58 protein-coding genes, 3 tRNA genes and 1 pseudogene (2 of these 62 only partly in view) are annotated in these 55,881 nt (G+C 57.5%); 41 read left to right on the forward strand and 21 right to left on the reverse strand.

The features are described from left to right. The 5 genes in view from AC1RMF_RS01830 to AC1RMF_RS01850 are tightly spaced (at most 51 nt apart) and all read left to right on the forward strand, a layout consistent with a single transcriptional unit that may run on beyond the window. Nucleotides 1-306, forward strand: partial view of an ABC transporter ATP-binding protein gene (locus AC1RMF_RS01830; RefSeq protein ID WP_493139097.1) — the 3' end only. Its footprint begins 369 nt before the window's first position; 306 of the gene's 675 nt are visible here — the last part of the coding sequence; its start codon lies beyond the left edge, outside the window; its stop codon occupies nt 304-306. Beyond that, complete coding sequence (pncB, locus tag AC1RMF_RS01835; protein WP_493139099.1) at nt 303-1,511, forward strand: nicotinate phosphoribosyltransferase; 1,209 nt, start codon at nt 303-305, stop codon at nt 1,509-1,511. Before AC1RMF_RS01830 ends, pncB begins: the two co-directional genes overlap by 4 nt. A gap of 51 nt (nt 1,512-1,562) precedes the next feature. Then, the gene (locus tag AC1RMF_RS01840) at nt 1,563-2,555 is read left to right on the forward strand and encodes a 2-hydroxyacid dehydrogenase (RefSeq protein WP_493139101.1); all 993 of its coding nucleotides are present in this window, start codon (nt 1,563-1,565) and stop codon (nt 2,553-2,555) included. Between the two features lie 15 nt (nt 2,556-2,570). Further along, nucleotides 2,571-3,959, forward strand: coding sequence for a DNA recombination protein RmuC (locus tag AC1RMF_RS01845; protein WP_493139103.1), 1,389 nt, complete (start codon nt 2,571-2,573; stop codon nt 3,957-3,959). Next, the gene (locus AC1RMF_RS01850; protein ID WP_493139105.1) at nt 3,952-5,136 is read left to right on the forward strand and encodes an MFS transporter; all 1,185 of its coding nucleotides are present in this window, start codon (nt 3,952-3,954) and stop codon (nt 5,134-5,136) included. The genes AC1RMF_RS01845 and AC1RMF_RS01850 overlap by 8 nt, the downstream gene beginning before the upstream one ends. Before the next feature lie 30 nt (nt 5,137-5,166). Here AC1RMF_RS01850 and AC1RMF_RS01855 read toward each other — a convergent pair whose 3' ends face one another. Together AC1RMF_RS01855 and AC1RMF_RS01860 are read right to left on the reverse strand one after the other, a co-directional pair. Further along, the gene (locus AC1RMF_RS01855) at nt 5,167-6,039 is read right to left on the reverse strand and encodes an LOG family protein (RefSeq protein WP_493139107.1); all 873 of its coding nucleotides are present in this window, start codon (nt 6,037-6,039) and stop codon (nt 5,167-5,169) included. Nucleotides 6,040-6,068: 29 nt separating this feature from the next. Further along, nucleotides 6,069-6,659 carry a helix-turn-helix domain-containing protein gene (locus tag AC1RMF_RS01860; RefSeq protein WP_493139109.1) on the reverse strand — a complete coding sequence of 197 codons (591 nt, stop codon included), beginning with the start codon at nt 6,657-6,659 and terminating at the stop codon, nt 6,069-6,071. Nucleotides 6,660-6,773: 114 nt separating this feature from the next. Between AC1RMF_RS01860 and kbl the strand changes: the two genes are divergently transcribed. Both kbl and AC1RMF_RS01870 read left to right on the forward strand, forming a co-directional pair. Then, nucleotides 6,774-7,997: a glycine C-acetyltransferase gene (gene kbl, locus AC1RMF_RS01865; RefSeq protein ID WP_493139111.1), complete on the forward strand. Its 1,224-nt coding sequence runs from the start codon at nt 6,774-6,776 to the stop codon at nt 7,995-7,997. Further along, entirely contained in the window at nt 7,994-8,941 is a 948-nt protein-coding gene (locus tag AC1RMF_RS01870) for an NAD-dependent epimerase/dehydratase family protein (RefSeq protein ID WP_493139113.1), read from the forward strand. The genes kbl and AC1RMF_RS01870 overlap by 4 nt, the downstream gene beginning before the upstream one ends. Nucleotides 8,942-9,022: 81 nt before the next feature. On the opposite strand, the gene efp is transcribed toward AC1RMF_RS01870, so the two are convergent. Continuing rightward, nucleotides 9,023-9,577, reverse strand: a complete 555-nt coding sequence (efp, locus tag AC1RMF_RS01875) for an elongation factor P (RefSeq protein WP_342617842.1) — start codon at nt 9,575-9,577, stop codon at nt 9,023-9,025. 119 nt (nt 9,578-9,696) lie between these two features. Further along, nucleotides 9,697-10,830 (reverse strand): elongation factor P maturation arginine rhamnosyltransferase EarP, encoded by a 1,134-nt coding sequence (gene earP, locus AC1RMF_RS01880; RefSeq protein WP_493139114.1) that lies wholly within the window; start codon nt 10,828-10,830, stop codon nt 9,697-9,699. A 31-nt stretch (nt 10,831-10,861) separates the two neighbouring features. On the opposite strand from earP, the gene uvrC reads away from it, so the two are divergent. From uvrC to AC1RMF_RS01920, 8 genes and pseudogenes are all read left to right on the forward strand, one after another. After that, nucleotides 10,862-12,838 (forward strand): excinuclease ABC subunit UvrC, encoded by a 1,977-nt coding sequence (uvrC, locus tag AC1RMF_RS01885; RefSeq protein WP_493139116.1) that lies wholly within the window; start codon nt 10,862-10,864, stop codon nt 12,836-12,838. A 19-nt stretch (nt 12,839-12,857) separates the two neighbouring features. Further along, nucleotides 12,858-13,433 (forward strand): CDP-diacylglycerol--glycerol-3-phosphate 3-phosphatidyltransferase, encoded by a 576-nt coding sequence (pgsA, locus tag AC1RMF_RS01890; RefSeq protein ID WP_493139117.1) that lies wholly within the window; start codon nt 12,858-12,860, stop codon nt 13,431-13,433. Between the two features lie 167 nt (nt 13,434-13,600). Next, the gene (locus tag AC1RMF_RS01895; RefSeq protein WP_057675617.1) at nt 13,601-13,873 is read left to right on the forward strand and encodes an HU family DNA-binding protein; all 273 of its coding nucleotides are present in this window, start codon (nt 13,601-13,603) and stop codon (nt 13,871-13,873) included. 17 nt (nt 13,874-13,890) lie between these two features. Further along, nucleotides 13,891-13,966 (forward strand) — tRNA-Val (locus AC1RMF_RS01900). Between the two features lie 65 nt (nt 13,967-14,031). Then, complete coding sequence (locus AC1RMF_RS01905; protein ID WP_493139119.1) at nt 14,032-15,963, forward strand: peptidylprolyl isomerase; 1,932 nt, start codon at nt 14,032-14,034, stop codon at nt 15,961-15,963. A 32-nt stretch (nt 15,964-15,995) separates the two neighbouring features. After that, nucleotides 15,996-16,071: transfer RNA gene (locus AC1RMF_RS01910), tRNA-His, on the forward strand. A gap of 113 nt (nt 16,072-16,184) precedes the next feature. Further along, a pseudogene (locus tag AC1RMF_RS01915) lies at nt 16,185-16,355 on the forward strand (DUF6538 domain-containing protein); the annotation flags it as partial. Beyond that, nucleotides 16,356-17,888 carry a site-specific integrase gene (locus tag AC1RMF_RS01920; RefSeq protein ID WP_493139942.1) on the forward strand — a complete coding sequence of 511 codons (1,533 nt, stop codon included), beginning with the start codon at nt 16,356-16,358 and terminating at the stop codon, nt 17,886-17,888. It abuts the pseudogene before it with no gap. Nucleotides 17,889-17,898: 10 nt separating this feature from the next. On the opposite strand, the gene AC1RMF_RS01925 is transcribed toward AC1RMF_RS01920, so the two are convergent. The 3 genes from AC1RMF_RS01925 to AC1RMF_RS01935 all read right to left on the reverse strand — a co-directional run bounded on the left by AC1RMF_RS01925 (nt 17,899) and on the right by AC1RMF_RS01935 (nt 20,733). Continuing rightward, nucleotides 17,899-18,507, reverse strand: a complete 609-nt coding sequence (locus AC1RMF_RS01925) for a hypothetical protein (RefSeq protein WP_493139120.1) — start codon at nt 18,505-18,507, stop codon at nt 17,899-17,901. A gap of 735 nt (nt 18,508-19,242) precedes the next feature. After that, a tRNA-Pro gene (locus AC1RMF_RS01930) sits at nt 19,243-19,318 on the reverse strand. A gap of 800 nt (nt 19,319-20,118) precedes the next feature. Then, on the reverse strand, nt 20,119-20,733 hold the full coding sequence (locus AC1RMF_RS01935; protein ID WP_493139122.1) for a recombinase family protein: 615 nt from the start codon (nt 20,731-20,733) through the stop codon (nt 20,119-20,121). A 301-nt stretch (nt 20,734-21,034) separates the two neighbouring features. Here AC1RMF_RS01935 and AC1RMF_RS01940 point away from each other — a divergent pair, with 301 nt between their 5' ends. The 7 genes from AC1RMF_RS01940 to AC1RMF_RS01970 all read left to right on the forward strand — a co-directional run bounded on the left by AC1RMF_RS01940 (nt 21,035) and on the right by AC1RMF_RS01970 (nt 26,262). Then, nucleotides 21,035-21,217 carry a hypothetical protein gene (locus AC1RMF_RS01940; RefSeq protein ID WP_493139124.1) on the forward strand — a complete coding sequence of 61 codons (183 nt, stop codon included), beginning with the start codon at nt 21,035-21,037 and terminating at the stop codon, nt 21,215-21,217. Nucleotides 21,218-21,689: 472 nt separating this feature from the next. Then, the gene (locus tag AC1RMF_RS01945; RefSeq protein ID WP_493139126.1) at nt 21,690-22,151 is read left to right on the forward strand and encodes a hypothetical protein; all 462 of its coding nucleotides are present in this window, start codon (nt 21,690-21,692) and stop codon (nt 22,149-22,151) included. After that, nucleotides 22,148-22,528 (forward strand): hypothetical protein, encoded by a 381-nt coding sequence (locus tag AC1RMF_RS01950; protein WP_493139128.1) that lies wholly within the window; start codon nt 22,148-22,150, stop codon nt 22,526-22,528. Before AC1RMF_RS01945 ends, AC1RMF_RS01950 begins: the two co-directional genes overlap by 4 nt. 5 nt (nt 22,529-22,533) lie before the next feature. Next, nucleotides 22,534-23,085, forward strand: a complete 552-nt coding sequence (locus AC1RMF_RS01955) for a hypothetical protein (protein WP_493139130.1) — start codon at nt 22,534-22,536, stop codon at nt 23,083-23,085. A gap of 527 nt (nt 23,086-23,612) precedes the next feature. Beyond that, nucleotides 23,613-24,356 (forward strand): hypothetical protein, encoded by a 744-nt coding sequence (locus AC1RMF_RS01960; protein WP_493139132.1) that lies wholly within the window; start codon nt 23,613-23,615, stop codon nt 24,354-24,356. A 24-nt stretch (nt 24,357-24,380) separates the two neighbouring features. Then, nucleotides 24,381-25,334, forward strand: a complete 954-nt coding sequence (locus tag AC1RMF_RS01965; RefSeq protein WP_493139134.1) for a hypothetical protein — start codon at nt 24,381-24,383, stop codon at nt 25,332-25,334. A 388-nt stretch (nt 25,335-25,722) separates the two neighbouring features. Next, nucleotides 25,723-26,262, forward strand: a complete 540-nt coding sequence (locus AC1RMF_RS01970; RefSeq protein ID WP_493139136.1) for a virion core protein, T7 gp14 family — start codon at nt 25,723-25,725, stop codon at nt 26,260-26,262. 526 nt (nt 26,263-26,788) lie between these two features. Here AC1RMF_RS01970 and AC1RMF_RS01975 read toward each other — a convergent pair. The 4 genes from AC1RMF_RS01975 to AC1RMF_RS01990 form a co-directional block, all read right to left on the reverse strand. Then, nucleotides 26,789-27,172 carry a BRO-N domain-containing protein gene (locus tag AC1RMF_RS01975; RefSeq protein WP_493139137.1) on the reverse strand — a complete coding sequence of 128 codons (384 nt, stop codon included), beginning with the start codon at nt 27,170-27,172 and terminating at the stop codon, nt 26,789-26,791. Further along, complete coding sequence (locus AC1RMF_RS01980; RefSeq protein WP_493139139.1) at nt 27,162-27,929, reverse strand: FRG domain-containing protein; 768 nt, start codon at nt 27,927-27,929, stop codon at nt 27,162-27,164. Before AC1RMF_RS01980 ends, AC1RMF_RS01975 begins: the two co-directional genes overlap by 11 nt. Nucleotides 27,930-28,317: 388 nt before the next feature. Beyond that, nucleotides 28,318-28,872 (reverse strand): coiled-coil domain-containing protein, encoded by a 555-nt coding sequence (locus tag AC1RMF_RS01985; RefSeq protein WP_493139141.1) that lies wholly within the window; start codon nt 28,870-28,872, stop codon nt 28,318-28,320. Nucleotides 28,873-28,958: 86 nt separating this feature from the next. Then, a complete protein-coding gene (locus tag AC1RMF_RS01990; RefSeq protein WP_493139143.1) occupies nt 28,959-30,173 on the reverse strand; it encodes an acyl-CoA dehydrogenase family protein in 1,215 nt (404 codons plus the stop codon). Nucleotides 30,174-30,264: 91 nt separating this feature from the next. Here AC1RMF_RS01990 and cdd point away from each other — a divergent pair, with 91 nt between their 5' ends. From cdd to deoA, 4 genes are read left to right on the forward strand one after another with little or no spacing between them, the layout of a single operon-like run. After that, a complete protein-coding gene (cdd, locus tag AC1RMF_RS01995) occupies nt 30,265-30,705 on the forward strand; it encodes a cytidine deaminase (protein ID WP_342617834.1) in 441 nt (146 codons plus the stop codon). Beyond that, nucleotides 30,702-31,508: a purine-nucleoside phosphorylase gene (locus AC1RMF_RS02000; RefSeq protein ID WP_342617833.1), complete on the forward strand. Its 807-nt coding sequence runs from the start codon at nt 30,702-30,704 to the stop codon at nt 31,506-31,508. The genes cdd and AC1RMF_RS02000 overlap by 4 nt, the downstream gene beginning before the upstream one ends. Before the next feature lie 4 nt (nt 31,509-31,512). Then, on the forward strand, nt 31,513-32,346 hold the full coding sequence (gene deoC, locus AC1RMF_RS02005) for a deoxyribose-phosphate aldolase (RefSeq protein WP_342617832.1): 834 nt from the start codon (nt 31,513-31,515) through the stop codon (nt 32,344-32,346). Nucleotides 32,347-32,359: 13 nt separating this feature from the next. Beyond that, entirely contained in the window at nt 32,360-33,709 is a 1,350-nt protein-coding gene (gene deoA / locus AC1RMF_RS02010) for a thymidine phosphorylase (protein ID WP_493139147.1), read from the forward strand. Here deoA and AC1RMF_RS02015 read toward each other — a convergent pair. Beyond that, on the reverse strand, nt 33,699-34,136 hold the full coding sequence (locus AC1RMF_RS02015; protein ID WP_342617830.1) for a universal stress protein: 438 nt from the start codon (nt 34,134-34,136) through the stop codon (nt 33,699-33,701). The genes deoA and AC1RMF_RS02015 overlap by 11 nt on opposite strands. Before the next feature lie 341 nt (nt 34,137-34,477). Here AC1RMF_RS02015 and AC1RMF_RS02020 point away from each other — a divergent pair, with 341 nt between their 5' ends. Next, complete coding sequence (locus tag AC1RMF_RS02020; RefSeq protein WP_342617829.1) at nt 34,478-34,846, forward strand: H-NS histone family protein; 369 nt, start codon at nt 34,478-34,480, stop codon at nt 34,844-34,846. A 63-nt stretch (nt 34,847-34,909) separates the two neighbouring features. On the opposite strand, the gene AC1RMF_RS02025 is transcribed toward AC1RMF_RS02020, so the two are convergent. From AC1RMF_RS02025 to AC1RMF_RS02035, 3 genes are read right to left on the reverse strand one after another with little or no spacing between them, the layout of a single operon-like run. Then, entirely contained in the window at nt 34,910-35,485 is a 576-nt protein-coding gene (locus AC1RMF_RS02025) for a YceI family protein (protein ID WP_493139150.1), read from the reverse strand. A 51-nt stretch (nt 35,486-35,536) separates the two neighbouring features. Next, the gene (locus AC1RMF_RS02030) at nt 35,537-36,112 is read right to left on the reverse strand and encodes a YceI family protein (RefSeq protein WP_493139152.1); all 576 of its coding nucleotides are present in this window, start codon (nt 36,110-36,112) and stop codon (nt 35,537-35,539) included. A gap of 28 nt (nt 36,113-36,140) precedes the next feature. Then, the gene (locus tag AC1RMF_RS02035; RefSeq protein WP_493139154.1) at nt 36,141-36,701 is read right to left on the reverse strand and encodes a cytochrome b; all 561 of its coding nucleotides are present in this window, start codon (nt 36,699-36,701) and stop codon (nt 36,141-36,143) included. A gap of 153 nt (nt 36,702-36,854) precedes the next feature. On the opposite strand from AC1RMF_RS02035, the gene surE reads away from it, so the two are divergent. From surE to rlmD, 5 genes are read left to right on the forward strand one after another with little or no spacing between them, the layout of a single operon-like run. Then, complete coding sequence (surE, locus tag AC1RMF_RS02040) at nt 36,855-37,619, forward strand: 5'/3'-nucleotidase SurE (protein ID WP_342617825.1); 765 nt, start codon at nt 36,855-36,857, stop codon at nt 37,617-37,619. A 12-nt stretch (nt 37,620-37,631) separates the two neighbouring features. Next, nucleotides 37,632-38,399 (forward strand): protein-L-isoaspartate(D-aspartate) O-methyltransferase, encoded by a 768-nt coding sequence (locus AC1RMF_RS02045; protein ID WP_493139156.1) that lies wholly within the window; start codon nt 37,632-37,634, stop codon nt 38,397-38,399. A 19-nt stretch (nt 38,400-38,418) separates the two neighbouring features. Beyond that, nucleotides 38,419-39,321: a peptidoglycan DD-metalloendopeptidase family protein gene (locus AC1RMF_RS02050; RefSeq protein WP_493139158.1), complete on the forward strand. Its 903-nt coding sequence runs from the start codon at nt 38,419-38,421 to the stop codon at nt 39,319-39,321. Between the two features lie 11 nt (nt 39,322-39,332). Then, a complete protein-coding gene (locus tag AC1RMF_RS02055; protein ID WP_342617822.1) occupies nt 39,333-40,295 on the forward strand; it encodes a sigma-70 family RNA polymerase sigma factor in 963 nt (320 codons plus the stop codon). Between the two features lie 18 nt (nt 40,296-40,313). Further along, nucleotides 40,314-41,780 carry a 23S rRNA (uracil(1939)-C(5))-methyltransferase RlmD gene (rlmD, locus tag AC1RMF_RS02060; RefSeq protein ID WP_493139160.1) on the forward strand — a complete coding sequence of 489 codons (1,467 nt, stop codon included), beginning with the start codon at nt 40,314-40,316 and terminating at the stop codon, nt 41,778-41,780. A gap of 40 nt (nt 41,781-41,820) precedes the next feature. On the opposite strand, the gene AC1RMF_RS02065 is transcribed toward rlmD, so the two are convergent. After that, complete coding sequence (locus AC1RMF_RS02065; RefSeq protein ID WP_446737940.1) at nt 41,821-42,270, reverse strand: hypothetical protein; 450 nt, start codon at nt 42,268-42,270, stop codon at nt 41,821-41,823. 77 nt (nt 42,271-42,347) lie between these two features. Further along, the gene (locus AC1RMF_RS02070; RefSeq protein WP_342617819.1) at nt 42,348-43,043 is read right to left on the reverse strand and encodes a Bax inhibitor-1/YccA family protein; all 696 of its coding nucleotides are present in this window, start codon (nt 43,041-43,043) and stop codon (nt 42,348-42,350) included. A 183-nt stretch (nt 43,044-43,226) separates the two neighbouring features. Between AC1RMF_RS02070 and AC1RMF_RS02075 the strand changes: the two genes are divergently transcribed. Further along, complete coding sequence (locus tag AC1RMF_RS02075) at nt 43,227-43,634, forward strand: GlcG/HbpS family heme-binding protein (protein ID WP_342617818.1); 408 nt, start codon at nt 43,227-43,229, stop codon at nt 43,632-43,634. Between the two features lies 1 nt (nt 43,635). Here AC1RMF_RS02075 and ppsR read toward each other — a convergent pair whose 3' ends face one another. Continuing rightward, nucleotides 43,636-44,457, reverse strand: a complete 822-nt coding sequence (ppsR, locus tag AC1RMF_RS02080; RefSeq protein WP_342617817.1) for a posphoenolpyruvate synthetase regulatory kinase/phosphorylase PpsR — start codon at nt 44,455-44,457, stop codon at nt 43,636-43,638. Between the two features lie 150 nt (nt 44,458-44,607). On the opposite strand from ppsR, the gene ppsA reads away from it, so the two are divergent. From ppsA to dnaB, 7 genes are all read left to right on the forward strand, one after another. Further along, on the forward strand, nt 44,608-46,998 hold the full coding sequence (gene ppsA / locus AC1RMF_RS02085; protein WP_342617816.1) for a phosphoenolpyruvate synthase: 2,391 nt from the start codon (nt 44,608-44,610) through the stop codon (nt 46,996-46,998). A 5-nt stretch (nt 46,999-47,003) separates the two neighbouring features. Further along, on the forward strand, nt 47,004-49,274 hold the full coding sequence (locus AC1RMF_RS02090) for a VC_2705 family sodium/solute symporter (protein ID WP_493139162.1): 2,271 nt from the start codon (nt 47,004-47,006) through the stop codon (nt 49,272-49,274). A gap of 122 nt (nt 49,275-49,396) precedes the next feature. Then, complete coding sequence (gene rpsF / locus AC1RMF_RS02095; RefSeq protein WP_342617814.1) at nt 49,397-49,762, forward strand: 30S ribosomal protein S6; 366 nt, start codon at nt 49,397-49,399, stop codon at nt 49,760-49,762. A gap of 32 nt (nt 49,763-49,794) precedes the next feature. Beyond that, the gene (gene priB, locus AC1RMF_RS02100; RefSeq protein ID WP_493139163.1) at nt 49,795-50,088 is read left to right on the forward strand and encodes a primosomal replication protein N; all 294 of its coding nucleotides are present in this window, start codon (nt 49,795-49,797) and stop codon (nt 50,086-50,088) included. Nucleotides 50,089-50,105: 17 nt separating this feature from the next. Further along, nucleotides 50,106-50,387, forward strand: coding sequence for a 30S ribosomal protein S18 (gene rpsR / locus AC1RMF_RS02105; protein ID WP_117173696.1), 282 nt, complete (start codon nt 50,106-50,108; stop codon nt 50,385-50,387). Nucleotides 50,388-50,399: 12 nt separating this feature from the next. Next, on the forward strand, nt 50,400-50,852 hold the full coding sequence (rplI, locus tag AC1RMF_RS02110) for a 50S ribosomal protein L9 (RefSeq protein WP_493139166.1): 453 nt from the start codon (nt 50,400-50,402) through the stop codon (nt 50,850-50,852). 206 nt (nt 50,853-51,058) lie between these two features. After that, nucleotides 51,059-52,465, forward strand: coding sequence for a replicative DNA helicase (dnaB, locus tag AC1RMF_RS02115; RefSeq protein WP_342617812.1), 1,407 nt, complete (start codon nt 51,059-51,061; stop codon nt 52,463-52,465). A 27-nt stretch (nt 52,466-52,492) separates the two neighbouring features. Here dnaB and AC1RMF_RS02120 read toward each other — a convergent pair whose 3' ends face one another. The 3 genes from AC1RMF_RS02120 to AC1RMF_RS02130 form a co-directional block, all read right to left on the reverse strand. Then, nucleotides 52,493-54,151 carry a PhoH family protein gene (locus AC1RMF_RS02120; RefSeq protein WP_493139168.1) on the reverse strand — a complete coding sequence of 553 codons (1,659 nt, stop codon included), beginning with the start codon at nt 54,149-54,151 and terminating at the stop codon, nt 52,493-52,495. 179 nt (nt 54,152-54,330) lie between these two features. Beyond that, a complete protein-coding gene (locus tag AC1RMF_RS02125; RefSeq protein WP_342621157.1) occupies nt 54,331-54,810 on the reverse strand; it encodes a peroxiredoxin in 480 nt (159 codons plus the stop codon). 134 nt (nt 54,811-54,944) lie between these two features. Beyond that, nucleotides 54,945-55,310 (reverse strand): Mth938-like domain-containing protein, encoded by a 366-nt coding sequence (locus AC1RMF_RS02130; RefSeq protein ID WP_342617810.1) that lies wholly within the window; start codon nt 55,308-55,310, stop codon nt 54,945-54,947. A 113-nt stretch (nt 55,311-55,423) separates the two neighbouring features. Between AC1RMF_RS02130 and AC1RMF_RS02135 the strand changes: the two genes are divergently transcribed. After that, nucleotides 55,424-55,881 carry the 5' portion of a pyridoxal phosphate-dependent aminotransferase gene (locus AC1RMF_RS02135; RefSeq protein ID WP_493139171.1) on the forward strand. It continues 811 nt past the right edge of the window, so the window shows 458 of its 1,269 coding nt (coding positions 1-458); the start codon lies at nt 55,424-55,426; its stop codon lies beyond the right edge, outside the window.

Here is a 55,881-nt window from a genome sequence, read left to right on the forward strand (position 1 = left end):
TTTGCCCCGCTGAAGCCTCTGCGCAAACGCCGCGCGGCTGAGATGAGCGGGGGAGAACAGCAAATGCTCAGCATTGCCCGCACGCTCATGACTGCGCCCACTATGCTGCTGCTGGATGAGCCGTGTGAAGGGATCGCACCGGTGTTGGTGGAGTCGATTCGCGATGCCTTGTTGGCGTTGAAAGCACAGGGTTTGCCCATGTTGATTGCGGAACAAAATGCCCTACTGTCCGATCATGCGGACCGGGTCATTACACTGGTGGCCGGGCACATCAGCCGGCCCCTTTCCGAGCACAACGAAACATGATCATTACCAGCCTTCTGGATACCGACCTTTACAAGTTCACCATGATGCAGGCGGTGCTGCACCAGTTCCCCGGTGCGCAGGTAGAGTACCGCTTCAAATGTCGCAACCCCGGAATCCAGCTGGCTCCGTTTGTCGATGAAATCCGTGAGGAAATCCGGGCCTTGTGCGGCTTGCATTTCCTGGACAGCGAGTTGGCCTACCTGCGCTCCATGCGCTTCATCAAGAGCGACTTTGTGGACTTTCTGGGCCTCTTCAAGCTCAACGAAAAGTACATCACGGTCACGCCGTTGCCGTCGGGCGAAATCGGCATCGAGATCGTCGGCCCCTGGCTGCACACCATCTTGTTTGAAATACCGGTTCTGGCCATCGTCAACGAGGTCTATTTCCGCAACATGCAGAAGGTGCCGGACTTTGTCGAAGGGCGCAAGCGCCTGGATGTGAAGATCGGCCAGTTGCGGGCCGAAGGCCTGAGCGACCTGAAGATCGCAGACTACGGAACCCGGCGCCGTTTTTCCCGCGCTTGGCACGAGGAAGTCATGCGCGTGCTGGCGGCACGCCTGGGCACCAGCCACAGCCCCGGACAGGCGCGCTCCATGCCGGGTCAACTCGCCGGCACCAGCAATGTGCTGCTGGCGATGAAGCTGGGCCTCACCCCCCTGGGAACCATGGCGCACGAATACCTGCAGGCCTGTCAGGCGCTGGGGCCGCGCCTGCGTGATAGCCAGATCTTTGCCTTTGAATCCTGGGCCCGGGAATACCGTGGAGACTTGGGCATTGCGCTCAGTGACGTCTATGGCATGAATGCCTTTCTGCGCGACTTTGACATGTATTTCTGCAAGCTCTTCGATGGCGCACGGCACGACAGTGGCGACCCGTTCCAGTGGGGCGAGCGCATGCTGGAGCACTACACGCGAAACCGTGTCGACCCACGCACCAAGACGCTGATCTTCAGTGACGCGCTGACCGTGCCACGCACCATTGAGCTGTACCAGCAGTTCCGGGGGCGTTGCCAACTGGCTTTCGGTATTGGCACCAATCTCACCAACGATCTGGGCTACGAGCCCCTGCAAATCGTCATCAAGATGGTGCGTTGCAACGGCCAGCCTGTGGCCAAACTCTCTGACACACCCTCCAAGAACATGTGCGAGGACGAACGTTATCTGGCCTATTTGCGTCAGGTGTTTGAAATCGAGCAGCCAGCCTGAGGCGCACTGCGTGCCTTGAACTGAAATCCCCCAATCCCAATTCGGTGATCCATGACCCAACCCGCCGTCCTCATTACCCGCGCCATATTCCCGCACGTTCTGGAGCAGCTCAGCCAGCACTTTGATGTCGAGTCCAACCAGGAGGATGTCATCTGGTCGCGCGAAGAGCTGGTGCGGCGCCTGCAGGGCAAGGCAGGCGCCTTCATGACTGGTACCGAGCGCGTCGATGCCGAATTGCTGGCGCAGTGCCCCGGGCTGAAGATCTGCGCCAACATGACCGTGGGGTACAACAATTTCGACTTAGGCGCCATGAGCGCGGCCGGGGTGCTGGGCACCAACGCGCCCGACGTGCTGACCGAGACCACGGCGGACTTTGGCTTCGCACTGCTGATGGCAACTGCCCGGCGTGTCACAGAGAGCGAGCATTACCTGCGTGCTGGCAAGTGGACGCGCTGGAGCTACAACATGTTTGCCGGTGCCGAAGTTCACGGAAGCACCCTGGGCATCGTGGGCATGGGCCGCATCGGGCAGGCGGTGGCCAAGCGTGCCGCGCTGGGCTTTGGCATGCAGGTGATCTACCACAACCGCTCCCGTCTGGACGCCGCCACCGAGGCGGCCGTGCAGGCGCGTTACGTGGGCAAGGAGGAACTGCTCAAGACGGCGGACCATGTGATGCTGGTGCTGCCGTATTCGGCCAGCTCGCACCATACCATTGGTGCCGCCGAGCTCGCGCTCATGAAGCCCACAGCCACGCTGATCAATATCGCCCGTGGCGGCATTGTGGATGACGCTGCCCTGGCCGAAGCACTGCGCGAAGGGCGCATCGCTGCCGCGGGCCTGGATGTGTTTGAAGGCGAGCCTTCGGTCAACCCGGCACTGCTCACTGTGCCCAATGTGGTGCTGACACCGCACATCGCCAGCTCTACCATCGGAACCCGCAAGGCCATGGCGGCCCTGGCGGTGGACAACCTGATCGGCTTTCTGGTGCATGGCAAGCCGGTCACACCGTTGAACCCAGAAGTCCTGTCGCCGCGTGGCGCTTAAGTGGAAGCTGCATCCTTGAACCCTACTCTTGTGTGGGCCTTGCTGGCCCTGGTGTTGTTGAACACCGTGGTACTCGCGTGGCTGGCCTTGCGCAAGCACGATGCGCAGCACGACCAATTGCGTCTTCAGCAGGAAGAGGCCGCGCGCCAGCAACTGCTGTCCGCCATGGCCGCGCAGACGCAGAACATGGAGCGCGCCTTGCGCCAGGAGATTGCCGAGTCCGGCCGCAGTGCGCGGCAGGAAGCATCGCAGAGCTTGGCCACCTTCCAGCAGACCTTGGTGCAGCAGGCGGCTGAGGCCACCCGAACCCAGAACAGCCAGATTGATGCCTTCGGCCAGCAGCTTGCTTTGCTGCAAAAGACCTTGTCCGATACGCTGACGCTGCAGCTTGGCAATGTGAGCGAGTCCAACGCGCGTCGCATGTCCGAAATCCGCCAGACGCTGGAGGCGCAACTGGCGCAGCTGCAAACCAGCAACGCCGCCAAGCTGGACGAGATGCGCTCCACTGTGGACGAGAAGCTGCAGTCCACCCTGCAGGCGCGTCTGGGTGAGAGCTTCAAGCAGGTGGCCGAGCGGTTGGAACAGGTGCACAAGGGGCTGGGCGAAATGCAGACCCTGGCGCAAGGCGTGGGCGACCTCAAGCATTTGCTCACCAACGTCAAGACCCGTGGCATGTTCGGTGAAGCGCAGCTGGCCAGCCTGCTGGAGCAGGTGCTGGTACCGGACCAATACGCCGCGCAGGTGGCCACCAAGCCGGGCAGCAAGAACGTGGTGGACTTTGCCATCAAGCTGCCAGGCAAGTCCGACTCGGGCGAGCCGCTGTGGCTGCCGATCGACGCAAAATTTCCCAATGAGGATTACGAACGTCTGCTCGACGCACAGGGCAGGGCAGACGTGCTGGCAGCCGAGGCGGCCGGTAAGGCGCTGGAACTGCGCATGCGTCTGGAAGCCAAGTCGATCAACGAAAAATATGTGGAGCCGCCGTACACCACGGACTTCGCGATCCTGTTCCTACCTACCGAGGGCTTGTATGCCGAGGTGCTGCGCCGCCCCGGTCTGATGGAAAGCCTGCAACGCGACCACCGCATCACGCTTGCGGGTCCGACCACGCTGCTGGCCATTCTGAGTTCCCTGCAAATGGGCTTTCGCACACTGGCACTGGAAAAGCGCAGCAGCGAGGTCTGGCAGGTGCTGGGCGCGGTCAAGAACGAATTCGGCAAGTTCGGCGATGTGCTAGCCAAGGTCAAGTCCCAGACCGAGACGGTGCTCAAGACACTGGACAACGCCCAGGTGCGCAGCCGGGCCATGGACCGCGCATTGCGCAAGGTGGAGAGCCTGCCAGACACCCAGGCCCAGACACTGATCGCGATGGACAGTGGTGATCTGGACGGCGAGATTGGCTAAGGCTTCTTCCTGGGCCCTGGCCCGCCTGGTCGCGGGTCACATCTGTTTGCATGGCGCCATGGCCGGTACCCGCATGGCAGCGCCCTTGCTGGCTCTGCAGCAGGGCTATGGTGCGCTGTCGGTCGGCAGCCTGTTGGCGCTGTTTTCGCTCACCCAGGTATTTCTAGCCATTCCTGCAGGGCGTTATGCCGACCGCCATGGGCTCAAGCGCCCGGTGGGGCTGGCCCTGATTGTGGCCGTGTTGGGTGCAACGCTTGCCGTACTGTGGCCACGTTTTGAAATCCTGTGTCTGACTGCCCTGTGCATGGGTGGTGCCACGGGGTCTGCCTCGATCGCACTGCAACGCCATGTCGGACGCGCGGCCCATGATGCAACCGAGCTCAAGCGCGTGTTCAGCTGGCTATCCATAGGACCTGCCGTGTCGAACTTCTTTGGCCCCGTGGTCGCCGGGCTGTTGATCGACCATGCCGGTGTGTGGATGGGGGGCGCGGCGGCAGATAGCAATGGCTTTCGTGCAGCCTTCCTGTTCATGGCCTTGTTGCCGCTGCTGACCTGGGCCTGGGTGCGCCACACGGAGGAGCTACCTCCTGTAGAGCATCCCACCGGTGTGCCCAGACCACAGGTCTGGCACTTGTTGCGCGAACCCGCAATGCGTCGCTTGCTGCTGGTGAACTGGCTGCTCTCCAGCTGCTGGGATGTGCACACCTTTGTCGTCCCCGTGCTGGGGCACGAGCGGCAATTCAGCGCGTCGGTGATTGGCGCCATTCTGGGAAGTTTTGCGGTAGCCGCTGCCTGCGTGCGTGTCCTCATGCCCATGCTGGCAGTGCATCTGAAAGAGTGGGTGGTGGTCAACGGCGCGATGGTGATGACGGCGTTGCTGTTTGCCATCTATCCCCTGATGCATACGCCGCTGGCCATGGGTATCTGCTCGGTGTTACTCGGACTGGCGCTGGGAACGGTGCAACCGATGATCATGAGCACTTTGCATCAGATCACGCCCCACGCGTTGCATGGGCAGGCGATAGGCCTGCGGCTGATGAGCATCAACCTCTCCAGCGTGCTCATGCCCATGCTGTTTGGCACTGCGGGTATGGTGGTGGGCGTGTCCATCGTGTTCTGGACTGTGGGCGCAGCGGTGGGGCTGGGCTCGCGCGCCGCCTGGCATCTGCGCCCCTGAAAAGCCTGCCTGACGGGCAGGCTTGTAAAGTCAGTTGGCCCGAAGCCCGTAAAAGGATCGGATCATGTCCCAGGCTTCCTGTGGATCATCGGAATACTGGACCAGGGCCAGATCCTCCTGCGCAATGGTGCCTTCCTCCACCAGCACATCCAGGTTCACCAGCCGCTTCCAGTAGTCGGTTCCGAACAGAATGATGGGTACCGGTTTGGACTTTTGGGTCTGTACCAGCGTGATTACTTCAAACAGCTCGTCCAGTGTGCCGAAGCCGCCAGGGAAGGCGACCAGTGCCTTGGCCCGCATCATGAAGTGCATTTTGCGGATGGCAAAGTAATGGAACTTGAAGCTCAGCGAAGGCGTCACATACGGGTTGGCCTTTTGTTCGTGCGGCAAGGTGATGTTGAGGCCGGGTGTGGGCGCACCCAGTTCGTGGGCGCCGCGGTTAGCCGCTTCCATGATGCCGGGTCCTCCGCCAGTGCAGATGTACAGGCGCTGATCCTGCGGTGCGTTCAGGCTGTACTGTGCAACCAGGCGTGCAAACAAACGGGCGTTGTCATAGTGTCTGGCGTTGCGCATATGCCGTTGGGCTACGGCGATTTGCTCCACGTCGCCCACGGCCTGCGCCTTGGACAGGCGTTCCTGTGCGACTTCCGGGGAGACAAAGCGTGCGCTGCCAAACACCACCACGGTGTCGTCCACACCTTGTTCGGACTGGTCCAGGTCGGGCTTGAGCATCTCCAGTTGCATGCGCATGCCGCGGGTTTCGCGGCGCAACATGAATTCGGGGTCGGCGAAGGCCAGGCGGTAGGCGTCCGGTTGCAGTACGGTGCCTTCGTAGGCCATGGCATTGAGTTCGGCCCAGGCGTTGGCCAGGCGGCTTTCTTTGAGGTTTTGCGTGTTTTCCATGGGGTTATTGTGCATGCTGAAAAAGACAATTAGGCTGGGTGGATCACTACCAGCCAGCCGCTGGCCGCGGTTTTTCCTGTGTTGCGAATGCAGTGTGCATTGTCGGCACTGTAGCGTGCTGTTTCGCCGACCTTGAGCTTCTGGCTGGTATCTGCCAATTGCACTTCCATGCTGCCGGTTGTGACGGTAATGTGTTCCCGGGTGCCGGGCTCATGCGCCTCGGAGTCCAGCGCGCCACCGGGCTGCAGCCTGAGCTCATACCATTCAAACTGCCCAGCCATTTCCACGGGGCCCAGGATGCGCAGTTCGCACAGACCGTCTGGACTGCGCAGCGACGGTGTGGCCTGGGTGGCTACCAGCGTGATGGCCGGCGCGGCCTGCGGCGGTGCACCGCCCAGCAGATCTGCGATGGGCACGCCCAGCGCATTGGCCAAGCGCCAGACCACGGCGACGGTAGGGTTGGCCTGCGCCCGTTCAATCTGCGACAGCATGGACTTGGATACTCCAGCCTTGCGGGATAGCTCTTCCAGTGACAAGGCACTCGCCTGGCGCAGTGCGGCCAGGGTATCGCCCACACGGGGCGGCTCGTTTTCGATTTCACGGGGTTTTCGGCTAGCCATAGGTATGCGTACGCTATTGGGTGTTGTTCGATATAATGAAAAAATATTCGATATGCTGTATATTTGCAAAATCGTTAAACCATTGTGCCAGACTCCCGAACAAAAGGTGCCGCCATGACAATCAACGCTTCTTTCTATGCTCATCTGAACAACGAGCTCGACAGCATCCGTGCGGCCGGGTTGTACAAGTTCGAACGCATCATTGCCACGCCGCAGGGCGCGCACATCCGCATCTGCAAACCCGACGGCACGCAGCAGGATGTGCTGAATTTTTGCGCCAACAACTACCTGGGCCTGTCCTCGCACCCCCAAGTGGTGGAGGCGGCGCACGAGGCTCTGCGTACCCATGGCTACGGCCTGAGCTCGGTACGCTTTATTTGCGGCACCCAGGATTTGCACAAGGCACTGGAGGCACGCCTGTCGCGCTTTTTGGGAACCGAAGACACCATTCTTTACGCAGCAGCATTCGATGCCAATGGCGGCCTTTTCGAGCCCTTGTTGGGTGAACAGGATGCTGTCATCAGCGATGCGCTGAACCACGCTTCCATCATTGACGGCATACGCCTGTGCAAGGCGCAGAAGTACCGCTACGCCCACAACGACATGGCCGACCTGGAGCGTTGCCTCAAGGAAGCGCGCGCGGCCGGAGTGCGGCATATCCTGGTGTTTACCGATGGTGTGTTTTCCATGGATGGCACCGTGGCGCAACTCGATACCATGCGCGCCCTGTGTGACCGCTATGACGCACTGCTGGGCATTGACGAATGCCATGCCAGTGGCTTCATGGGCAAGACCGGTCGCGGCACGCATGAGTTCCGCGGTGTCTATGGCAAGGTGGACATCATCACCGGCACGCTGGGCAAGGCATTGGGCGGCGCATCGGGCGGATTTACCAGCGCCCGGCGTGAAGTGGTGGAGTTGCTGCGCCAACGCTCACGCCCGTACCTGTTCTCCAACACGGTGGCGCCCAGCATTGTGGGTGCTTCACTGGCGGTCCTGGACTTGCTGGAAGGTTCCACCGCCCTGCGTGACAAGTTGGAGGACAACACCCGCTATTTCCGACAGGCCATTACCGCAGCAGGCTTTGACATCAAGCCCGGCGACCACGCCATTGTTCCCATCATGGTGTACGACGCGGTGGCCGCGCAAAAGCTTGCGGCTCGCATGCTGGAGCTGGGTATTTACGTGGTGGGCTTCTTCTTTCCCGTGGTACCCAAGGGACAGGCCCGCATCCGTGTGCAGATGAGCGCCGTGCATGACCGCGCCCATCTGGAACAGGCGGTGGCTGCCTTTACCCAAGCCGGTACCGAACTCGGATTGATCGGAGGCAAGGCGTGAGTGTTCCCAAGATTCTGATCATCGGTGCCAATGGGCAGATTGGTACCGAGCTGACGGTTGCGCTGGCACAGCGCTACGGTACCGAAGCGGTGGTCACCAGCGATCTGGCGCCCGAAGGGCGCGTGGTCGGCGTGCACCACGAAATGCTGGATGCCACGGAGGCCTCTGCCTTGACCGAAGTGGTCAAACGCCATGAGGTGACACAGATCTACCTGCTGGCTGCGGCCCTGTCGGCCCGGGGTGAGCAACATCCCCAGTGGGCCTGGGACTTGAACATGAAGGGCTTGCTCAATGTGCTGGAGCTGGCCCGTACGCACAAGCTGGAACGTGTGTTTTGGCCCAGCTCCATTGCCGCCTTCGGCCCGACCACGCCGCGTGATGCCACACCGCAAAAGACCGTGATGGAGCCCACCACCATCTATGGCATATCCAAACTGGCGGGCGAGGGCTGGTGCGCCTGGTACCACCGCAACCATGGTGTGGACGTGCGCAGTCTGCGATATCCGGGTTTGATCAGTTGGAAGACCTTGCCTGGTGGTGGCACCACCGACTATGCCGTGGACATTTTTCACTCGGCCATCAAGACCGGGCGCTACACCTGCTTTCTGGCGCCGGACACGCGCCTGCCCATGATGTACATGTCGGATGCCATACGCGCCACGCTGGAGCTGATGGATGCACCTGCGGACAGCGTGCAGGAGCGTGGCTCCTACAACCTGGCGGCGGTGAGCTTCACACCTGAAGAGATTGCCACGGCCATTCGCAAATACATTCCCGGCTTTGAGATCAGCTACGCGCCGGATTTCCGTCAGGCCATTGCGGACAGCTGGCCGCGCTCCATAGATGACACTACCGCGCAGGCGCAATGGGGTTGGAAGGCAAGGTTCGATCTGGACGCCATCGTGGCGGACATGCTGGAAAACCTGCGGCGCACGCTGAAATAAAGCCAGCTTCCTTTGGACCAAAGAAAAAGCCCCGCATCGCGGGGCTTTTTTGTAACCGACCGAGGCCTTGCGGCCGGGCGCTTAGACGCGCTTGCGGTATTCGCCGGTACGGGTGTCGATTTCGACCTTGTCGCCTTGGGCCACGAAAATTGGCACGCCCAGTTCAAAACCGGTGGCGATCTTGGCGGGCTTGAGAACCTTGCCGGAGGTGTCGCCCTTGACAGCGGGTTCGGTCCAGGTGATTTCGCGCACCACGCTGGTGGGCAGTTCCACGGAGATGGCCTTGCCGTCGTAGAACACCACTTCGACTTCCATGCCGTCTTCCAGGTAGTTCAGCGAGTCGCCCATGTTTTCGGCTTCCACTTCGTACTGGTTGAATTCGCTGTCCATGCACACGTACATGGGGTCGGCAAAGTAGGAGTAGGTGCATTCCTTCTTGTCGAGGATGACCTGATCCATCTTGTCGTCGGCCTTGAAGACGACTTCGGTGCCAAAGTTGGCAATCAGGCTCTTGAGCTTCATGCGCACGGTGGCGGAGTTGCGGCCGCCACGGCTGTATTCGGTCTTGAGGACGACCATGGGGTCCTTGCCGTGCATGATGACGTTGCCGGCGCGAATTTCTTGAGCGATTTTCATAAAAGTCTGGTAGCAGTAGTTGCTGCGGGCCACAGGCCATCAGCGGTGTATGCCGCGTTCTGCGGCGGAGCGTGATTGGTCGCCAAAAAGTCAGGGCGAGATCAGCAAAGCCCTGGATTTTAACGGTTTTTCTGCACAAATTGAAGCAAACGAGTCAACAGGTCACTCATTTCGAGCTGCCGTGCACGTGCCGCTGTGACCTGGAATTGCCATTGCGCAAATTCGCCACCCTGAAAAACCTGCAATGCCCCAGCGGCTTGCGCGTCGTCCAGCAGGCCATTCCAGGCCAGATGCAGCCTTTGAACCGCAGGGCTCCACTGCATTTGCTGCATGAAGGCCTGGAGCTTGGGCGCGTGGGCCCCGTCATCCTGCGGGTAGATGTGCCACACAAAGGGTTTTCCAGCCCACAGGGCGCGTATGACCGAGTCCTCGCCGCGCACAAAATTCAGGTCGCAGCTGCGCAGCAGGACGTCAAAGTCAGGCTGGCTGAGCAGCGGCAGGTAGGTCACCTGCAAGGCCCCGCGGCGGGTTTCCTCGCCCAGCACGGCCCGCACCGCGTTGTGGGCCCGACCTTGCGTCACCAGCAGATGCGTCGCTTGACCGGCCGCAGCCAAGTGGGTGATCAGTTGTCCGAGCAGCGCAGGCTCGTAGCAGAACAGGGATACCAGGAAGGTGTGGCCGTCTTCAATGCCATGCTGCTGCAGAAAGCTGGTTCGAACGGCTGCCGGCAGGGGCGCATCACTCACGTCGGGCTCCCGCAACAAGCCTCCGGTTCCTTGGGTAAAGCCGGGGTAATAGAAATACTTGGTCCAACCCTTGGCCGGCCCATGCATCACCGGCGAGGGCAGGGCGTGGCTGCGTTCCACGTAGGGCTCGGCAGACAGGTACTCCAGGTTGATCCACCTCGGATGCCGCGTCGGGCAGTCTTGATGCTTGTCATGTCCGGCTGCCAGGACGTTTGCAAAGTGGGCAATAAAGGGCTCGGGAAGCTCACAGCCAAAAGCCTCTATCCACACCTCCGCGCAAGGCAGGTTACGCAACACGTCCACGTCGCTACCACGTTCCCATGCCAGAACCTGAACCCGCGGCCAAATGCCTTGCAGTGCGCCAGGTGCCATCCACTCCAGGGCGCTGGCATCGTCCACCCATAGGCGCACCTGGTGGTCACGCTGCGCAAGATCAGCGCTCAGGCGCCAGCAGACACCGAGATCACCATGGTTGTCGATCACGCGGCAAAAAATATCCCAGAGCATGGTCGGTATTGTCCATGGACAATACAGCCCCATGATTCCCGAGCATCCAGAAGAACTCCTGCGCGAAGTCGCATCACTGCCGCCCTTGCCGGGGGTGTACCGCTATTTCGATGCCCAAGGCCAAGTGTTGTATGTGGGCAAGGCCATCAATCTGAAGAAGCGGGTATCGAGCTACTTCCAGAAGAACCACGGCGGCACGCGCATCGGCCATATGGTCAGCAAGATCGTACGCATGGAAACCACGGTGGTGCGTTCCGAGGCAGAGGCGCTGCTGCTGGAAAACAATCTCATCAAGACGCTCAATCCCAAGTACAACATTCTGTTTCGGGATGACAAGAGCTACCCCTATCTGAAGATTTCCGGTCAACCGCTCAACGCCAAGCGGCTTGCGGAAAACGTGTCTGCAGAGGCGTCTTCTGCCAAGCTGGCGGCCAATCCCCATGCGTTTGCGCGCGTCTCCTACTACCGCGGCAGTGTGGAAAAAAAACACCGCTATTACGGACCTTATCCCAGCGCCTGGGCGGTCAAGGAAGCTATTCTGCTGATGCAAAAGGTGTTCCGCTTGCGCACCTGCGAAGACCCGGTGTTCAGCAACCGCACCCGTCCGTGTCTGCTTTATCAGATCAAGCGTTGCTCGGCTCCCTGCGTCGGCCATATCTCGGCGCAGGACTATGCATTGGACGTGGAAAACGCCGAGCGATTCCTGCATGGTGATGCGCAAGACGTGATGCGTGAACTCGAAGCCCGCATGATGGCCCATGCAGACAAGCTGGAATTTGAGCAGGCCGCGGAAATCCGCAACCAGGTGGCGTCGCTTTCCAATGTGTTGCACCAGCAGTCGGTGGACAACGTGTCGGACCGCGACGTGGACATTCTGGCGGTGAAGGTGCAAGGCGGCAAAGCCTGTGTGAATCTGGCCATGGTGCGGGGTGGCCGGCACCTGGGGGATCGTCCTTACTTCCCGGCACACGTCGACGACGCGGTTGGTCTGGAGGATGCAGACGAGGCCAAACGACCCAGTGTGGAAGTGCAGGTGCTGGAAGCCTTTCTGGCTCAGCATTACATTGACGTGCCCATGCCTTCGGTGCTGGTGGTGAGCGAGCCTGTGAGCAAGGACTTGCTGAAGGCGCTTTCCGAACAGACTGGCATGAAGGTGTCTGCTGTGCACCAGCCGCGCGAGCAACGCCGCGCCTGGTTGGACATGGCACAAACCAATGCCGATCTGCAACTGGCCCGTCTGCTGGCGGAAGAGGGATCACAGCAAGCCCGCACGCGTGCGTTGGCAGAGGCGCTTGACCTGGCGGCGGAAGACCTGGATGCCTTGCGCATCGAGTGCTTCGACATTTCCCATACCGCTGGTGAGAACACACAGGCATCCTGCGTGGTCTTTCATCACCACAAGATGCAGAACGCCGAGTACCGTCGCTACAACATTGACGGCATTACCGGAGGCGACGACTACGCCGCTATGCGCCAGGTGTTGACTCGGCGTTACGGCAAATTGGCCGAGGCGCTCAACGAAGCCAAGCATTCTGGCGTTACGTCCGCGGGAACAGGTCGCCTGCCGGATCTGGTGCTGGTGGACGGGGGCAAGGGCCAGGTGGCCATGGCGCGCGAAGTGTTTGAATCCCTGGGGCTCGATTTGTCCCTCATCGTGGGTGTCGAGAAAGGCGAGGGCCGCAAGGTCGGGCTGGAAGAACTCGTGTTTGCCGATGGACGTGAGAAGGTTTATCTGGGCGCGGATTCGGCGGCGCTGATGCTGGTGGCCCAGATACGTGACGAGGCCCACCGATTCGCCATTACCGGCATGCGCGCGCAGCGTGCCAAGGTGCGTTTGGGCGGCGGCAAGTTGGAGGAAATCCCGGGCATAGGCCCCAAGCGCAGAGCCAAGCTGCTGCAGCGTTTTGGTGGCGTGCGGGGCGTTGCTTTGGCTAGTGCAGCAGACATTGCCACGGTGGATGGCATATCGCACGAGTTGGCGGAAGAAATCTACAGAGCGCTGCATTAGGCGTGCCACAATCACCACCATGTTTTTGACCATCCCCACCATCATGACCTGGGCACGTATCGTTGCGATACCGTTCATCGTGGCGGTGTTCTATCTGCCGGACAGCATGCTGTCCGTGGCCGACAGGAATCTGGCCGCCACCGTCATGTTCGTGCTGTTTGCCCTCACGGATTGGCTGGATGGGTATCTTGCTCGCAAGCTCAATCAGACCTCGTCGTTTGGAGCGTTCCTGGACCCGGTGGCGGACAAGTTCCTGGTGTGCGCCTGTGTGCTGGTGCTGGTGCACTTGCAGCGTGCCGATGTGTTTGTCGCACTCATCATCATCGGCCGCGAGATCGCCATCTCTGCACTGCGTGAATGGATGGCTCAGATTGGTGCATCCAAGAGCGTGGCCGTACACATGATCGGCAAGGTCAAGACCGTGGTGCAAATGGTGGCCATTCCTTTTCTTCTGTTTGATGGCTTACTTTTTGGCGTGATCAATACCCATGTGTGGGGTGTCGTACTGATCTGGGTGGCATCGGTGCTGACCGTGTGGTCCATGGTTTACTACCTGCAAAAGGCGCTTCCAGAAATTCGCGCCCGAGCCCGGTAACAGGTCAAAAAGCCATTAGAATTCGCGTCCGCACCGTTGGAAATGTTGCGCGGCGTATTGACACACGAGGGGCCCATGGCTTTAATCGATCACGGCAGTTGTCACTGCCAGTCCGCACGCCGTGCCAGAACATTTCTTCCAACTTTGCATTCATTCAAGGGGTCTTTGTGAATAAAACTGAATTAATTGAGCACATCGCAAAACATGCAGATATTTCCAAGGCTGCAGCGACCCGTGCTTTGGAATCCACCATCGGCGCAGTGAAGACCACTCTGAAAAAAGGTGGCTCTGTATCGTTGGTTGGTTTTGGTACATTTGCGGTTGGCAAACGTGCCGCCCGCACCGGTCGCAATCCGCGTACCGGCGCTGCGATTAAAATAAAGGCTGCTAAAGTTCCTAAGTTCCGCCCAGGCAAGGCATTGAAAGATGCATTGAACTGAGCACTGGTTTTCAGGTGGGGTGATTAGCTCAGTTGGTAGAGCGGCGCCCTTACAAGGCGTAGGTCGGCGGTTCGAGCCCGTCATCACCCACCACCCACCCAAGCAAAGGCGAACAAGTTTGTTCGCCTTTTTTGTTGATTTGATGGAGAGTCAATCGCATGTTCGATTTTGTTCGCAAGCACACCAAGATCATGATGTCCCTCATGTTCTTGTTGATCATCCCCGCATTTGTGCTGGTGGGTATCAACGGCTTTCGTAGTTTCAACGCAGGTGGCGATACCGTTGCCAAGGTAGGTGGCTACTCCATCAAACAAGCCGAGTGGGATGCCGCGCACAAGAACGAAGTGGACCGTGCGCGCAATTCGCAACCTAACCTGGATCCCAAGCTGCTGGATGCGCCCGAACTCAAGTACGCCACGTTGGAGCGTCTGGTGCGTGAACACGTTCTCAGCGATGCTGCAGCCGATGCCCATCTGACGAGCACCGATGCACGTCTGGCGCGTGAATTGCAGCAAAGTCCGGCCATTGCATCATTGCGCAAGCCGGACGGCACATTGGACATGGCACGTTACCGTGAGCTTGCCGCAGCACAGGGATTGACGCCTGAAGGCTTTGAAGCGCGCGTACGCAAGGATCTGGCGCTGCGCCAGGTTGAAGGCGGAATCACCGGCACTGCGCTTGCACCGGCTGCGCAAACCAATGTTGCACTCAACGCCTTTTTTGAACGTCGCGAAGTGCAGATTGCCAATTTTCTGCCTGCTGATTTCAAATCCCAGGTGAATCCTACCGATGCCGAGTTGGACGCCTATTACCAGGCCAATCAGAAACTGTTCCAGGCGCCGGAATCTGCTAGCGTGGAATACGTGGTTCTGGACCTGGATGCGGTCAAGAAGACGATTTCCCTGAACGCGGACGAGGTCAAATCTTATTACGACCAGAACGTTGAACGTCTGAGCGGCAAGGAAGAGCGTCGTGCCAGTCATATCCTGATCAATGCGCCTAAGAGCATGTCGGCCGCTGATCGCGCCAAGGCCAAGGAGAAGGCCACTGCGTTGCTGGAACAGGTGCGCAAGGCTCCAGATACTTTCGCGGACGTCGCCCGCAAGAATTCGCAGGATGCCGGTTCGGCGCCCTCCGGTGGTGACCTGGATTTCTTCGGACGAGGTGCGATGGTCAAACCATTTGAAGATGCCGCCTTTGCTTTGAAGAAGGGTGAAATCAGTGGTCTGGTGGAGTCGGACTTCGGCTACCACATCATCAAACTGGTCGATATCAAGTCGCCCAAACAGAAGAGTTTTGAAGAGCTCAAACCCACCATCGAGAACGACCTGCGCAATCAGCAGGCGCAGCGCAAGTTTGCGGAGGTGGCCGATACGTTTACCAATGCAGTCTACGAACAGTCAGACAGCTACAAGCAGATCGCCGAAAAGCTCAAGCTTGATATCAAGGCCGCCACCAATGTGCAGCGCAAGCCAGCCGCTGATGTAAACGGTGTCTTGGCCAATGCCAAATTGCTTACCGCCATCTTCAGCCCTGACTCGGTGGAGAAGAAGCGCAACACCGAAGCTGTTGAGATCGGGCCCAATCAATTGGTCTCTGCGCGCGTTACCCAGTATGCAGCCGCACGTGTGTTGCCCTTGGCCGAGGTGCGCAACGATGTGCGTGATCGTCTGATTGGCTTTCGCTCTGCTGAATTGGCCAAAAAGGATGGCGTAGCCAAACTGGAGGCGTGGAAAGCGCAACCGGACGCGGCCAAGTTGGGTGCGAGCGTGGTCGTCTCACGCGATCAAGCCAGCTCCGTGCTACTCGCTGTGGTTAACAAAGCCATGCACGCGGACACGTCCGCACTTCCCGCGTGGGTTGGTGTCGATCTGGGCAACCAGGGATATGCGGTAGTGCGGGTAAACAAGGTGCTGGAGCGCAATCCGCCTGCGGAAGCACAGTCCAAGCAAGAGCGGGCCCAATACGCGCAATGGGTGGCCAGCGCAGAAGATCAGGCCTACTACGAGATGTTGAAGACCCGCTTCAAGGCGCAATTCAAGGTGAACAAGCCGGCGCCTGTTATTGTTACGGCAGGAAGCGCGCAATAAGGCATTTCATCAGGTTATAATTTACGTCTACGGTGGCTGTAGCTCAGTTGGTAGAGTCCAGGATTGTGATTCCTGTTGTCGTGGGTTCGAGCCCCATCAGCCACCCCAGATAATCTTGAAACCCGCTAACCATGCGGGTTTCGCGCTTTTAGAGGCTTTCCAGAGGTTGCACTGTTCCACAAACCTGTTCCACAACGGGTTAACATTTGGATGTGCAAGAAGTGAGAAAACCTCCCCATACAGAGAAGCGTGGCGGCCAGTGGTGGTATCGCCGTAGAGTCCCCACCGCATTGGTTTCCATCCTCGGTTTCGCTGAGTACCGAGAGTCCCTCAGAACCCCTGACATTGATGAAGCTCGTACTAGGGCTGCAATCCGCAATGCGGAGGTCACTGTGGAACTTCATGCGACCAAGGAACTGCTGAAGAAACAACAAGCCAGCGACCAGACCGCTGCGCCCCTCAAGCTGACCCCTGAGGCCCTGGCTTACATAACTGAAGCTGTGCGGGCTCACACCTTGAAGGTTGATGAAGACTTCCGTAGAGCACAGCCAGAAGAGAACAGCATCTTTGAGTATGAGTCCGTGCTCGGGGAACACCATGAGTCCACCGGCAAGGCCCTTGCTATGGGTCGCGTGCCAACCTCTGCAAGTGAGCTGGGCATGGTGCGTGATGCCTTGGAAGCAGTGGGCATCCCAGTGGCTCCCGAGGCACCTGCGTGGCAAGAGGTCATCCACAAGGCCATGGAAGGCTACAACGGGGCACTGCAAGACATCAGGAGCCGCATCCGTGGGGACTATGTGTCTACCCCTGCGGCACCAGCAAAGCCCGTGCAGATTGACCCTCAAGCTGCCGCCCCTGGTGCCTTGAAGCTGGGCAAGGTCATTGATGACTACCTGTCCACAGTCAAACAGTCTGGCTACACCAGAAAGGTAAAACGTTGTTTACAGTTGTTCGGTGAAGTCGTTGGTCGTGACGCCCCAGTGGCTGAAATACGCCAGAAGACCGTTACTCAGTTCCTGCGGGACATCTGCAAGCTGCCCACCAACTGGGCGCAACTGTTTGACAGCGGCACACCACTGGCCGTGCTGATGACAGGTGAGCATGAGAAGCTGATGGCCCCAGCTACCTACCGTGACAACTATCAGGCCCCGCTGGGTGCGTTCCTGACTGACTCACTGCGGGACCATGGCGATGATGGCTTCCCAGCCCTCACAGTGGTTCGGATTGACTACGTGGGCACACGCAAGGACAACGAGTCCCAGCAGAGAGCACTGCGAGACGATGAACTCAAGAAGCTCCTTGAAGGCCCAAGGTTTGCAGCCATGGCGGCAGACCCAGAGCAAGAGTCCATGTACTGGTTCACTGTCTTGTCGCTGTTCACTGGTGCCCGCCCTCGTGAGCTATGCCAAGCGAATCCACAAGTTGACTTCGGGCAGCAGGACGGCCACTGGTTCATTGACCTTAGCCCGCACACTGCGGCAGGCAAGGGCATCACCAAGACCATCAAGACGGGAGAAGAGCGGCGCATACCGCTGCACCCAGAGCTGGTCCGGCTGGGCTTCACTGACTACATCCAGAAGCTGAAGGGGCAGGGGGCTGATAGGTTGTTCCCGTCCTTCAGGGTCAAGAAGGGCAACCCCTTTGAAGCTGCTGGGGATGACTTCAGCCAGTTGCTGGTGGATGTGGGTCTGTACGATGACCAAGCGCCACCAGGGCAGGCCGTGCTTGGTGCATATGTCATGCGCAAGACCTTCATTACCCAGTGCAGAAACCAGAGTGTGGTCTCCAAGGAAATCACGGGGCATTCAGACGGGACCACCACGGCCATTCAGGACAGGTCTTACATCTTTGGTCCTGAGCCGTTCGCCAAGAAGCTGGAGCAATTGGCTAAGTACAAGCTGCCTGTGGTCATTCCCATACGTTAGGCGGCACCTGCTAGCCGTTCACTGGTAGCAGGTCGCCTTCTAGAAAATAGAGGGTCTTTTGTGGCCCCCAGAAGTCGTAATCTACGGTAAACGGGGTGCCGGGCCGGAAAAGGACAGGGTTGGGATTGAGTTCGCCAGTGCGGCCCTCGTCCCTGTATAGAAAGAGGAGAAGCAAGAACAAGCCCGCAACTGCGTTCAAGGCATGGTGCAGGTTGGCACTTGCAAATTGAACATCCCGGTGGTGCTTCACATCGTTGTATGCCTTCCACCAGATGGGGTTCTTGTCGCCCTGTCCCCACTGCTCCCAGGGGTTCAGAACTAGGCCATGCTTTGGCAATGTGACTATGGCTCCTGGCAGTGCCTCATATGCTGGCACTATCGACTTGCGATAACCGTCGATGGTCCTAGCCCTGTCCGCTGGGTTTATCTTCTTGCACAGCAGCTTGGCAACCACATCAACTTCGGACGCCGCCGTAATGATGATTCTGGCAAGCTCAAGGGAGTACGCCTGGAAGTTCCCCTCTGCAGGTTCTAAGTAGCGTGACATCCGCACAATGTCATCTTCAAGTGCCAAGAAGTAATTCCAATGATGTCGCACCGGCCCCACCTGTATGCCCATGGTCATTACCCTTTCAGAAGAATTGCCACGCTGCCTGCAGTTTAGTCAAGGCTACTCAATGACCACAGCGCACGGGTCCTCCCAATGACCCGCCTAGCGTTCTCCACCAGCGCCCCTCTAGCCCCATCCTGAGACGCCACAAGGAACGGCCAAGGCTTTGCCCTCTGCGGCCTGGGTGGTCCCAGTGGCATGACGGCTTGGCTCGGTTGTGCTGGTGACAGTTGCATGGTTCTCTCCTTTGTGAAATACTGTATGAATTTACAGGTATTGTATGCGTGAAGAGATCACTTATCAATGGAGCTGTCAGCAGTTCGGCAAGTGGTACACCACCAGTTTCCATTGCACGGAAGAACACATCAGGAAGGAGCACCCAGAGGCTGTCTGCATCACTACTAGCAGGGTCTCCAGGATAGTGCCCAGTACGCCAGAGGAGGAGCTAAAGGCCATGTACAGCAACTCCCCTGGTGGCCCCAGTAGACCCCAAGTGGCTTAGGGGCTGGTTGTTGCGGTGCAACAGCTTCCTGGGTGCCAACTAAGGGTACCGATGGACTTCCGCCACCCCACAAGGCAGGAGCTGTGCGGCATTCAAGAGTTCACTGTCAAAAACAACAGGGATTTTTGCTGAGTGAACTTGGTACCGGAAATCTTGCTATCCGAAAACGGATACAAATAAAACGTAAATACTCTTGCAACCAATTTATTAAGGTTGCTAAACTTCACTACGCTTTATGTGGATGGACTGCCTGGCGGGATTCGAACCCGCGACCCACGACTTACCAAGGACGTACTCTATCCACTGAGCTACAGGCAGTTTTAGGACTGTCGGCAGAGCCTCAAGGATTCATGTTGTTAGCGCAACATGGTCTTTGGGGCTTTGTTTTTTCACGCCGCCGTCCTATTCCAGCCACCACTATATCTGTGGTTCAACCTCCGAGCAACCCACTACCTGTAGTGTATCCAACGAAGTGCACCTCTATCGAGGTCATACCTCGGAAACCCGCTGCCGGTAAGCATTTGAAACTTCCTATCGTTAATTCATGCGGTTTATAGCGTGTTTTCCTCTTGAAAGCCCTATTGAATATGACTTTTCAGATTCGTCTCTATTCATTAACCTGCCTTCATTTGGTGCCAATGTATCTTTTTTGCAACAGATTTATGCATAAAACAGAGGCCAAAAAACTCACTTTTCTACTGATTTCTTGACGTACTCGACGGATATTTCAGCCTATGCAGGAGCAGGGTTTCACCTCAAAATTGCCCTGGGGGCAGCCCGACAGTCAATTGGTAGTCATCGCTATGTCCTTGTTTCCCATATAGCTCTTCAATTGATGGTCTTGCGGGCGCTGTCTACTTCCGAGCTTTTGATACAAAAATGTGAGCGGGTATCGGATAAGCCCAACGGGCCAAAATCCCCCCGTGGCCCCCTCTCGCTCACACACCAGGGCCGCACCAGGGCAACCTTTGGCTGGCAGCAAACGCCACCACCAGCCACTCGTGCAGCAAGGCACCCAGCGTCCACCATAAGCCATCCTGTAGCCCCTTGCTGTGATGGTGTTGATGCAAACAGAAAGAGGCCCGTAGGCCCCTTGTGGTGGTCTGGTGGGGACGCTGTCAGGCTGACACTACACGCTGCACAACGGAAGTCCCGCAGCCGACCATCTTTGCAATCTTTAGGATGCCTAGGCCCTGGCTGCGCAGCTCCTTGATTTGCTTCTCCACCTTGTCGCTGGCCTTGGGCCTGCCCAGGGTGACCGCTTGGCCATGCTTGTTCTTGCCGGTGGCCTTGACCACTGCCAACCCTGCATTGACCCGGTCCTTAATCATCTCTCGTTCAAACTCTGCAAAGACCCCCATCATTTGGAACATGGCACGCCCTGCTGGGGTGGTGGTGTTGATGGCTTGCTGATGCAGGTAAAGGTCAATGCCCGTGGCGTGCAGCTCCTTGAGCATGGTTATCAGGTCCAGCAAGGACCTACCCAGGCGGTCCACTGACCACGAGGCCACCACATCAAACTCCTTGCGGGCCACTGCCTTCAGCATGGCATCAAGCTGGGGGCGGTCCTTTCTGCCCTTGGCACCGCTGACAGCATGGTCCACGTACTCGGCCACCACAACCCAGCCAAGGCGGTCTGCGGCCTCTCGCAGTTCCTTGAGCTGGTTCTCTGTGGTCTGTGACCCTGTCGAGACTCGCGCATACAGCGCGGCCTTCAATGGCTTCTTGGTCATGGCGTCCCTGGCAATGTGATGCTGCCATGATGCCAGTAAACCATACGCAAATCAACTGTTATTCGTATGTACTGGATTGTCATGCGGCTCCAGGGGGAAGACAAAGCCAAATACTGGTGGGGTTTTCCGTATGACCCTCGCCATCCTGCAGGTGGGACTGTTTACAAGGCGGGAAGATGAGAATAATTCTCAGCTACCAAATGTATCAGACCTCTTGCCTATTGGAGCTTGCACTAGTGGTAAACCCTAATATCTTGGAACACCATTGGCACCTCTTCAACACACCTTTAGGAGTTATTCAATGGTTTATCTTGTTGCTTCCCTTCTTGACCCTGTGGCCCGTGGGCTGGCTGCGGTCCTCCCTGGAGTCAGTGGGGCCGCTGTGACTGTCACCCATGGTGGCAAGGGCCTGGATGCATGGCAGTGCAGGAGCGGCTGGACTGTGAAGGCTGGGGGGCTGTGCCTGGAGGTGGACTTGGCCTAAACGCTCACCTTCGCTAATTCAGAAATTCATAGGTCACTTTCCCCAAGTGCGGGGTGGTGGCCTTTTTCATGTCCTGATGCTATCAAATCAGATAGCAAGGTATTAAGGCTGCATGCGGGTTGGCGCTGAATTTAAGGCTAAACCCCGACCTTCGCTTAGTCAGAAAACGCGCCTAAACCCTGACCTTCGCTTCAACTAGATTCATTTCTTGCTGTGCAAGTCGTGGCTAAACCCTGACTTTTGCTCAAAAGAAGTGTTCGCATAAACCGACAGCACGCTGAGTCAGTTACCCAGGGCGCAACCACCAGCCCACCGTTTTGAGGCCAAGGCACCCACTATCAGTGGGCTGCCCATGGGAGCAACCAACGCCGCCGCCTTGGCCTCACCCTATCTCCCCCTGCTTTTTTGCAATCCATCCGGCTGACTTGCACAAGCCAGCTTCAAGCCCCCATCAGGGCAACAAGGAAAACCCATGTCCAAACGTCCCACACAGCCGGTACGGCGTCGCACCACCGTGCCATTGACCGGCACAGTATCCAAGCCCCAGACCCTGCTGGACCACAAGGCCACCATTGCGCACTCCTACGCCACCAAGGTGGTCTCCAAGGAGCTGGCCCTCACAGTCCCAACTTCTGGCATTGCCCGCCGTGCCCTGGTCCTGTATGCCCACAAGCTGTCTGGGCTGGACCCTGGTCAGCTCAAGCAAGAAGCCTATGCAGTGCGTGACTGCTGCAAGGCCCTACCAGTCCCCCAGGAGGACACCCAAGCTGCCCTGGCACAGCTTGAGGGTGACGAACTGCCAACGCTTCAAGGCGTCCTCAATGGCTCCCAGGCCCCCATTGACTGGGATGCCTTCCATGACCGTGTAGATGCCCTGGTAGCTCAGATGCGTCCCACCAAATCCAGAACCACGAAGAAAGTACCAACACCATGACCAGACCCACAACCAACCTACAGCCGCTCTGGCTTGCGGTGCGAAACAGCCTGCTGGACCGCATCAAGGGCACCAAGCGGGTGCCTGTGGAGCTGCTGACAGTGGCCCGTGCATTCCTGCGTGACAACGGCCAAGGAGCGCCCAACGCACGGGACCGCAAGGCCCTGGATAAGCTGCACCGGCTGTACAGCGCCAGACTGGCAATTGCCTTGCAGGCTGACCGCATCCCGGCTGCTGTCTTGGCTGAAGGCCGCAAATGGCTGGAATACCACGGGGTCAGGGCGGACATCCCCACAGCAGTGGCCCGCCAAGTGGCCCAGAAGTTGGCTGATGGCTCCCTGCCGTTCACCCATGACGAAAAGCTAACCACGCACTAGACCCAATGACCCAACCCACACCGACCACTTCAGCGAAGCCACCACCAGAGACCACGCTGGACTGGTTCAAGACTCATGCCTTCACCGAACACTCAAAAATGCTCTACACACCATCCGTCCAGATTGCTCTCCGTCAACACCTCCGACTGTCCTACTGGCTCAGCAAGTGCCAGCTAATCACCCCTGAAGGGGTCAGCCGTGCACGCAAGGCCATCGCCTTTGCAGATGCTCCCGAAGGTGTGGCACCTGTCCTGATGGACCAGTCCCATGTGGACGCTGTGCTGTGTCATGACCAAGGGTTCTCAGTGGTCACTGACCCAGACACTGGCGAGGTGGCGGGCTGGTCCATCCCCGAGATGCTTGGAATGCTTGAGCATGCAAATCAGTGCTACCAGTCGGGCGCACAGGGGCGCACTGAAAGAGCCAAGAAGGCAGCAGAGGCCCGATGGTCACCGAAGCCACAGGTAGCAGCTCCAGGGCACTCACCAGAACCCCACAAGGTCATCAGTGGTGCAGCCAGTCCAGCGTCTGCCGTTGCTGATGGGGGTGACTTTTAGCCCCGTGATGCTTGCAATGCTTGAGCATGCATAAGCATCTGGAGCACATGCTTGGAAATGCTTGGCATGCCTAGAGTAGAGGAGAGGAGAGTAAATAAGACATAGCTAGTAATAGCCCACGTTCAAGAAGCCAGAAGACCACTGCTGAATCAGCACACCACTTCTGGGCAACTTGAAATGGGCTTCGCCCTATAGACCACAGAACACACCACCTTTGTTGATTTCCCTGGTGGTGGTAATTCCCTTCACCCGCTACTTCCCCACTTTCAAAAAATTCTGATGACCGCCATGACCATGGAGGACACGTCAGGACTGCTTGAAGTGGCCTTGTAGTCGCTTCGCTCCCTTCTTTCCCTCTGCCTGAGTGGGCAGCTTCACCCGTCCATTACAAGGCCCCACAAGGGCCACTCCAGACCACCCAGTGCCAGCCACAAGCTGCCCCCTTGGGTTCTGGTCTTTTCACCCTGGCTGTGCATGCAGCCTTTTCCCTTTTCCCTTTTCACCTTCCTTCACAAGGAGTCACAACCATGGCTATCAAGCCAAGGGTATCGGCACTGGTACGCCAGAACGAGACCCACTCGTGTGTCATCTCAGGATGTCACGCCCACAGACACAGCCTCAGTAAATGGTGTATTCGCCACCTGAGCACCTACGAGCGCAACGGGCACCCCCTCGGGGCACCTGTCAGGCCCACCCAGTGGAAGCAGTACAGCGCCAAGGTGCAGCAGTTGCTTTCCTCCAACCTGGACCATGCTGGACTGGTACACGCCTTGAAGTTCATTGATGGCTGGATGCAGTCCGCTGTGTCGCATGCCGACCAAGCAACATGGGCTGATGAAGTCGCCCGATTGCACCGCGCTGGGGTCACACCCATGCAGGTCATCACTGAGCTTGCTGCCTGTTGGTCTTACTTACAGGACCACCCCAGGCTGTGCCTGTCACATGACCACCAGTCCTTCATGCTGTCCAAGGCGGTGCTGGGGCTGACCCCAAGGCCCCGCAGGTTCTCAGCCCGAGACAACCGAGAGGGCCGCAACGGGTATGCCATCAAGGCAAAACCAGCGGCCTTGAAGTACATCGGCAAGCACCTTGCAGTGGTCTTGTCTGCACTCCTGGTCAACATCCATCAGAACCTGAGTCAGCAAGAAGACCAAGCAGCCAAGGCTGTGGAGGACATGCGCCAGCCCTTTGGCGTCTCCACTGCAGCTCTCACAGAAGCCACCACCAGCGTCCCTGATAGACGCCAATTCCGCCACATCGGCAACCCTTAACCAATCCCAAGAAAGCAATTCACCATGAGCAATTTCACAAGCACCACCGTTCAGTCCTCCGGCCTCACCCGTGTCACCCACGGTTCCCCTGAGCCTGATGAACTGGCAAGAGCCAACGTACCCACCGAGCAAAACCGTGTAGTCGGTGGAGTCATCCGGGTCATTGGCACCCAACTGCAGGAGGGCAGCGGGAAGGCCAGCTACTGCTCCTATTCAGAGGCACCCAAGAACTCAGGTTCTGTAATGTCCACCCTGCAGCGTGATGCCCACGGTCAGTCTGTGGAGCTGGAGCCTGGAAACCCTGCCAGCCGTACCACCATCCAGACCGCACTGCGGCATGGTCTGGTGCAAGAGGTCAGCCGTGGCATCTTCATGGACACCCAGGCGTCCCCTGCACAGGCTGCACCCCAGCAGCAGGCCCAAGCACCGGCCCCAGCTCAGCAAGCCCCTGGAGAGCCAGCCCCGTTTGCCTTCGTCAATGCCAACAATATGGCACTATGGAATGAAGACATTGCAGGCATGGACCAGCATGTGTATGACAGCACCGTGGCGTCCACAGTGGCCCTGGCTGCTGGTGGCAATGGTTCCATTGAGTCCATCGCCAACCGTCTGGCCTCAGAGGCTGGCATGGAGCCGGAACTGGCAAAACAATACGTCACCGAGGGTGCCGACTTCTACAAAGCGGAGCTGTCTGCAGACCTTGTGAAGTCCGTAGGTCTCCCGAAGGGGCAACTGGAGCAGTTCTACGACTGGACCCGAGGCAAACCAGCGCTATCCCAGGCACTGAGCGAAATGATGCACGAGGGCAACACGAAGACCTTCCGACAGTTGGCGGTGGAGTTCAAGCGGCAGTCAGCCAGCAAGCTGGATACCTCAGCTTTCGCTGCTGCTGGTCTCCAAACCCGTGTGGACTATGCCACGGGAGAGCTGATGGTGAGCAGGGGGAATGGCCCCTGGTTCAAAGCCAGCGACCTTTAAGCCACCCATAGGAGCCAACCCTGCGCCATCACAAGCCCTGACCTTTCACCCTGAGGGGTGACTGCGATGGACAACTTGTGATGGCCTTGGGTGGCCCTTCCTGGCTTCTGGTCACCACTTCCCCACCAGGGCAACCCTTGCCCTTTCAAGCCGCCTCAAGGCCACCTCAGGCCCCAAATGGTTATCCCGAGGGGTGCCGCCAGGGACAACCTGTGGGGGCCTAAGGTGGCCTTGAGGCTGTGCAAACAGCCATCTCCCCGCTGCACTCGCAGCTTCCTGGTCCCCAGTGCGCTCCACGCCGCTGGGGGGCCTTCTTTCCCTTATCTTTGAAAGTCCAATTTATGAACGTATCAACCCACCAACAGGACGGCAAAGGCCGTGACTCTGTATGTGCGTAGCCGTCGAAACCATTGCTGCCGTGCAGCTTGCAATCTCAGCAGCTCAGGCCATCCAGCAGAACCAAGCAGAGCAGCAGTCAGCTGATGCACAAAACCAGCAGAACGCCATCAACCGCAAGGCCATAGCCGAACAGCAAGGGCGGGACCGCCTAGAGGGTGAACGGCAAGCACAGCAAGAGTACGAGCGTGCCGCTTCAGAGACCAACGAGTACGCCAAAGAAGCACATGCACACATGGCAAGCCTGGAGGCCCTTATGGGTGAAGGTGGTGGCGGTATCACTGCTGACCGCAAGGTTTCGGCTGCTGGCATTGGCTATGGTCAAGACTTTGCTACCCTGGCAGCGAACTCCACGAAGCAACAGGCATCCATCGGCATGGGCACAGCAGCAGCCGTAACACGGGGAAGCAACCAGCTTGCATCTATCCGTGATGTGTCTGGCCCCTCTTTCCTCGGTACTGCCCTCCAAATTGGCGGCGCTGCCGTGAAGTACAAGCAGAGCATGAACTCCATCAACTCTACGAAGGTGTAGAGACCAAAAGAAAAAAGGGAGAGATTGCTCCCTCCCTTTCCAGTGCACGTTAACGGTGACTGTTGGGCGTCCGCTTTACTGGCACCCATGTACTACCTGGGGAGGTAGTTGGTGGCAGTGGCTTTCTGTCGGGCACTGTCGCATAGTTCGGGCGTAGCCCTCCCCGTGGACCTTGCTCTTGGAAAATGCCGCCATTGTTTCCGGTGTTGCTACCGGGTCGCTTACCTGCTGTCATAGGGTCCTCCTAAAAAAACAGCGCTAACACCCCCAGTACGTAAAACCCCGTATACCCACTCTGTGACCAGATAGGGTACCCTCAGTGTTCCTAAACGTGAGTTGAGGGGCAGACCACACTGGGTAACAGTGACCTGCCAAGGCTGCTGAGAGTTCGTACCTCTCAGTGGCCTTTTTTCATTGTGTGCTTGCACACGGGACACACTATATCTGGGGTCTAGCTTGATGGCAAGCCACTACAGGTAGTGTATCTAAGGACATTCTGTGGATAACTTGTAGTTAATAAGCGGAGCTAACTGTGGACAGAGTTGGGGAGAGGTGCCAATAAATTGGAATTGACAAACCAACTGTCCACAGGCGATGGCGTGAAATTCTCAATTGCCCCGGCAGTAGCCTTGCGGGACTTCAAGATGAGCGAGTAGAGGCCCGACTCGTTGACCGGGGTGACCCGTGGTGTGAATGGGCCGAACAGGGCTGAAGCAGCTTCCCGGTCAATAACCGGGGACCTCTTTTGGAGCACAAAGCGCTCGTCTGGGTCGAGTAGTGCTGTGTGGTCCGAAGCATGGCCGCTAAGTTCCAACGGGACGCACACATCAGCAGCAACAAACCAAGGCTCGTTGTCAATGATGATGGCGCGGAGGTTGAGGGAGGGGGCGAAGTCCGCGCTATAGGGCACTGGACGTGTCGTAACTGTCCTCGTCGGTCAGTTTTTCGTATTTCCAAGTCAAGTGCCCACACAGGCCAGCAAGGTCGGGGAAGAGTGCTGCCCGAGTAACGCCGCAGCGCGCTAGATCGTCACGTATTGCGGGGAAATACTGCACAGGAACGACAAACTTGCGAAGTTTTTGCCGTTGCCCTTTCACCGTCTCAAAATTACTGAATCGATTTTTGAGATCGGAAAATTTATGCACAGTGAACCACCCGGCTTGAGCAACGATACGTGCGTCGTGGTGACGAGGCCGGAAAATCATAGTCCGGGGTACGGAGTCTGGATTTGACTTTTGGTCAGCAAAATCATCTTCGTCTGAACTGAAGGCCCAAACTGCGGCCCCCATGTTTTTTTCTGCCGGTTGCTCAACGGCAAACCACAATGCAACTAAGGGATTGGTCGTCCAATCAAGTAGCCGGGTGGGCAGTCCGTGATGCTGGGCTAGTGCCAATCGATCCCAGGCGGTTTGCAAGGCTCCACTCTCGACATGTGGCACCGCCAAGCGTTCAAAATCGGCCAGCATCTTTTTCTCGGCTTTGAGCAAAGAGTCCACGTACTTGAACCTTAGATTCAGCCTCCCGAGGCGGGGAGTGAGCTTCCATGATCCATTGCGGTGCCCCCTAAACAGTACATCGTCCTGCCCTGTGTAGTGTTCTGCCACACGCTCAACCAAGTCGGCCATAGATGTGATTTCGGTCTCAGGAATCTTAGTATTGGTGTCCATAGGTCCTTTCGTGGGCATTCGACAAGGTAAGAACTGCTTGGAACTATTCTAGGGTGCCATCTTCCTGCCCCACAGTTGGTTCTACCTGTTCCACAAACTGTTCCACAAAACCATGCCACAATGAAACCTGCGACTTTTGGAAGTCCTTTATCCATGCGGGTTTCTAGAGGGTAGGGGGTGGATGTCTGGTTCCCCATCAGCCACCCCAGTGTTAATTGAAAAAGCCCACTATCAATCGATAGTGGGCTTTTTTGTTCTGCGATGCCTGCATCAGGCAGGTTTTGCGCATCTCGGCACCAGGGCTATTCTTCGAAGACACTGCAACATCAACGTACAGTGCCTCCCAGGCAACCAAAAAAGCATCAAGACGACGCGTGCCCGTAGCGCCTTACTTGGATGCGGGCAAGCTGCGGCGCAGTTCGTCGAATTGCCGCTGCAGCTGCTCCAGCAGACGTTTGATTTGCTGGTTGTCCTGTTTGAGTGCCTCGACTTCGCTCGCCAGTGATACAGCTGGAGCCTTTGCCGCAGGTTCGGATGCTGGCGCAACGGGAATCACCACTGGCTGTGTCGCAGGAGCTGCGGCAGGAGTCGCAGCGACTGGTGCCTGCACTTCCGCCGGGGCCTTGCGTGTCAACACGTATTGCGTACCCACGCAGTTGCAGGGGGTGTTGGCGTAGTCTTTCAGCAGGCTTTGTTTGGAACTCGAAACTACCTCCCAGTCCCCTTTTTTTGCATCATCCAGGCAACTGGGCTTGAGAAAGGGGCCGCAGGTGTGCACCGAGGTTTCGCATAGGTAGATGTCGTTGCTGTCGCGCTTGCGAAGCAACTCGACTGAGCTTGCGCAAAACGCCGTCTTCTGTTCCAGCTTTGGCGCTTGCGCTTGAGCCGCTTGGTGCATTGTCAGAAGGGCCACCAGCAGGGGCGCAAAGGTTTGAATCTTCATGTGTTAGCTCCGATATTGAACTGGCGATTATCGGACTAACGGCATGTGGTTGGATGCTCCGTACACCTGATGCAGTTCACGCCGCCTCAATGGCCAGATCCCAGCTCCCGAATCACCTGCTTGCCCAACGCCATCATGTGCACCTGGTCCGGGCCGTCCGCGATGCGGCACCAGCGTGCATAGTTGAAGGCTTCAGCCAGAAAATAGTCTTCCGTCAGGCCGCCTGCGCCATGCATCTGAATGGCCATGTCTATGACTTCCGAGCCCAATTGCGGCACCATGATCTTGGCCATGGCGATCAGGTCCATGGCGGCCTTGTTGCCTTCGCTGTCCATATTGTTGGCAGCACGCAATGTGAGCAGACGGCACATTTCCACTTTGGACGCCATGAGCGCAATGCTCTCGCGTACCGAACCTTGCTCGCTCAGCTTCTTGCCAAATACAGTGCGGCTGGTGATGCGTTGGCAGGCGGTTTCCAGGGCGCGTTGGGCGGCCCCGATCACACGCATGCAATGGTGGATACGTCCCGGCCCCAGGCGGCCCTGCGCGATCTCGAAACCGCGGCCTTCACCCAGCAGGATATTGGACTTGGGGACGCGCACACCATCAAAGACCACCTCGGCGTGGCCGTGTGGTTCTTCCCAGTAGCCCATGGTGCTCAGGGGGCGAACGATGGTCAGTCCCGGCGTATCGCGCTCCACCAGAATCTGCGATTGCTGGATATGGCGGTTGGGATTGTCGGGATCGGTCTTGCCCATCACGATGAAGATCTTGCAGGCCTCGTTCATGGCACCGGTGGCAAACCATTTGCGTCCATTGATCACGTAGTCGTTGCCGTCGGCACGGATGGACAGTTCCACGTTGGTGGCGTCGCTGGAGCCTACAGCGGGCTCGGTCATCAGATAGGCCGAGCGAATTTCACCGGCCAGCAAGGGCGTGAGCCATTTCGCCTGCTGTTCGGGCGTGCCGTATCGTGCGAACACTTCCATGTTCCCGGTGTCCGGTGCGCTGCAGTTGAACACCTCGGATGCCCAAAATACGCGGCCCATGATTTCGGCCAAAGGTGCGTATTCCACATTGGTGAGCCCGCAGCCGCCATGCTCGTGACCGGGCATGAACAGGTTCCACAAACCCTGGGCACGCGCCTTGGCCTTGAGTTCCTGCATCAGTGAGGGCGCAGTCCATCGTGCGTTGGCAAGTTGCTCCTTGAATCGATGTTCATTGGGCAGCACATGTTCCTGCATGAACGTGCCCAGCTTTTGCTGCAATTCTTTTACCCGGGGTGAATGTTCAAAGTCCACGATGTACTCCTGTCAAAGCATGTCGAGAAGATAGCGGCATTTGATGGAATTTCGCGTCGCTTTGGAGACCCCGGCAGCTATCATGGTTGTCATGACGAATTCGAACAGGCATGAGGTGCAGTTGTCGGCGGAGCAGATTCAATCGCTCTGGTCGGCGGCGCGCTCCGCGCAGTCCAAGGCCTACGCGCCGTATTCGCGCTACCAGGTTGGCGTGGCTTTGCTGGATGAAAACGGTGACATCCATAGCGGCTGCAATGTGGAGAATGCCGCATATCCGCAAGGATGGTGTGCCGAGGCCAGCGCGCTCAGCGCTATGGTGATGGCGGGTGCCAGTCGGGTGAGCGCGGTTCTGCTGGTGGGTAGCGGCAGTGCCTGGGTTACGCCGTGCGGCGGCTGTCGTCAGAAGCTACGTGAATTTGCTGGTCCGGACACGCCAATCTACTCGGCAAGTGCACAGACGCTGGGGCCCGTGCATACCTTGGGGCAATTGCTGCCACACAGCTTCGGTCCGGACCAATTGGACTCGGTATGACGAACGACGCGCTGAAGATCGTGGCGCAGCGTGCGCCGGGATTCGTGCCCACTGTAGCGGTGGTGCTGGGCAGTGGTTGGAACACCCTGACGGACTATCTGGAGCGGCCGGTTCGGATCGCCTATGCGGACTTGCCAGGATTCCCCCAGGCCGGGGTAGCCGGACATGGCGGAGAACTGTGGCTGGGCAGCTTGGGAAGCCATGCAGTTGCCGTGATGAGCGGACGCAAGCATGGCTACGAGACAGGCGCTGTGGATGCCATGCATGCGCCTTTGCAGGCTTTGCAGGCCTTGGGGTGCCGGGTGCTGGTGCAGACCAACGCTGCGGGCAGTTTGCGCGCCGGAATGCCGCCACACAGCTTGATGCTCATCAATGATCACATCAACCTGCCGCAGCGCTCACCCTTGGTGGGGCAAACGGGTTCACAACGCTTTGTGGACATGATGAAGGCTTATGACCCGGTCCTGTTGGCGCAGGCTTTGAAGCTGGCGCAGGAGCAGGGCGTATCTCTGCATAGCGGCATCTATGCATGGGCTTTTGGACCGCAATTTGAAACGCCTGCTGAAATACGTATGCTGGCCCAATTGGGCGCAGACGCAGTCGGCATGAGCACGGTGCCTGAAACCATTTTGGCGCGCTATTTGGGAATGCGGGTTTTGGCACTGTCGATGATTACCAATATGGGGGCAGGGCTCTCAGACGAGCATTTGAGCCACGCCCATACCTTGAGTCAGGCCGCCGCTGCCAGCAGTGGGGCGAGTGAGCTTCTGGCCCATATCGTTGGAAATCTTGTATTTGAGTGAAATGATGTCTACCACCAAAAAAATCGTGTCCGTTGTGACGCAGGCAGCCAATTCGCTGGACGCGCCGGGCCAGTCATTGGCAAATACGCGACTGGCGCTGTCCTGCCTGGACCTGACCAGCTTGAATGAGGCAGACACCGAATCTGACATCGCGACCCTGTGCAGTCGGGCGCAGAGCCGATTTGGGCCTGTCGCAGCCGTTTGTGTATGGCCACGTCTGGCCGCCTTTGCGCGAAAGCAATTGCCGGCGCATATCGCGGTGGCGGCGGTCGCCAACTTTCCGGACGGAAGTGCAGACCTGCAGCGCGTTCTGGCCGAGATTGGCGAGATTGTTCAGAGTGGTGCGCAAGAAGTGGACTTGGTAATTCCCTTTGGGCATTTGCTGGCCGGCAATGACGCGGTGGCGGTTTCGCTGCTTTCGGCTGCGCGCAAGGCCAGTGAGGGTTTACGATTGAAGGTGATTCTGGAAACTGGCGCCCTGGTTGGAGGCGCGCACATTCTGCGAGCCTCGCGCCTGAGCCTGGCGGCTGGCGCGGATTTTCTGAAAACCAGTACGGGCAAGACCAAAGTCAGTGCAACACCCGAAGCGGCACGCGTCATGCTGGGAGCCATTGCGGCGGACCCCGCTGCCGCATCACGTGTGGGTTTCAAGGCTTCGGGGGGGATACGCACAGTGGCTGACGCCGCGCTGTACATCGCTTTGACGAAGGAATTTCTGGGCGCGGATGCAATCACTCCGCAGCGCTTCCGTATAGGGGCGAGCAGCCTTCTGGCGGATATTGAGTCGGTGCTGACGGGCGACGCACCGGCTGTGCAGGCGCTCCAGGGCAGCTACTGAAAGCGCGAACAGCATGCTGGCCCAGGAGGTGATTCGCCGCAAGCGTGATGGGCTGGCTTTGAGCGAGGCCGAAATAGACATGTTCGTTGCAGGTCTGGTCAGCGGCGCCTGGAGCGAAGGTCAGTGCGCCGCAATGGCCATGGCCATTTTGTTGCTAGGAATGTCGGCCAAGGAGACGGTTGCCCTCACCAAGGCCATGACCCGATCCGGTCAGGTCATGGATTGGAGTGGACTGGATCTGTCAGGTCCGGTGTTGGACAAACATTCCAGTGGTGGCGTGGGCGACAAGGTGAGCCTGATGCTGGCACCCATTGTTGCGGCCTGTGGGGGGTATGTGCCCATGGTTTCCGGACGAGGGCTCGGACATACCGGAGGCACGCTGGACAAGCTGGAGAGCATCCCCGGCTACCAGATTGCACCGGACACCGAGCTCCTGCGCAAAACTGTGCAGACCGCAGGGTGCGCCATCGTGGGACAAAGTGCCGATCTTGCTCCCGCCGACCGGCGCCTGTATGCCATACGGGACGTTACTGCAACGGTCGAGTCCACGGCGCTCATCACCGCGAGCATTCTCTCCAAGAAGCTCGCGGCTGGTCTGCAGGGCCTTGTCATGGATGTCAAGGTAGGCAACGGTGCCTTTGCTTCGACAATGGAACAAGCCCGGGAGTTGGCGCATTCGCTGGTACACGTGGCAAATGGCGCAGGCTTGCCCACACGGGCCTGGATCACTGACATGAACCAGGTGCTGGGTGACAGTTGTGGCAATGCGTTGGAGGTGCGGGAGGCCGTGGAGTTTCTTGCCGGCGCGAGGCAGGAGCCGCGTCTGCTGGAAGTGACGCTGGCACTTGGCACGGAACTGCTTCAGCTCGGTGGGCTGGCAAAGGACGGTGACCATGGCCTGCGCTTGGCTGGCGACGCATTGCATAGCGGGCGTGCCTTGCAGCACTTTGGGCGCATGGTCCATGCGTTGGGCGGGCCAGCAGATTTCTGTGAACGCTACACCAGCTATTTGTCGGCTGCACCCGTGCAACAAATAGTAAAGGCTCCGCGTGCGGGGTGGGTACAGGCCATGCAAACGCGTGATATTGGTCTCATTGTCATAGCGTTGGGCGGTGGCCGACAACGGGTCATCGATCGTATTGACGCTCGGGTGGGACTGTCCGACATGGTTCAGCTCGGTCAGCACGTGGAGGTCGGCGACACCCTGGCAGTTGTCCACGCAGCAGACGCTTCCGCAGCCCTGGAAGCGCAACAGAACCTGCTGGGTTTGATTGAAATTGGTGATCAGCCCCTCACACCACGGTCTCCCATGGTGGAGCGCGTGGGCGAAGGGGTTGAAGCCGCGCTACGACTCAATTGGTAATCACACACAGTACGCTGCAAGGCGCATGTTCGATCAACGCGCCCGATACGGACCCGCGCCACCAGCGTGCCGCCCAGCTATCCAGGTGTTTGTGGCCGACGACGATCAGATCTGCATGCGCCTTGCGTGCAAATTCGGAAATTTCGTGCACGGTTTCGCCTGTAAGCAACTGGCCTTGGGCTTGGTAGCCCGCTTGCACCATGCGAGCAAGTCCGTCGTCCAGAATGGTCTGAAAGCGTTGCTTGTCACGTTCGGCAATCTCCGGAATGTAAATGCTGCCGTCGTAACCTGCCAGATTGGCGGGGGAGGGCATGACAGCCACCAGCCACACCTCAGCATGACTCCATTGTGCAATTTCCTTACTCTCCAACAGAGCACGCTGCCCGGCTTCGGTGCCATCGTAGGCCAGCAGAATTGATTTATACATGGCTAAAACCTCCAGGTTCGGACCATGGTAGTCGGGCACACCCGGTGTGACAAGTGCCTTATGTCAATATTTCCCGGTCTTTAATTGACTTGTCGGAAGTTTTATATCGAAAGGATTTAATAAACGTACGGACATTGATAATTCGCTTGAACTGGTTTTCTGGAGGTCATCTGTACGTCGAAAGATGACTGGGAATTGCTGCACTGCAATAGAGAGAATGTCAAATAATAGGTATAACAAATTGAAGAAAGATACTCCTAACTATTTACTGTCTTTATTAAATGGTGGTACATTTCCCCTTCAGTGGAGTTGATTCTGCTGAACCTTTGATACCCCTTTCATTGTTGGAAAAATACATAATGTCTAAACTGATCGATCTGCAAAGCCAAATTGCCAGCTTGCAAAAGCAGGCTGAAGAGATTCGTGCCAAGGAATTCGAGGCAACGATTATTGAAATCCGTCAAAAAATGGCTGCTTTCGGAATTACTGTGAAAGACTTGCAGTCCGCCAAGGTCAAGGCAAAGCCCGGACGCAAGGCCAAGGCTGCTTCCGACAAGCCCGCCAAGGTCAAGAAGGCTACCGCTGCGGTGGCTGCCAAGTACCGTGGTCCGAATGGTGAGACATGGTCTGGCCGTGGATTGACCCCCAAATGGCTGGCCACGCTAATCGCGCAAGGTCAGACCAAAGAACAGTTTCTTATTGCCGCTTAAGGTCAATACGTAAAAAGCCTCGCTGCTTTTCGGCAGCGAGGCTTTTTTTATTTGGGTCAGGTATTACTGCTTGATGCCTTCAACCTGGATCACCAGACGGACATCCTTGGGAAAGCCCCAGTCAATACCGTAAGCCATGCCGAATTGGGTACGGTCGATGGTGGTTTCAAAGTCACCACCACAGGTTTCGCGCTTGACCATAGGGTTCACATAGCAATTGAACTGGTTGGCCTTGAGGGTGACGGGTTGGGTCTTGCCCAGCAACGTCAGGTTGCCGCTGATCTGGCTGACCTTGTCACCATTGAAGGTGAACTTGTCGCCTACAAACTTGATGGTGGGGTACTTGGCAGCGTCAAACAAATCTGCGCTTTGCAGATGTTTGTTGAAGGCGTCAAAGCCGGTGTTGATCGATGTAACGTCGATGGTCACGTCCACCTTGCCAGTCTTTCCGGCCTTGTCGAGTTGCGCGGTGCCTTCCTTCTTGTCGAAGCGACCGCGGTTGGTCGAAGTGCCGAAGTGGCCGATTTCAAACGTCACGTAGGTGTGCGCTGGATCGAACGCATATGTGGCGATTTCTGCATGTGCGACGCTGGAGAGCAAGGCAGTTGCTGCAGCAAGGGCCAAAATGGTCTTGTTCATTAAAAATACTCCTGAGACTAGTGGTTGGGAAAAGGAAATGAGGAATTTGGTTTAGAGCTTGCCCATGCCGCTGACGACGAGCTTGAATTTGACTTGTACGTCGTCTGCCACCATGGAGGTGTCGGCCCACTCGTTTTCGCCAATCTTGAAGTTCAGACGCTTAATCGTGAACTGTCCGGTGGCAGTGGTTGCGCCGTTGGCCTGAGTCAAAGCGACGGGAATCTCAACGTCCTTGGCGTTGCCCTTGATGGTCAGCTTGCCGTTGATCTGGAACTTGCCGCCACCCAGGCTCTTCACGCTTGAAGACTGGAACGTGGCTTGCGGAAACTTGGCAATATTGAACCAGGTTGCCTTGGGAAGCTCCGCATCGGATTCGGGGGCACCCAGAGTTGCGCTACCGGTATCGACGGTGAACGCGATCTTGGCTGTTTCGGGCTTGGTGGTATCGAAGCTGATCTGGGCGTCAAACTTCTTGAAGTGGCCTTCGAGCGGTACGCCCATTTGCTTGGTTGTGAAAGCAATATCGCTTTGGGCAGGAATCAGCTTTTGTTGTGCAAAGGCACTGCCGCCTGCAAGTAAGCCAGCAAATGCCAGCGATATCAGTGTGAGGGTGGAGCGAGGTTTCATGGTCATTTCCAGGTAATTGGGGAGAGACTTAACTGCGCAAGGACATGCGCTGGAGCAGGCCATCCCGGTCGACAAAGTGATGCTTTAGTGCGGCTCCCACATGTACGACCACCAAAGCGGCTATGGCGTAGGCGCTGAATTTGTGCCAGGGTTTGAGCAATTCGGCCAACTCTTTGCTCGGTGACACAAAGTCGGGCAACGGGAACTGACCGAATAGCACCACAGGAAAGCCCGTGGCAGAGGTATATGCCCAACCCACAAGGGGAACAACGAAAAACAGTGCGTATAGAGCGACATGTGTTGCCTTGTGCGCCCACAACTGCCAACCGGGCATGGAAATTTCAATGGAGGCAGGCAGGGGCGGCGTAGCATGCGTCAGTCGCCAGAGTAGGCGAAATGCAGATAAGGCCAGGATGCTGATGCCAGCCCATTTATGCCAGTTGAAGAGCTTCAGACGCTGTGGCGAAAATGGCAAGTCGGCCATATACAAACCAAAGCAAAAGATAGCAACTAATGCAATAGCCAGCAGCCAATGCAAAATAATTGACAAGTGGTTGTAACGTTTGGTTGCAATTGATTCGGAACGCATGATGAAAGTCTAAGGTTCAAACGATTGCCAATATTTGCTTCAAATTGTTGACTAGGTTGCAATTTTTTGAATGAAAGCAAATGGAGCCCGCCAATGCCTTCAGACCCACAATGGGATACCCAGACCTACAATCAGGGTGAATAACTGCACACCATGAAAATTCTCATTTCCAACGACGATGGCTTTCAGGCGGCCGGCTTAGTGGCTTTATACGAGGCGCTCAAAGACGTCGCCCAGGTCGAGGTCATTGCCCCTGAGGTCAATAACAGTGCCAAATCGAACGCACTGACCCTGCATTCACCCCTTTACGTGCACACCGCATCAAACGGATTCCGCTATGTGAATGGCACTCCGGCAGATTGTGTGCACCTGGCCTTGTCCGGCGTGCTTGATTACAGACCGGATCTGGTCGTGTCCGGCATCAACAATGGCGCCAACATGGGGGATGACACCATTTACTCCGGTACCGTGGGCGCAGCCATGGAGGGCTATCTGTTCGGAGTTCCCGCGATCGCTTTTTCCCAAGTGCAGCGTGAATGGCTGCATTTGGAAAGCGCGGCGCGCAAGGCCCGGGAGCTGGTACTGGGAATGCAACAACAGCAACTGATTGGCTCCAAACCTTGGCTGCTCAATGTGAACATTCCCAACCTTCCATACGAGCAGATCGGACGCACCAAACTGTGTCGTCTGGGGCGTAGGCATGCAGCAGAGAAAGCCATCACCCAGGTCAATCCACGCGGTGAAACCATGTATTGGATAGGTGCTGCTGGTGGCGCGATGGACGATGCGGAGGGGACGGACTTTCACGCCACGGCAACCGGGCATGTGGCTATCACGCCTTTGCAGGTGGATCTGACGGACCATGCCAACCTGGGCTACTGGGCCCAGACTGCTGCGCGCCTGCAAGGCAGCGCTTGACCACCGACAGGAATGAAGCAAAGACCCTCATTCCCCGCGCGGCTGAATCCGTCGCCGCCAGCTACCAAGCCCGCCTCGAAAGGTTCGGGTTCCAATCCAACCGTCCCGGGCCGCCCGCAAGGGTTGGGTATGGATTCCGCGGCGCACCGCCAGCGCATGGTCCAACTCTTGCAAAGGCAAGGAGTGCAAGACAGCGCCGTTTTGAGCGCCATGGGCACGGTGGAGCGCCACCGCTTTGTGGACAGCGCATTGGTCAATCAAGCTTACGAAGACACCAGTCTGCCCATTGGGTTGGGGCAGACCATTTCCAAGCCGGGTGTGGTGTCGCGCATGATCGAGCTGCTGCGCAATGGGGCGCAGGGGCAACTTGGAAGGATTTTGGAGATTGGCACAGGATGTGGCTACCAGGCTGCCGTGCTGAGTTTGCTGGCGAGCGAGGTTTACAGCATCGAGCGTTTGCGCGGCTTGCATGACAAGGCACGCGAAAACCTGCGCCCAATGAGGTTGCCCAATGTGCATTTGCTTTTTGGTGACGGCATGGTGGGCTATGCCAAGGGTGGGCCCTATGCAGGCATCATTTCCGCAGCAGGTGGTGAGGCGGTGCCACCGGCCTGGGTCGACCAACTGGCAGTGGGCGGACGATTGGTTGCGCCGGTCGTGAGTGGTCATGGCAAGCCGGGAGGGCAGTCGCTGCTGGTATTGGACAAGACCGCAGTGGGGATACGGCAAACCATTCTGGAGGCTGTGCACTTTGTCCCTCTAAAATCAGGCGTTGCCTAGAACTAGCAAGAAAGTGTTTATGTCCCGTATCTTGAATCGTGCAGTTGTTTTGGGTGCAGTCGTGTCGCTACTCAGTCTGGCTGGTTGCGGCTCCAGCCCCATGAACCGTGCACCGGTGGAGGATAGGGGTGCGTCCACATCTTCCGCGCCAACCGTTGCGACCGCCGTCAAGCCGCCGCCGGGCTTTGAAAACGCAGGCAAGCCTGGTTACTACACCGTCAAACCTGGCGACACACTGATTCGCATCGGTCTGGATTCTGGGCAGAGCAACAAGGACATTGCGCGCTGGAACAATCTGGACAATCCCAATCACATCGAGGTGGGGCAGGTGCTGCGTGTGGTGCCGCCCACCGGTGAAGCGGTGGTAGTGACCAAGCCGGTGACCACCGGTGCCGTGACCACCACGCCCATTGCCACACCAGCCGCGGCCGCAGCATCGGCTGCGGCTTCTGCACCGGCCAAGCCTGCTTCTGCGCCTACTGCAGCGCCAAGCACTGCCAAGGCTGCCTCGGCGCCAGCATCAGCAGTTGCCCCGGCGGCAGCCGGCAGCGACGAGGATCTGGCATGGATCTGGCCGGCCAAGGGGGCCGTGGTCGGCGAATTTGACGAAGCCAAGAACAAGGGCGTTGATATCTCCGGCGCTGCGGGTGACCCGGTGCTGGCCTCGGCAGACGGCAAGGTGGTGTATGCCGGGGCCGGATTGCGCGGTTATGGCAATCTGATCATTCTCAAGCACAACAATACTTTTCTTACTGCATATGCACACAACCAGAGCTTGCTGGTGAAGGAAGACCAGGTGGTCAAGAAGGGGCAGAAGATTGCAGAGATGGGCAATAGCGACGCTGACAAGGTCAAGCTGCATTTCGAAGTCCGTCGCCAGGGCAAGCCGGTGGATCCTCTCAAATACCTGCCAGCCAAGTGATGGTGTGAGCCATGAAAAAGGACATTCAGGAGCTTTTGAATCCCTTGAATGATTCCTTGGATGGGGAATCACCAGTCGATACTGAACTGGTCAGGGATGTTTTGGAGCTGCATGCGGGCGATGAGTCTGCAGATGCGCTGTCTGTCTACCTGCGCGGTGTGCGCAGGGCTAAATTGTTTACTGCAGAAGAAGAGCTGGAAACAGCGCGTCGCGTAAAGGCTGGCGACTTTGCGGCGCGGCAAAGCATGATTGAACATAATCTGCGGCTGGTGATCAGCATTGCCAAAGCCTATGCAGGACGTGGTGTTCCACTGGTTGACCTGATCGAAGAGGGCAATCTGGGCCTGATGCACGCCATTGACAAGTTTGAACCCGAACGCGGGTTTCGCTTTTCCACCTATGCAACCTGGTGGATACGCCAGTCAGTGGATAGAGCTCTGATGTACCAGGGGCGTGCAGTGCGCCTGCCGGTCAACATCGTTCGGGAAGTCCATCAGGTGCTGCGCGCCAAGCGTCTGCTTGAGAATGACGCGTCCCTGGTATCCCAGCGCCCTGATGGCATTCGCAACGATGACATTGCCGCTTTGCTGGGCACAGAGGCGGCCCACGTGGGCGAGTTGCTGGCGATGGCAGAGACACCGCGATCCCTGGATGCCAGCATGGACCCGCAAGGCCAGGACCAAAGCCTGGGAGATCTGCTGGTGGACGAACTGACGCTCGGCCCGGAGCACCTGACCCAGGCCCACGAAGTTGATAGGCTGCTGACGGAATGGGTGGGCACACTGGTCCCACGTGAACGCGAGATCATAGAGTCGCGCTTCGGATTGCATGATACCGACGCGCAAACACTGGAAGTCATCAGCGAGCGTCTCGGCATGACCAAGGAGCGCGTGCGTCAGGTGCAGAACGAGGCGCTGTTCAAGCTCAAGCGACTCCTCTCCCGGCGCGGCATCAGCCGGGATGCGTTGATGTAACCCTGAGACAATCGGGGGATGGAAGAAACCACCACTCCCCCAATTGTTGAAGCGCAGCTTCCCGATGGCTGGCTTGCCGTCAAATCCCTGGACCTGGAAGCCCAGGGCGTTGCCCACAAACCCGATGGAAAGGTCGTCTTCATCGAAGGCGCCTTGCCTTTTGAAACGGTCAGTGCACGCATCAACCGCAGCAAAAGCAGCTTTGAAAAAGGCACGCTGAGCGAGATTCACAAGGAGTCTTCACAGCGTGTTAGACCCGTCTGCCCTCATTTCGGTCTGCACGAAGGTGCTTGCGGCGGCTGCAAGATGCAACATCTGCACATTGGTGCACAGGTCGCTGTCAAACAGCGGGTACTGGAGGATAACCTGTGGCACATCGGGAAGGTTAAGGCGGGTAACGTCATGCGTCCGATCGAAGGTCCAACCTGGGGTTACCGCTATCGCGCACGTCTGTCGGTGCGGTACGTGCGCAAGAAGGGCTCCGTATTGATCGGTTTTCACGAGCGCAAAAGCCATTTTGTCGCAGACATGAAGGAGTGCCACGTTCTGCCTGCCAAGGTCAGCGCCTTGTTGATGCCGTTGCGCGGGTTGATCGCATCGATGGATGCCGTCCAGACCTTGCCGCAGATTGAGCTCGCAGTGGGTGATTTGCCGGGTGCGGAAGGGCAAGGTGCCGTCATGGCATTGGTGTTGCGGCACATGGAGGCCCTAAGTCATACCGACAAGGAAAGACTGCGCGACTTTGCCGCAGCGCATCCCGGCGTGCAGTGGTGGCTGCAGGCCAAAGGGCCGGACACCATCGTGCGACTGGATGAGCGGGCTGGACACGAAACTCCGACATTGGCCTACCACTTGCCCGAGTTCGGCATCACCATGCCCTTTAGGCCCACGGACTTTACACAGGTGAACCCGTTCATCAACAGAACACTGGTGGTGCGTGCGTTGGCCCTGCTCGGCGTACAAAAGCATGAGCGCGTCATTGACTGGTTCTGCGGCTTGGGAAACTTCACGCTCGCGTTGGCGCGTCAGGCACGAGAGGTTCTTGGGGTAGAGGGGGCAGAGTCACTGGTCGCCCGATCTCGCGAAAATTACAGCTTCAATGCGGCAACCGCAGGCGTACAACCGGCCCTGGCGCCGACCCGCTTTGTGGCCCGCAATTTGTTCGAAATGACGCCCGAGATGCTCAGCTCGGATGGCGTATCCGACAAGTGGCTGGTGGATCCCCCCAGGGAGGGCGCCTTTGCCTTGGTCCAGGCGCTGGCTGCTCTGCGCTCATCCGATGGTGGGGCAGCTGCCGGTGACGCTTCAGCCTGGACGCCACCGAAGCGCATCGTCTATGTAAGCTGCAATCCCGCTACCTTGGCGCGCGATGCTGGCGTACTGGTGACCGAGGCAGGTTATCGCTGTACAGCTGCTGGTGTGATCAATATGTTTCCGCATACGGCACACGTTGAGAGCATTGCGGTATTTGACCTGTTGAGCTGAACGCTAACCGAGGGCCGGGATTGGGCCTTCGGACGCGCTTCTAGCCCTTTTCAGCGGCTTTGGTTTCTGCGGGTTTGGGTTTTGCTTTTGTCTTGCTTTCGGCCGCGTCTTTCTTGTTCTTCGGCTCGGATACGACTTCCTCGCCAGCGGCCACGGGGGGAACCGGTTCGGCTTTCACGCCTTTGGGTTCCACACCTTCAATCTTGTTTTCCCGCATGTACTGATCCATCTCCTTCCATCCACTGAAGATGGCGGCTTTGGACGCCTTTTCATTCATGGCATAGCAGTCCTCGATGTTGCGCATGCCATAGCGGCAGGCGCTGCCAATCGCTTTGGCATCAGCCTCTTTCTGAATGGCTTTCGGGTCAGCCAATAGCTGGTCTATCAGATCGCAGCCAGTCAAAAGAAGGGTCAATGCCAGTAGAAGGGAGCGTGCAATCATGGGAAAAGCCAATAGGACATAACTGTTTATCGACGTGCGTGCGGTCAAGTTGAGGATAGCGCCATATTCTTAAGCAGTAAAAAGGGCCCGTAAAGGGCCCCTTTTATACAATCGTGTCCGATCGATCAGTCGCGCTCGCCGCCAAAGATGCCCAGCAATGCAAGCAGGTTCTGGAAGACGTTGATGATATCCAGATACAAGGCCAGAGTGGCCGTGATGTAGTTGGTTTCGCCACCGTCAATGATGCGCTTGATGTCGTACAACATGTAGGCGCTGAAAATGCCGATGGCCGCAACTGATACCACGAGCATACCGGTGCTGGAGCCAACAAACAGATTGATCAGGCTGCCAACCATCAGCACGACCAAGCCGACAAACAACCACTTGCCCAAGCCCGACAGATCGCGTTTGATGACGCTGGCCAAGCTGGCCATGACCAGAAACACACCTGCAGTACCACCGAAGGCCGTCATGATGAGCTCAGGGCCATTGCGGAAGCCCAAAGTCAATTCAATCATGCGCGAGAGCATCAACCCCATGAAAAAGGTGAATCCCAGCAAGACCGGCACGCCAGCCGCTGAATTCTTAGTCTTCTCAATGGCGAAAATGAAGCCAAAGGCCATGACCAGGAACAAGATCATGCCCAGCCCGCCAGTGAACAACTGGCCAATACCCGAGGCCACACCCACCCATGCACCCAGCACCGTGGGCACCATGCTCAGTGCCAGCAGCCAATAGGTATTGCGCAGCACCTTGTTGCGCTGTTCTGCGGATATGCCGTAGCCAAAGCTGGAGCCCAGCGTGGTATAGCGATCAGTCATAGTCAATCTCCTGGTAAAAAACCTACGTGGTAGGTGCGGCAATTTTAGGCTTTATCAAGGTCTGTGCCGGTAAAGAAAGCACCATTGCACCGATTTCTTGTAGGGCTGATGTGCCTTTGGACACCGTAATGGCGGGGCAGGGTGCAGTTATGCTTGCCGTTTTGCACAGAATCTGGACTTGTCATGAAATCAAAATACGTACTGGAAGCCGCCGAAGTCAAAGCCATCGCCGCCGCCGCGGAGGCCGAAGCGCAGAAAAACAACTGGGCTGTCACCATTTGTATTGTGGATGATGGGGGGCACATGCTGTGGCTGCAACGTCTGGATGGGGCTGCGCCTGTGTCCGCTCATATTGCTCCGGGAAAGGCCCAAACGGCGGCCATGGGTCGACGTGAAAGCAAGGCTTATGAGGACATGATCAATGGCGGGCGTGTTTCCTTCCTCAGTGCCCCAGGCTTAGACGGCATGCTCGAGGGTGGTGTGCCGATCATCAAGGACGGACAATGCCTGGGCGCCGTTGGGGTCAGCGGCGTGAAGTCCACTGAGGATGCGCAAATCGCCAAGGCCGGTATTGCGGCAATCGGCCTCTAATTCAATAGGCCAGTCGGCCCGGGTGGATTTCCTGAAGAATCGTTGTGGCGATCTCTTCGATCGACTTGGTCGTTGTGGACAGTGAGCGGATGCCGGCCCGGCGCATCATGGCTTCCGCTTCGTTGACCTCCATGCGGCAGTTCTCCAGAGAAGCGTAGCGGGAGTTGGGCCGTCGCTCTTGTCGGATTTCGCTTAGGCGTTCAGGCTGAATCGTCAATCCGAACAACTTGCCCTTGTGCGGTACTAATGCCGGCGGCAACTGGCGTCGGTCGAAATCTTCCGGAATCAGAGGGTAGTTGGAAGCCTTGAGCCCATATTGCATGGCCAGGTACAGAGAAGTTGGTGTCTTTCCGCTGCGGCTCACGCCGACCAGAATCACGTCGGACATCTCCAGGTCCCGGTTCAATTGACCGTCGTCATGGGCCAGAGAGAAGTTGATCGCCTCAATGCGGTCGTTGTATTCCTTGCTTTTGCTGGCGTCGCTGAAACGCCCAATGCGGTGATTGGACTTGATGCCCAACTCGTTCTCCAACGGATGCACAAACGTCCCGAACATGTCCAGAAGCATGCCGTTGCAATGCTCCTCAATGACCTTGAGGACCTCCATGTTCACCAGGGTGCTGAATACGATGGGGCGATTGCCGTCAACCAGTGCCGCATGGTTGATCTGTCGCGTTGCCTGATGCGCCTTGTCCACGGTATCGATGAATGGAAGGCGTACATGGTGTGCCTTTGTCTCGAATTGGGCCAGGATGGCGTTTCCGAACGTTTCAGCGGTGATACCGGTTCCGTCGGAGACAAAAAATACAGTGCGTTGTGGCATGGTGGACGAAATTGAGGTTGGGGCAGGGGCGGCGCCCTACAATGCTGGCAATTTAGCGCATTTTGCACGGTCTACGCGCACAGAACTCCAACAATATAGCGTGCGGTGCAAAGGCGGCTCACACCGGTTTTTAAACTCTGGAGCATTGCTATGTCGAACCTTTTTAGCCCAACCGATCTGGTTGTCCCGTTTGAGCATTTGCGCATGACCGATGTCGCATCGGTTGGCGGCAAAAACGCCAGTTTGGGGGAGATGATCTCCCAACTGCCGCAAGGTGTAAGGGTCCCCACGGGATTTGCCACCACCGCGCATGCCTTTCGCGAATTCCTGAAATTTGACAATCTGGACAAGCGTATCAGCGATCGTCTGGCGAAGCTGGACATCGAGGACGTGCGCGCACTGGCTGTGGCCGGAGCGGAAATTCGCGCCATGCTGGAGGCTCAACCCTTCCCACCAGAACTGGAAAAGGGCATCCGCGACGCATTCGCGGTACTGAGCGCAGGCAACGACAAGGCATCTTTTGCCGTGCGTTCTTCTGCCACAGCCGAAGATCTGCCAGACGCATCATTTGCCGGCCAGCAGGAGACCTTCCTGAACGTGATGGGCATTGAAGAAGTGCTGCACAAGATTCGTGAAGTGTTCGCCTCCCTCTACAACGACCGTGCCATCAGCTACCGGGTTCACAAGGGTTTTGCCCACGACGTAGTGGCGCTCAGTGCTGGCGTGCAACGTATGGTGCGCTCGGACATCGGCGCGTCAGGTGTCATGTTCACGATCGATACCGAGTCCGGTTTTTCCGATGTGGTGTTCATCACCTCCAGCTACGGTCTGGGCGAAACGGTGGTGCAGGGCGCAGTGAATCCGGACGAGTTTTACGTGCACAAACCCATGCTCCGTGCGGGCAAAAGGGCCATCATCCGGCGTAGCCTGGGCTCCAAATTGCTGCAGATGGAGTTCTCCACGCCCGAAGAAAAGGCCGCGACGGGCAAGCTGATCAAGACCATCGACGTGCCGACCGAAATGCGCAACCGGTATTCCCTGACGGATGCCGATGTAGAGCAACTGGCTAAGTACGCCCTGGTTATCGAGGAGCACTATGGCCGTCCCATGGACATCGAATGGGGTAAAGATGGCCTGGACGGTCTGCTCTACATCCTCCAGGCGCGTCCGGAGACCGTGAAGAGCCAGACCAGTGACAAGGTGGAACACCGCTACAAGCTCAAGGGCCGGGGAACTGTCCTGGTGGAAGGGCGTGCCATTGGCCAAAAGATCGGAACTGGTCCAGTGCGCATCGTGCACAGCATTGCAGACATGGACCAGGTTCAGGCCGGGGACATTCTGGTGACCGACATGACCGACCCTAACTGGGAGCCGGTGATGAAGCGTGCTTCTGCAATCGTGACCAATCGTGGCGGGCGCACCTGTCATGCCGCCATCATTGCGCGTGAGCTGGGTATTCCTGCTGTAGTGGGTTGTGGACATGCCACCGAAACCCTCAAGGACTCTACGCTGGTGACCGTGAGCTGCGCGGAAGGTGACACCGGTTTTGTTTATGACGGCCTGTTGGAAACCGAAGTATCGGAAGTACAGCGCGGTGAAATGCCTGACATTCCCGTGAAGATCATGATGAATGTGGGCAATCCCCAGTTGGCATTTGATTTCTGCCAGTTGCCCAATCAAGGCGTGGGCTTGGCCCGTCTGGAATTCATCATCAACAACAACATTGGCGTGCACCCCAAAGCGATCCTGGACTATCCCAATGTGGATGCGGACCTCAAGAAGGCAGTGGAGTCGGTGGCACGGGGCCATGCCTCACCCAAGGCGTTTTACGTGGACCGAGTCGCCGAAGGGGTAGCAACCATTGCCGCCGCGTTCTGGCCCAAGCCGGTCATCGTGCGTCTGTCGGACTTCAAGAGCAATGAATACCGCAAGCTGATCGGTGGCAGCCGCTACGAGCCGGAAGAAGAGAACCCCATGCTGGGCTTCCGCGGTGCGGCGCGCTATGTCAGTGAGGAGTTCGGCGAAGCCTTTGCCATGGAGTGCGAGGCGCTCAAGCGCGTACGAAATGACATGGGATTGACCAATGTGCAGGTGATGGTGCCCTTCGTGCGCACCCTTGGCCAAGCAGAGAAGGTCACGACCCTGATGGCCAAGCATGGTTTGCGCAGAGGGGAAAACGAACTCAAGCTGATCATGATGTGCGAAATCCCCAGCAACGCGCTGCTGGCTGATCAGTTCCTGGAGTATTTTGATGGCTTCTCCATTGGATCTAACGACCTGACCCAACTGTCATTAGGCCTGGACCGTGATTCGGGTCTGGAGGTGCTGGCTGCAGACTTCGATGAGCGTGATCCTGCGGTGAAGGCCCTGATTTCCATGGCGATTTCTGCATGCAAGCGCCAGGGCAAATATGTGGGCATTTGCGGTCAGGGGCCCAGTGATCATCCAGACTTTGCCCATTGGCTCAAGGATCAGGGCATTTCCTCCATTTCCCTGAATCCGGACTCCGTCATCGCTACCTGGCAACAGCTCGCCGTTTGATGTCCATGGCGTTTCCACGTCGGCAGTGGCCCTTGCATGCGGGGCTGTTGCTGGTGTGGTTCGCCTCATCCTTCGGGGTGGTCTTCTTTGCCCGCGATCTCCAGCAGGTTTTTGCTGGCTGGCCCGTAGCATTCTGGTTCGCTGCGCAGGGATCCCTACTGGTCTTCATTGCCATCGTGGTGATCTTTGCGCGTGCCAGCAACCAGCGTGACCCAGTTGATCCGGAGTTCGATCAGATCGCCTTTCGTCAGCGTACCCGCAAATACCACTGGCGCTTTGCGCTGGTGGTTGCGGGAATTCTTGCGCTGCTGTTGGTGTTGGCTTTCGCCGAGCGTATGGGCATGCACAAGGCCTGGATTGCCGGCATCTTCCTTTCGTGCACGCTGGTGTTGTATTCCGTCATCGGAGTGTATGGCCGCACCTCGGAGGCCAGTGAATATTACGTTGCGGGTCGGCGCATTCCGGGGCTGTACAACGGGATGGCAACGGCTGCTGATTGGATGAGTGCGGCGTCCTTCATCAGTCTGGCGGGAGGGCTGTATCTGCAGGGCTTTTCCGGTTACGGCGGGCAACCGGGTGGTCTCGCCTACATCATGGGTTGGACCGGAGGTTTCTGTCTGGTGTCGTTGCTTGTGGCGCCGTATCTGCGGCGCTTGAACCTTTACACCGTACCCGACTACTTTGCAAAACGCTACGGTGGCCGATGGCCGCGCATGATCGCTGCCATGGCCGCAGTGGTTGTGTCCTTTACCTATGTCGTGGCACAGATCTACGGCGTGGGCTTGATCACTTCGCGTATCACGGGCGTGCACTTTGAAATAGGCATTCTGCTGGGCCTGGGAGGCGTTCTGGTGTGCTCCTTCCTCGGAGGCATGCGCGCGGTGACCTGGACGCAGGCTGTTCAGTATTGGGTGATGATCCTGGCGTTTTTGATTCCGGTTTCCTGGCTGGCGTACAAGCAGGTCGGAAATCCTCTTGCTCCGATTGCATACGGGCAACAACTGCAGAAGATCGCCACACTGGAGCAAGATCTGGTGGATTCGCCTTTGGAGCGACAAGTCATTACAGAATATGCCAAGCGAGCGGATCAGCTTGAAAAGAAGCTGCAGAACGTGGAGCAGTCGCTGCGCCAGGAACGGCAGGAAATCCGTAACAAGCTCAATGCCATGGGCAGTAAGGCAGACGACGATGCGGCTAATCAGTTGCGCCACGATCTGGCTGCTCTTCCGAGAGATGCGTCGGTTGCCCGCGAACGCTGGAGCAATCAGGCATCTGACTATCGCGAACGGTCTAAGCCTTTAGGCGGGCTGGCGCGACACCAATTACCGTTTGAAGGTGACCCTGATGGCTCTGCCGAGCAGCAAAGCATCTTTGACAGCTCGCGCCTGAACTTCCTGGCACTGATGTTCTGTCTGATGGTGGGAACGGCTGGTTTGCCCCACTTGCTGACCCGCTACTACACGACGCCGACGGTGGCGGAAACGCGCCGCTCAGTAGCCTGGTCCTTGGTATTTATCGCACTGCTTTACGTTTCCGCGCCAGCGCTGGCGGTATTGGTGAAATACGAGGTTATGGCTCATCTGGTGGGTCAGCAGTTTGACGCGCTACCCGCATGGATGGCCCAATGGTCGCGCGATCCTTCGCTGTTGAGTTATTCCGACGTCAACGGGGACGGCATCCTGCAATTTGCCGAGTTGAAGATCGGCCCTGACCTGGTGATGCTGGCATCGCCGGAAATCAGTGGTTTGCCCTATGTGGTTTCGGTATTGGTTGCCGCTGGTGGCCTTGCGGCTGCCTTGTCTACCGCGGACGGGCTGTTGCTTACCATCGGCAACGCCTTGGCGCACGACGTGTATTTCAAGGGTGACAGCAGCAAGGCGCAGGCTATGCGCAGAGTCATGTGGTCCAAGTTCGCGTTGTTGGTGGTTGCATTGATTGCCGCCTATGTGGCGGCGCAACGTCCGGCCGGCATCCTGTATCTGGTAGCTGCCTCCTTTTCATTGGCCGGCGCTGCATTTGTGCCAGCCATGGTTCTTGGCATCTTCTGGCGCCGTGCAACGCGGGTTGGCGCAATTGGAGGCATGTTGACCGGATTGGCGGTCACCATTTATTACATGCTGATCAATCAGGCGGGTGTGCGTCAACATCTGGGACTGGACGGGAGTGGTTTGTGGATGGGGATTCAACCCGTATCGGCAGGGGTGTTTGGCTTTATGGCCGGTTTGTTGGTCACTGTAGTCTTGAGCCTTGTTTCCACACCCGAAGCCTCGGACTGAGGCTGATTTGGCCAGTCCCGTGCTTCTGGGTTATAATCGTCGGCTTCGCCTTGCTGCACCCTGTTTAGACGCCGGGGGTAGCTTTTCCGACCCGCATGCCGGGGTATCCACAAGGAGTATCAATGCGTCATTATGAAATCATCCTCATGATCCACCCGGATCAGAGCGAACAAGTTCCCGCTATGCTGGAGCGTTACAAGGGCATGATCACCGCTGGCGGTGGCAAGGTGCACCGTGTTGAAGACTGGGGCCGTCGTCAGATGGTTTACATGATCAACAAGCTGGCCAAGGCCCATTACCTGTGCATCAACATCGAAGCCGATCAGGCTGTGATGTCCGAACTGGAACATGCGTTCAAGTTCAACGATGCCGTGTTGCGTCACCTGACGGTTCTGAAGAAGAAGGCTGAAACCGGTCCTTCCTCCATGATGAAGACCGTGGAGCGCGAAGAAACACGTAAGGCCCAACAAGCCGAGTACCAAGCCTGATCCTGAAAAATCGATTCTTTTCCCGTTAAGGAGTGCAAGCCAATTCACTGGAACTGAGTGCCGGTATCGCAGAGGTCGAACCCATGCGTTACACACCGGCAGGACTGCCAGCCCTGAACTGCAGACTCGAACATGAGTCTCAGGTTGAAGAGGCCGGTGGAATCAGAACCGTGAAAGTCGCCATTAAGGCGGTGGCCTTTGGAGCACTGGCAGAACGGCTTGCAAAGCAGGCAGTTGGTAGCCAGTGGCAATTCAAGGGTTTTTTGGCAAATGCGCGACAGGGAAAGTCAGTCGTTTTTCACATTCAAGATTTTTTGCAAGATTAATTTTTTAGGAGTCCATCATGCCCGGACCAAAACGTTTCAACAAAGACAAGCGCCCCAAGCGCAACACCCAATCGCTGCTGTTCAAGCGCAAGCGCTTCTGCCGCTTTACCGTGACCGGCGTCGAAGAGATCGACTACAAGGACATCGACACGCTGCGTGATTTCATTGCTGAAAACGGCAAGATTATTCCCGCACGCCTGACCGGCACCCGCGCTATTTTCCAGCGCCAACTGAACACCGCTATCAAGCGCGCGCGTTTCCTCGCGTTGCTGCCTTACAGCGACCAGCACAAGATCTAAGGAGTACGACCCATGCAAATCATTCTGCTCGACAAGGTCGTGAACCTCGGTAACCTCGGCGAAATCGTCAAGGTCAAGGACGGCTACGCCCGCAACTTCCTGATTCCTTCTGGCCGTGCTCGTCGCGCTACTGAAGCTGCCAAGGCTGAGTTCGAAGCCCGCCGCGCTGAGCTGGAAAAAGCTGCTGCTGCCAAGCTGGCTGAAGCCCAAGCCCTGGGTGAAAAGCTGGCTGGCACCGCCATCAAGCTAACCCAAAAAGCTGGCGTGGATGGACGACTTTTCGGCTCCGTGACCAACTTTGACATCGCTGAGGAGCTGTCCAAGAACGGTTACAAGGTTGCCAAGTCCCACGTGCGTATGCCCAACGGCCCGATCAAGGTCATTGGCGACAGCACCGTGAGCGTGGCTCTGCACACGGACGTGGTGGTAGATATCACCGTTTCCGTGTACGGCGAAACCGCCTAAGTCGTAACCACTAGCTCAGCCTGCTTGCAGGTGGGGCCGGTTGATACAAAAGCCGCCGGGCTCGCCCTGCGGCTTTTGTTTTTGTGGATCGACTTATCCACCGATGTACACAGTTTGTGCACAGAATCTCCATTAGGTTATACCCAGCCAAACCTCTCGACGCACGCCGATTAGAACCGTAGCATCAAGGGTTACAAGGAATATTCATGTCAGCCGTCATTTCCCCGTTTGATGAATACGGACAGGACCGTCAAGTAGCACAGCTGCGGATTCCACCGCACTCCATTGAAGGCGAGTCCAGCGTTTTGGGTGGTCTGTTGCTGGATAATACGGCGTGGGACCGGGTGGGCGACATTTTGTCCGACAGTGATTTTTACCGGTACGAGCATCGCCTCATCTACGCCGCCATCGGCGTGCTGGTGAATGGGAACAAGCCGGCAGACGTGATCACCGTTTTCGAGCATCTGCAAAGCCAAGGCAAGGCGGAGGAAACGGGCGGGCTGGCCTACCTGAATTCGTTGGCGCAGTACGTACCGAGCGCCAGCAATATCCGCCGCTACGCCGAGATCGTGCGTGATCGTTCCATCTTGCGCAAGCTGGTGACTGCTAGCGACGAAATTGCTACCAATGCCTTCAATCCGCAGGGCAGGGCGGTCTCGCAAATCGTGGACGAGTCCGAACAGAAGATCTTCAACATCGGGGAGCAGGGCAAGCGCAACAAACAGGGATTTCAGGCCATGGAATCCCTGGTGGTCAATTTGCTGGACCGTGTGCAGGAAATGGCCGACAACCCGAATGACGTGACGGGAGTGCGAACCGGCTTCTACGATTTTGACCGCATGACGGCTGGTTTGCAGCCGGGTGATCTGATCGTGCTGGCAGCGCGTCCCTCCATGGGCAAGACGGCATTGGCCATCAATATCGCAGAACACGTGGCACTCAATGAGGGACTACCTGTTGCAGTGTTCTCCATGGAAATGGGTGCAGCGCAGTTGGCGGTTCGTATCGTTGGCTCCATTGGTCGAATCGACCAGGGGCATTTGCGTACCGGCAAGCTGACTGACGAGGAGTGGCCACGTCTTTCCGAGGCCATTGAACGCTTGCGGACCATCTCATTGCACATTGACGAGAGCCCTGGTCTGAACTCCAGTGAGGTGCGGGCCAACGCGCGGCGGCTGTCGCGCCAGTATGGGCAACTGGGCCTGATCGTGGTGGACTACTTGCAATTGATGAGTGGTAACGGCGGCAGCGACAGTGAAAACCGTGCAACCGAGCTCGGGGAAATATCCCGAGGACTCAAGATGCTGGCGCGTGAGCTCAAGTGCCCGGTCATTGCTTTGTCCCAGCTCAACCGCAGTGTGGAGCAGCGCCCGGACAAACGCCCCATGATGAGTGACTTGCGCGAGTCAGGCGCTATCGAGCAGGATGCCGACATCATCATGTTCATTTACCGTGACGAGTACTACACCAAGGAGGCCTGCAAGGAGCCTGGCGTGGCGGAAGTCATCATTGCCAAGCAGCGTAACGGCCCAACCGGCACGGTCAAGCTCGCATTCCTGCGCCACATCACCAAATTCGAGAATCTGGCGGCCGGAGGCGGTGGGGACTACTGAGCCCCCACGCCTGGCCCATAACCTGTTTTAAAGCACTTCGCTGGCAAAGTCGGCAAGGCGGGAGCGCTCACCGCGCGCCAGCGTGATGTGCCCACCGTGCGGCCAACCCTTGAAACGGTCCACGGCAAACGTCAAGCCAGAAGAGCCTTCAGTTAGATAGGGTGTATCAATCTGCGCCAGATTGCCCATGCAGATGATCTTGGTGCCGGGGCCGGCACGGGTGATCAACGTTTTCATTTGCTTGGGCGTCAGGTTTTGCGCCTCGTCAATGATCACGTATTTGTTTAGGAAGGTGCGTCCCCGCATGAAGTTCATGCTCTTGATCTTGATGCGGCTGCGGATCAGTTCATTGGTTGCCGCACGCCCCCATTCGCCGGCACTGGTATCGGTCTTGCCCAACACTTCCAGGTTATCATCCAGCGCGCCCATCCAGGGCCCCATCTTCTCTTCTTCTGTGCCAGGCAGAAAGCCGATGTCCTCACCCACACTCACCGTGGCACGGGTGACGATGATCTCGGTATAGCGGCGGTCATCCAGCACCTGGGTCAGGCCGGCAGCCAAAGCCATCAGCGTCTTGCCGGTGCCGGCAGTGCCGGTTAGTGTCACGAAGTCCACTTCGGGGTCCGTCAGTAGATTCATCGCGAAGTTCTGCTCGCGGTTGCGCGTGGTGACACCCCACACCGCATTCTTGAGGTGGTTGAAGTCTTTCAAGGTCTTCAGCACGGCCGTGGTGCCGCGAATTTCGGTCACACGCGCATACAGACTGGGCTCCCCGGGAGACTCAAAGTACACAAACTGGTTGATCATCATGCTGGGCACTGAAGGACCGTCCACCTTGTAGAAGGTGTGCTGGCCTTGCTGCCAGCTCTCCACGCTTTGGCCATGCGTTGCCCAGAAGTCGCTGGGCAGTGCCAGCGCGCCAGAGTACAGCAGGTCTCCATCTTCCAGTGTCTTGTCATTCTGGTAGTCGTCAGTTGCCAGACCCAGTGCACGTGCCTTGACGCGCATGTTGATGTCCTTGGAAACCAGAACGACTTCACGCGGGGCGAACTTCTTGCGCAGAGCCTCAACAACACCCAGGATCTGGTTGTCGGCCTTGCCTTGTGGCAGGCTGGTAGGCAGTGCATAGTCCAGCGGCTGTGTCTGAAACAGCAGCTTGCCACGGGCATCACGATTGCCCGTGCTGGCCAGTTTGAAGCCAGCCGTGATGTCGGCGCCAGGTGCGCCCGCAAGCGTGTCGAGCGTGCGGCTGGTCTGACGGGCGTTGCGCGCAACTTCCGTCATCCCCTTTTTGTGCGCATCCAGCTCTTCGAGCACGATCATGGGCAGGTAGATGTCGTGTTCTTCAAAGCGGAACAGGCACATCGGGTCATGCAGCAAGACGTTGGTGTCCAGCACAAACAGTTTGGCCGGACCCGTCTCCGTGCGCCTTGTCTTGCGCGTGGTCGTAGTGGTTTTTCCGGCAGTTGTCTTGGCAGCTTTTGCTTCAGCCGGTGCAGGTTCAGGCGAGAGGAACCGCGGGCTCTCCTTGGCCACTGGTTTGATGATGGGAATCACTACGCCCACGGGCTCTGCAGCCGCAGCGGTAGCGGCTTTGCGTTGCGGTCGGCTGGTGCGCTCTGAGGCATCAAAAGCTTTGGCAGGCAGGCGGTCAGCACGTTTGGAAGGGGCGGGGGGCAAGGGCATGTAGTGTGGCTCGCGAAGGAAGGTTGATGAAAAACAGATGCCGCAGAAGTGAAAAAGCCACCTTGAGCCAAGGTGGCTTTTTTAGGGAGCGCGGTTGCAGGAATCAACGGCATGTGCCCCATTATGCATAAGCTGGATGACACCGCCACTGGACGTGTGTCAAAACAACAAACCGCGATTCAGGCGGCTTTTTTGTTCAGCATCTTGACCGACTTAAGCACTTCGTCTACGTGGCCTGGCACCTTCAGACCACGCCATTCTTCTTTCAGCAGGCCATCCGCGCCCACCAGGAACGTGCTGCGCTCAATGCCTTTGACTTTCTTGCCATACATGATCTTGTTCTTGACCACACCAAACATGTGGCACATTTTTTCTTCTGTATCGGCGATCAACTCAAAAGGCAATTCCAGCTTGGCCTTGAATTCGTCGTGCGACTTCATGTTGTCACGGGAAACCCCGAACACAGTGGCGCCGGCTTTCACAAAGTCCTTGTACTTGTCGCGGAATTGCATTGCTTCTGTGGTGCAGCCGGGTGTATTGTCTTTGGGGTAAAAGTACAAAACCAGCGTCTTTCCGGCGTGGGAGGTGTTGGTCACCTTGACGCCACCAGTTGCATTTGCTTCGAATTCGGGAAGGGGTTTATTGACAACAATCGCCATAAGGGTATAAATATCTCGCGTGCAGGTGTCAGGCAAAGTGAAGGTCGAACAAGGTGACAGCGTCAATCACTCTCGGCCACAACCTGCGATTTTACCCTGAAACTGACAGCGCTTCCTTTGGGCGCGTGAATGATTCACACCAAAAGTGCCGCGATTACCCTTCTTCCTTCGCCGGCCAGAAAGTTGAATGTCCGGCACGCCGCCTGGGTATCCATGGTTTCCACACCAATTCGCAACCTGTAGAGATTTTGCAGACAACGGGGGTGCGGGAACCGGATACGGTCGCCACTACCGAACACGATCAGTTCAGGTTGCATGTCGGCAAACACATCGAAGTGCTCGGCCGACAACCCGTCAAAACCTGGGCACTGCCAAATGGAAGTCCCTTTCTGCGGACTGATGTACAGGCTGCTGGTGAACCTCTCCCCATTCACGCTCACCCAACCGGGGCCATAGCCGGTAATGCTATGGCGGTTGCTGGCGTCGGGTAAAAGTTTCATGGTTTGGGTGACGGGATGGGAAAAGTGGCGTTGCCTTTGAAGAAGGCAGGCAAATCGGGCAAGTAACTGTGGTCAAATTATAGGTTTCGCCCCGCACCCCTGTTGGAGAGACTTTGAAACCCATTCGAAAATCCGCGAAATTGTCCAATGTGTTGTATGACGTGCGTGGTCCTATTGTGGACGCGGCGCGCCAGATGGAGGACGAGGGGCTGAAGATCATCAAGCTCAACATCGGCAATTTGGCGCCGTTTGGGTTCGACGCACCCGAGGAAATCCAGCAGGACATGATCCGCAACCTGCCCAATTCAGCGGGTTACAGTGACAGCAAAGGCATATTCGCTGCGCGCAAGGCGGTCATGCACTACACCCAGCAGCAGGGCATTGTGGGTGTGACGCTGGACGATATTTATCTGGGAAATGGCGCCAGTGAACTCATTGTCATGGCCTGCAATGCGTTGCTGGATGACGGAGACGAGTTGTTGGTGCCGTCTCCTGACTATCCGCTGTGGACGGCCGCGACCAGCCTCTCCGGCGGCATCCCCGTGCACTACCAGTGCGATGAAGAGAATGG

The organism is Rhodoferax sp. GW822-FHT04A08 (assembly GCF_058801025.1).

Coding starts and splice junctions, on each gene's coding strand:
- AC1RMF_RS01985 (WP_493139141.1), bottom strand. CDS start 28,872: ATGAAGATTCAAACCTTTGCGCCCCTGCTGGTGGCCCTTCTGACAATG.
- pgsA (WP_493139117.1), top strand. CDS start 12,858: ATGTTTTTGACCATCCCCACCATCATGACCTGGGCACGTATCGTTGCG.
- AC1RMF_RS02130 (WP_342617810.1), bottom strand. CDS start 55,310: ATGAAACTTTTACCCGACGCCAGCAACCGCCATAGCATTACCGGCTAT.
- kbl (WP_493139111.1), top strand. CDS start 6,774: ATGACAATCAACGCTTCTTTCTATGCTCATCTGAACAACGAGCTCGAC.
- rpsR (WP_117173696.1), top strand. CDS start 50,106: ATGCCCGGACCAAAACGTTTCAACAAAGACAAGCGCCCCAAGCGCAAC.
- earP (WP_493139114.1), bottom strand. CDS start 10,830: ATGCTCTGGGATATTTTTTGCCGCGTGATCGACAACCATGGTGATCTC.
- AC1RMF_RS01855 (WP_493139107.1), bottom strand. CDS start 6,039: ATGGAAAACACGCAAAACCTCAAAGAAAGCCGCCTGGCCAACGCCTGG.
- AC1RMF_RS01950 (WP_493139128.1), top strand. CDS start 22,148: ATGACCAGACCCACAACCAACCTACAGCCGCTCTGGCTTGCGGTGCGA.
- AC1RMF_RS02045 (WP_493139156.1), top strand. CDS start 37,632: ATGAAGCAAAGACCCTCATTCCCCGCGCGGCTGAATCCGTCGCCGCCA.
- AC1RMF_RS01955 (WP_493139130.1), top strand. CDS start 22,534: ATGACCCAACCCACACCGACCACTTCAGCGAAGCCACCACCAGAGACC.
- rlmD (WP_493139160.1), top strand. CDS start 40,314: ATGGAAGAAACCACCACTCCCCCAATTGTTGAAGCGCAGCTTCCCGAT.
- dnaB (WP_342617812.1), top strand. CDS start 51,059: ATGTCAGCCGTCATTTCCCCGTTTGATGAATACGGACAGGACCGTCAA.
- AC1RMF_RS01960 (WP_493139132.1), top strand. CDS start 23,613: ATGGCTATCAAGCCAAGGGTATCGGCACTGGTACGCCAGAACGAGACC.
- AC1RMF_RS01925 (WP_493139120.1), bottom strand. CDS start 18,507: ATGGGCATACAGGTGGGGCCGGTGCGACATCATTGGAATTACTTCTTG.
- AC1RMF_RS02030 (WP_493139152.1), bottom strand. CDS start 36,112: ATGAAACCTCGCTCCACCCTCACACTGATATCGCTGGCATTTGCTGGC.
- rplI (WP_493139166.1), top strand. CDS start 50,400: ATGCAAATCATTCTGCTCGACAAGGTCGTGAACCTCGGTAACCTCGGC.
- AC1RMF_RS01905 (WP_493139119.1), top strand. CDS start 14,032: ATGTTCGATTTTGTTCGCAAGCACACCAAGATCATGATGTCCCTCATG.
- AC1RMF_RS02075 (WP_342617818.1), top strand. CDS start 43,227: ATGAAATCAAAATACGTACTGGAAGCCGCCGAAGTCAAAGCCATCGCC.
- AC1RMF_RS02120 (WP_493139168.1), bottom strand. CDS start 54,151: ATGCCCTTGCCCCCCGCCCCTTCCAAACGTGCTGACCGCCTGCCTGCC.
- AC1RMF_RS02050 (WP_493139158.1), top strand. CDS start 38,419: ATGTCCCGTATCTTGAATCGTGCAGTTGTTTTGGGTGCAGTCGTGTCG.
- AC1RMF_RS02035 (WP_493139154.1), bottom strand. CDS start 36,701: ATGCGTTCCGAATCAATTGCAACCAAACGTTACAACCACTTGTCAATT.
- AC1RMF_RS02070 (WP_342617819.1), bottom strand. CDS start 43,043: ATGACTGATCGCTATACCACGCTGGGCTCCAGCTTTGGCTACGGCATA.
- AC1RMF_RS01940 (WP_493139124.1), top strand. CDS start 21,035: ATGGTTTATCTTGTTGCTTCCCTTCTTGACCCTGTGGCCCGTGGGCTG.
- deoC (WP_342617832.1), top strand. CDS start 31,513: ATGTCTACCACCAAAAAAATCGTGTCCGTTGTGACGCAGGCAGCCAAT.
- AC1RMF_RS01980 (WP_493139139.1), bottom strand. CDS start 27,929: ATGGACACCAATACTAAGATTCCTGAGACCGAAATCACATCTATGGCC.
- AC1RMF_RS01935 (WP_493139122.1), bottom strand. CDS start 20,733: ATGACCAAGAAGCCATTGAAGGCCGCGCTGTATGCGCGAGTCTCGACA.
- ppsA (WP_342617816.1), top strand. CDS start 44,608: ATGTCGAACCTTTTTAGCCCAACCGATCTGGTTGTCCCGTTTGAGCAT.
- AC1RMF_RS02000 (WP_342617833.1), top strand. CDS start 30,702: ATGACGAACGACGCGCTGAAGATCGTGGCGCAGCGTGCGCCGGGATTC.
- AC1RMF_RS01965 (WP_493139134.1), top strand. CDS start 24,381: ATGAGCAATTTCACAAGCACCACCGTTCAGTCCTCCGGCCTCACCCGT.
- AC1RMF_RS02015 (WP_342617830.1), bottom strand. CDS start 34,136: ATGTATAAATCAATTCTGCTGGCCTACGATGGCACCGAAGCCGGGCAG.
- AC1RMF_RS02055 (WP_342617822.1), top strand. CDS start 39,333: ATGAAAAAGGACATTCAGGAGCTTTTGAATCCCTTGAATGATTCCTTG.
- pncB (WP_493139099.1), top strand. CDS start 303: ATGATCATTACCAGCCTTCTGGATACCGACCTTTACAAGTTCACCATG.
- AC1RMF_RS02025 (WP_493139150.1), bottom strand. CDS start 35,485: ATGAACAAGACCATTTTGGCCCTTGCTGCAGCAACTGCCTTGCTCTCC.
- uvrC (WP_493139116.1), top strand. CDS start 10,862: ATGATTCCCGAGCATCCAGAAGAACTCCTGCGCGAAGTCGCATCACTG.
- efp (WP_342617842.1), bottom strand. CDS start 9,577: ATGAAAATCGCTCAAGAAATTCGCGCCGGCAACGTCATCATGCACGGC.
- deoA (WP_493139147.1), top strand. CDS start 32,360: ATGCTGGCCCAGGAGGTGATTCGCCGCAAGCGTGATGGGCTGGCTTTG.
- cdd (WP_342617834.1), top strand. CDS start 30,265: ATGACGAATTCGAACAGGCATGAGGTGCAGTTGTCGGCGGAGCAGATT.
- ppsR (WP_342617817.1), bottom strand. CDS start 44,457: ATGCCACAACGCACTGTATTTTTTGTCTCCGACGGAACCGGTATCACC.
- AC1RMF_RS02125 (WP_342621157.1), bottom strand. CDS start 54,810: ATGGCGATTGTTGTCAATAAACCCCTTCCCGAATTCGAAGCAAATGCA.
- AC1RMF_RS01840 (WP_493139101.1), top strand. CDS start 1,563: ATGACCCAACCCGCCGTCCTCATTACCCGCGCCATATTCCCGCACGTT.
- AC1RMF_RS01860 (WP_493139109.1), bottom strand. CDS start 6,659: ATGGCTAGCCGAAAACCCCGTGAAATCGAAAACGAGCCGCCCCGTGTG.
- AC1RMF_RS01970 (WP_493139136.1), top strand. CDS start 25,723: ATGTGCGTAGCCGTCGAAACCATTGCTGCCGTGCAGCTTGCAATCTCA.
- rpsF (WP_342617814.1), top strand. CDS start 49,397: ATGCGTCATTATGAAATCATCCTCATGATCCACCCGGATCAGAGCGAA.
- AC1RMF_RS02090 (WP_493139162.1), top strand. CDS start 47,004: ATGGCGTTTCCACGTCGGCAGTGGCCCTTGCATGCGGGGCTGTTGCTG.
- surE (WP_342617825.1), top strand. CDS start 36,855: ATGAAAATTCTCATTTCCAACGACGATGGCTTTCAGGCGGCCGGCTTA.
- AC1RMF_RS01945 (WP_493139126.1), top strand. CDS start 21,690: ATGTCCAAACGTCCCACACAGCCGGTACGGCGTCGCACCACCGTGCCA.